Here is a 57,431-nt window from a genome sequence, read left to right on the forward strand (position 1 = left end):
TGTCCGTCCTGTCGGCCGGGGCTGCTGGCCGGCGTGTATGAGATGGGGTGAGGGCCGGCCGTCCTGGAGTGCGGTGAGGGCGTCGAGGAGGTCGGTGCGGTCGTGGGCGATCACGGCGGCACGGTGCTCGAACGTGGTACGCGTGGTCGCCAGAGCATGAGCGATGTCGCGGGCATCCACCTCCGGGTGATCGGTGGCGAACGCGTGCAGCTGCGCGGCCTGGTCTGCCAGTGCGCCCGCCGACTTGCCCGAGAGCAGCCACACACACGGCCCCTCGAAAGAGGCCGCCTCCGAAGCCCCAGCGCCAGCCCTAGCAGACGTCGACGTCCCCGCAGGCCCTTCGCTCAGTACCACATGGACGTTGGTCCCGCCCATGCCGAACGAGCTGACACCCGCGATCAGCGGGCTGTCCTCGTCGGGCCACGGCGTGAGTTCCCGCTGTACCCGCAAGTTGAGCTGATCGAGGGGGATCTCCCGGTTCGGCGTCGAGAAGTTGAGGCTCGCGGGGAGTGCCCGGTGCCTGATGCTCAGGGCCGTCTTGAGGAGGCCGACGATGCCCGCGGCGCCTTCGAGGTGGCCGACATTGGTCTTCGCCGAGCCGACCAGGAGAGGGGAGCCCTCCGGCTTCCCGGTGCCCAGGACAGCGCCGAGTGCCGCCGCTTCGATGGGGTCGCCGACCCGGGTGCCCGTGCCGTGCAGCTCGACGTACTGGACCTCCGACGGACGCACCCCGGCCCGCTGGTACGCCAGGCGCAGCGCCTCCTCCTGAGCCTCCTGGGCGGGGACGGTCAGGCCGCTCGTCGTTCCGTCGTTGCCCAGGGAACTGCCGCGGATCACGCAGTGGACGGTGTCGCCGTCGGCGAGTGCGTCCGGCAGCCGCTTGAGGACGACGAGGCCGCCGCCCTCGCCACGGACATAGCCGTTGGCCCGCGCGTCGAAGGTGTAGCAGCGGCCGTCGGGGGACAGGGCGCCGAAGCGGGACGCGCCGACGGTGCTGTCGGGAGCCATGATCAGGTTGACGCCGCCGGCGAGGGCGAGCGTCGCCTCGCCCGCGTGGAGGCTGGCGCAGGCCAGGTGCACGGCGGCCAGAGCGGACGACTGGGCCGAGTCCACGGTCAGGCTCGGCCCGCGCAGGCCCAGCGTGTAGGAGACGCGGTTGGCGATGATGCCCCGGCTCAGGCCGGTCATGGTGTGCGAGGTGATGCCGTCGACGCCGTTGCCGCGGGCCAGCGCCGAGTAGTCGTCGTTCATGGCGCCGACGAAGACTCCGGCGCGGGTCCCGTCCAGGTCCCCGGGGACGATGCGGGCGTCCTCCAGCGCTTCCCAGCTCAGCTCCAGGACGAGCCGCTGCTGGGGGTCCATGGCGACGGCCTCGCGGGGCGAGATCGCGAAGAACCGGGAATCGAAGCCGTCGATATGGTCGAGGAATCCGCCGCGGCGAGGAATTCCGGCGGGTCCGAGAGGACTCTCGGCGGATTCCTCAGGGGATTCCTCAGGTGTGCCCCAGCGGTCGACGGGTATATCGGTGATGGCGTCCCGGCCATCCTTGAGAAGGCTCCAGAAAGCCGAGGGAGTCGTGGCCATGGGAAGGCGGCAGGACATTCCGATGACCGCCACGTCATGATCGTTGTGTTCTGCTGAAGAAATAGCAGTCTGACTCGTCATGACGATTACCGCCCCCATCGTTTAAACCCCGCTGAGTGCTTTTGGCCCTATTGGCCCCTAAAAGGGGCAGGAGCCAATCAGTACTACGTAAACACGGGGTGCTAACGACGGTCTTGATCCACGCTAACGGGCAGGTGTGTGGCGGGCGCGATGGGGGTCGAACCAGGTGATCCCCGACATCCGGGGCGACGTGCGCGCTTCGGATGCTCCGTACAGCTGATGCGAGCTCAAGAAGTGTGTTAGGAGCCTGCGGCATGCTGGCCGCCGAGTGGACCTGCGGCTCCGTGGAGGGCGGTCCGGGGCCGCCGGTCACCGACTGGGCCCACGCTCCTCCGTTGCTCGGCCGGGCTTGATTCCTCGTGCTCGGCATCCGGTCCGTTCGTCCAGATCGCTCGACCGAGATGCGGAGCAAGGCCTTGAGTCAGTTGACCGATGAGAGAGCGCGCGACGGCGGCGGTACGGAGGGGGAGCGGCCGGGCCGGCGACGCTGGCTGGCCGTGGCCGTCCTGTGCGTGTGTGTGCTGGTCCCGTTCATGGACCTGATCGTGGTGAGCGTGTCGCTGACGGCCTTGCAGCGGAATCTGCACGCGTCGAGCGGTCAGTTGCAGTGGATCGTCGCGGTTTACGGCATCACCTCCGCCTCGTTCATGCTGGTGGTGCCGGCGGTGGGCAGCCGGTGGGGCTACCGGCGCACCCTGCTGTGGGGGCTGGTCCTGTTCGGGGTGGCCTCCGCGGCCACGGCCTTCGCGCCCACCGCGGGGACGCTCATCGCGATGCGCGTCGTCATGGCGATCGGCGCCTCGGTGGTGCTGCCGCTGAGCACGGCGTTCATTACCATCCTGTTCCGCGAGAGCGAGCGGGTGAAGGCCATCGGCATCTGGGCGGCGGGTGTCGCGCTGGCGACCCCGCTCGGAGCCGTGGTGGGCGGCGGGCTGGTCGAGTACTTCTGGTGGGGCTGGATCTTCCTGATCAACGTCCTCACGGTGGCCCTCGTGCTGCCGCTCATCTTCTGGGTGCTGCCCCCGGCCCGCGAGGTGCCCCGATCCGGCATCAACGTGGGGAGCGTCGTGCTGCTGGCCGCGGGTGGGCTGCTGCTGGTGTACGGCGCGATCGACGCGGAGAACGGCTGGGGCGCCGCGGCGGTCTGGATGGCGGCGGGCGTCGTGGTCCTCGTCGGGTTCCTGGTCCGTGAGCGGCGCTCGGCCGCGCCGCTCATCGGGCTGGCCCCGTTCCGCAGCCCGCGGTACCTGTGGGCGCAGGCGACCATCGTGGTGGGCGCCTTCTCCCTGACGGCCGCTCTGTTCGTCGTCCCGATGTACCTCCAGACGGTCCTCGGGCTGTCCTCCCTGGCCGTCGGGCTGCACCTGATCCCCTTCGCCCTGCTGGTCGTGGTGGGCTCGCTCGCCGCCAATCGGCTGAGCAAGAAGTTCGGCGCCCGCTGGGTCGTGGTCGGCGGGTCGCTGGTCTTCGGGGCAGGTCTGATGCTGCTCACCCGGGCGACGGTGGACAGCGGGGACGCCCTGGTGACCTTCGCGTTCGGGCTGGCGGGCCTCGGCGGCGGCGTGGCTCAGGCCCCGGCGGTCTCGGCGGCGCTCGGCGCGCTGCCGCCTGCGGTGGCGGCCAATGGCGGTGCCTTCATCAACGCGCTGCGCAACCTGGGCGGCGCGCTCGGTGTCGGCCTGATCGGGACGCTCATCACCCGGGACTACGTGCGGGAGCTGTCCGACTCCACCGCCGGGCTGTCCGCGGCGCGGGCGGACGAGGTGCACGCGTCGGTCGCCAACGTCGCTGATGTGAGCGACGCGGTGGGCGGGCCCGCCGGACAGTCCCTGCAAGACCATGCCTCCCGTGCCTTCGTGCACGGCCTGATCCCCGGGATGGAGATAGCCGCCGTCGTCGTGCTCGTCGTCGCGCTGCTGATGTGCGTGCCGCTGCGGGCGCTGCGTGACAGGCCCACGGGCGACGGTGCACACGGCGCGCCGGAGACCGAGGCGGCGGGCACGCACGCCGGCTGACGCCGGCCGTCGCACCGCCGCCCCGGGGATCACTCGTCGATACCGGCGGTGGCCAGGGCCGTGAGGTCGACCTTCTCGCCCCGGGCCTCGTTGCGGAAGAAGGCGATCGCCGCGATGCCGGCGATCGCCATCAGCACGGCGCTGATCCGGAAGGCGAGCTGGAACCCGTCGGTCAGCGCGGTGTTCGGGCTCTCGCCGGTGCCCAGGAGGTCGCTGGTCTTCGAGGCGGCGACGGTGGAGATGATCGCCAGGCCGAGCGAACCGCCGATGGTGCGGGTCACGTTCACCATGCCGGAGGCGACACCCGTCAGCGCCGACTCGACGCCGTGCACGGCGGCGACCGTGATCGGGATGGAGGCCAGCGCCAGGCCCAGGCTGAGGAAGAGCGACGGGATGATGAAGTTGGCCATGACGCCCTTGTCGGTCGAGATCCCGGAGTACAGGAACAGACCCGCGCTGGCGATGGCGCAGCCGATGACGGTCACCCAGCGCACGCCGAGCTTCGGCAGGAGCGGCGGGACGATGGCGGCGAACACGACGAGCGAGATCGTGCAGGGCAGGTAGAGCACGCCGGTCTTGATCGCCGAGTAGTGCAGGACCTGCTGCATGAACAGGGTGGCCACGTAGAACATGACGAAGAGGCCGGAGGTGGCCAGTGCCTGCACCACGTTGGCGCCGGTCACCGTGCGGTTCTTGAACAGCACGAACGGGACCAGCGGTTCCTTGCTGAAGACGTTCTCGTGGACCACGAAGTAGCCGAGCAGCACGACCGCCGCGATCAGCAGGCCGATGGTGCGGCCGGAGGACCAGGAGTGGGTGCTCGTCTGCACCACGGCGTAGGTGAACACGCTCAGGCCGCAGGTGGAGGTGATCGCGCCGATGACGTCGAAGCGCCGCCGGCGCTGGGTGGGCCTGTCCGGGGACAGGTAGCGCAGCGCTCCGAGGATCATGAGCACGCCGATCGGGATGTTCACGTAGAAGACCCAGCTCCAGCCGGGGCCGGCGACGAACAGGCCGCCGATGATGAGGCCGAGCGAACCGCTCACGGCGGCGACGGCGCCCCAGATGGCCACGGCCTTGTTGCGGGCCGGCCCCTGCGGGAAGATCTGCGTCAGCATCGCGAGCGTCATCGGCGCGATGAAGCCCGCGGCCAGACCCTGGAGGGCGCGGGTGCCCACCAGCATCCCGGCGTTCTGCGACAGGCCGCAGGCGAGTGACGCGACGGTGAACAGGGAGAGCCCGCCGATCATGACCCGCCGGCGGCCGAGCAGGTCGCCCGAGCGGCCGCCCAGCAGCAGGAACCCGCCGAACAGCACGGTGTAGGCGTTGACGACCCACTGGAGATCGGCCTCGGAGAAGTGGAGGCTCGTCTTGATGGTCGGGAGAGCCACATTGACCACGGTGACGTCGATGGCTTCCAGCATCTGCGCGGCACAGAGCACGAGCAACGCCATGACGTGCCGGTTCGTCCAGACGAACTCGCTGTCCTGACCGGGTGGCGACTCCGGCCCCAGATCGGGGCTGAGTGGGGTCTTGCTCACCATGGTGGGCTCTCCATTCATTGAACACGCGTTGATTCAACGACCATAGAACGAAATCGTGAGCTCGGTCAACGGCTGTAAAATCAAGGCATGGCGAACGATCCCGCACGAGTGACACGTGCTCAGAAGCGCTGGCAGACCGAGTCGCGCATCCTGGCCGCGGCTCGGGAGGGCTTCGCGCGCTCCGGCTACGAACGCACCACCATCAGGGCCGTCGCGGAGTCCGCGCGGGTGGACCCCGGCCTGGTCATGCACTACTTCAACTCGAAGGAAGAGCTCTTCCTGAAGGCCACCGCCGTCTCCGGCGACGAGACGGTGAGCGGCACGTCGGCCGACGTCGCCGAGGCCCTGCTCGCCTCGCTCGCCGACCGGCTGGTGACCGAGCCGACGGCCTCGCTGGCCCTGCTGCGCTCGATGCTCACCCACGAGCAGGCCAAGGAGGGGGTGCGCCGGGTGACGGCCGGGCAACTGGAGCAGATCAGCCGGTCCATCGACAGCGACGACGCGGAGCTGCGCGGAAGCCTGCTCAGCGCCACCATCCTCGGGATCATCCTGGGCCGGCACCTGCTGGAGCTGGACGGGCTCAAGGACGCCCCGCCGCACCAGATCATCGAACTGCTGCAGCCCGTCGTCCGCGGACTGGCCGCCGCCGAGAGGAATCCCGAGAACCCTCAGGACTCCGCAGGCCCCGGGGCCACCGGGAACTCCGGGGCCACCGAGAACCCCGCGAGCTGAGGACACCTCGCCCGGTCCGTCCCGTCCGAGGCGGTGGTAAGGCGCGCCCTAGGACGGTGCAAGGGCGGCTGGGTAGCGTTCACATCGCCCTGGTCATGGGGTTCCGGTGCTGCCTCGGTAGCGGGTGCCGTCGGCGGCCGGGGCGTGGCCGGCACGGCGTGGACGCCGGACGGCCGTACCTCTGGAACCAACCTGATCCCCAGGGCGCGCTCTCTCGGCACGTGACAGGGCGCGGCGTCGTCGCCTCCGGCGGCCGGAGCGTCCCGGACGCTCCGAAGGAGTCTGTATGCCCATCACCGTCGCCGTCGTGGGGACCGGTCCGGTCGGCCTGATGCTCGCCGGCGAGCTGAGGCTGGCCGGCGTGGAGAGTGTGGTGCTCGACCGGCTTGAGGAGCCGAGCGGGCAGTCGCGCGCCCTGGGGTTCAACGCGCGCACCGCCGAACTCCTGCACCAGCGCGGCCTGCTGGAGCGCTTCCTGGAGGAGGGCAGGCCAGTGCCCGTCAGCCACTTCGCCGGGCTGCCGATGGACCTGACGAAGCTGGACAGCCGGCACAAGTACACGCTGTCCATCCCGCAGTTCAAGGTGGAGCGGCTGCTGGAGGAGCATGCGGTCGAGTCGGGCATCGAGATCCGGCGCGGACACGAGGTCGTCGGCCTCCGGCAGGACGACGAGGGCGTCGTCGTGAGCGTCGTCGCCGGCGGCGAGAGCTACGAGCTGCAGTGCGCCTACCTGGTGGGTTGCGACGGCGGCGGCAGCACGGTGCGCGGGCTGGCCGGGATCGGCTTCCCCGGCACCGGGCCCCGGGTGCACGGCATCCTGGGCGACGTGGAGTCGATCGAGACGACCGTGGAGTACCGGACGCCGCTGAGCTACCCCGGCGGCATCTTCGGCGTGGCCCCGATCGAGCCCTCGGGCTTCCGGGTGACGACCGTCGAGTACGACGTGCAGCCCCCGGACCGGGACACCCCGACCCTGGACGAGCTGCGTGAGTCCATCCGCCGGGTCACGGGGGAGGAGGTCGAGCTGGGCCAGGCGCGCTGGCTGTCGCGGTTCAGCGACTCGGCCAGGCTCGCGGAGCGCTACCGGGCGGGCCGGGTCCTGCTCGCCGGCGACGCGGCGCACATCCACTACCCGCAGAGCGGCCAGGGGATGAGCCTGGGCATCGCGGACGCGGCGAACCTCGGCTGGAAGCTCGCGGCGGTCGTCAACGGCCGGGCACCCGACAGCCTCCTGGACACCTACCACACCGAGCGGCACCCGGCCGGCCGCTCGGTCCTGACCAACACCGAGGCCCAGAAGGCCATGACGTTCCCGGCGGAGTGGGTGCGCGACCTGCGCTCCCTCTTCCAGGAGCTGATGGCCTACGACGACGTGCACCGCCACATCATGGAAGAGGTCACCGGCGTGGGCGTGCGGTACGCCATGCCGGGCGGGGAGCTCGCGGGCACGGGCGCCCGGACGTCGCTGCCGGGGCGCCGGATGCCCGACCTCGACCTCGTCACCGTGGACGGGGAGCCGGTAACGGTCGCCGAACTGCTGCGCGGCGGGCGGGGTCTGCTGCTGACCCTGTCAGACGGCGTGATGCTGCCCGCCGCTGCCCAGGGGTGGGCGGACCGCGTCGACCTCGTCACCGCGAAGCCGGTCGAGCCGGCGCCCGCGGCGGCCGTGCTGATCCGCCCCGACGGCCATGTGGCGTGGGCCGGTGACGGAGCGGACGCCGAGCGGCTGCTGGAGTCGCTGGCCACCTGGTTCGGAGCCGCCCGCGCGTAGCGCGACCCGGGCCTGAACACGGAACGGGCACCCTGCGGACCGAAGTTCGCTGGGTGCCCGTCCGCCGTTGTTCAGCGGACCTGGTGCCTGAGCGGCGGCTGCTGACCGAGCGGCGGCCGGTGCCTCAGCCCCGGATCGTCGGCCGAGGCCCGAGGCGCGGGACTCAGCCGCAGAGAATGAAGCCCAGCTTGAACAGCGTGGGGTTGGTGACGTCGTTGAAGAACTCGAAGCCACGCTTGCCCTTGTAACGGCCGCTTGTGCCGACCGCGGGAACGAGCTGCCACTTGTGCTCGAGCGTCGAGGTCAGGTCGTAGTTGCCCTCGGCGTGGATCGAGCCGTCGTTGAGCTTGAAGTGCTCGACACCGTGGACCAGGAAGTGCCCGTTGGGCGCCTGGGCGTACACGTCGGTGGTGCCGTCGCGCTGCTCGCCGATGACTTCGCTGTCAGCGTTGTAGACGCGCATCGAGTAGACGCCGTGCTGCCCGATCTGCGGCTTCGTCGGGTCGGGACCGGCACCGGTCACGGTGCCCTTGATGAACTGCTCGGTCAGGCCGGTCATGACCACACAGCCGTGCTTCGAGCCGCGCACGGACTTGATGAGGGAGTTCAGGGACGGCGCGTGGGACGTGCCGGCCGACGCCTTCGAAGCGGTGGACTGGGCGGACGCCGAGTTGTCGGCCGAGGCCACGCCGACGGTGAGGGTGCTCGCGAGGAGCGAGACCGCCGCTATAGTGAGGATGCGCGGCTTTTTTGCCCTGAGGCGCATATTCGGCCCTTCTTTCCCATAGTTCTGATGCTTTCACGCCCATACTCGCGACCCCCTCTAAACGGCTACTAATCTGCGTCTGGTTTTTGGCTTGGTTCGCTGTTTCGATCCGAGAGAAGGCCGTCCACCAGGCACTCTGCCGCGGCTGGGGCGGCGAATGGAGGCGCCCGCAAGGCGCGATGCGTCGGATTTTTAGGATGCGCTCCGAGTATGGGAGCATGCCATCCTCTGAGATCCGCATCCTTTCGGTGGGAACCGCACTCCCGGGCGATCCTGTCGACACCGCGATGCTCGCGAAGGCGTTCCGAATGGATGCGCTGTGGCAGCAATGGGTCGACACGTTCATCGAGACGCGGACCCGCCACCTGGCCACTGACCTCGACACCGGCGAGCAGTACTGCACGCTCGCCGACCTGGCGACGTCCGCCGCCGAACGGGCGCTGGCCGCCTCCGGTACCGCCGTGGAGGACGTCGACCTGGTCGTCATGGGCACCGCCATGCCGGACATGCTGATGCCGGCCACCGTCAACGTCGTGGCCGACCGGCTCGGTGTGAACAACATACCGACGTACCAGCTCCAGTCCGGGTGCTCGGGCGCCATCCAGGCCCTCGAACTCGCCCACGACCTCCTGAGCACCGGCCGCTACCGCACCGCGCTGGTCATCGGGGGCGAAGTCACCGCCAAGCACTTCGACCTCAAGCGGGACCTGCGGGCGCTGCCACCCGGCCAGTTGGTCAACCTGGTCCTCTTCGGCGACGGCGCGGGGGCCGCCGTGCTGAGCCGCGACGCGGACTCCGGGTCCGCGGCGATCCGGCGGGTGTTCACCCGGCTCACCGGACTGAACCGGGAGTCGGGCCAGTCGCTGGAGTGGTACGGCGCCGCGGACCGCGGCGGCGAGCGCAACCCGGCGAGCGAGAACTACAAGATGATCGAGGACTCCGTCCCCGGCATGGCCGTCGAGATCCTGGAGGAACTCCTCGACGACCTCGGCTGGAAGCGGGCCGACATCGACTACCTGCTGCCGCCACAGCTCTCCGGCCGCATGACGCCGCGCATCGTGGAGCGCCTGGCGGTGCCGGGGGCGGAGGAGGTCTCCGTCGTCGACGTGACGGGCAACACCGGCAACTCGCTGCCCTTCCTCCAACTGGAGAAGGCGTTCGCCGACATGGCGCCGGGGGAGCGTGGCCTGTGCGTGGCGGTCGAGTCCAGTAAGTGGATCAAGGCCGGCCTCGTCTTCGAGCGGATCTGACACCAGCGTTTCTTTGCCTTCCCGATACGCCGGATGGTTATTGTTGTCGGGTGACAAATAGTTCCGGAGAGGCTACGGCGACATGGCGTTGTCGGTTTCTAGTGGGTCTGTTTAGTTACCGGTGAAATTAAAGATCGGCGGTTCCACCGAGGCTCCTCTTGGCTTCCTGTTCGTAACTGACGCCTAAGCGGGTCAAAAGACGCACTGGAGAAGATTATGCGTTACGAAATTTTGGGATCTTTTTGCGTCGTCGTCGACGAGGAGCGTGCGCTGCTCGAGTCGCGCAAGCTGGAGATCCTGCTCGCCGTGCTGCTGATCCGTGCTGACCACGTGGTCAACTACCGTTCCCTGATGACGGAGTTGTGGGACGTGGAGCCGCCGACGCGGGCTGCCGCCGGCATCCACGTCAACATTTCCCGACTCCGTAAGTTCCTCAAGCAGCGCAAGTGGGCCGGCGGGCAGATCATCACCAGGTCCCCCGGGTACATGCTGCAACTGGGGGCCGACGAGGTGGACGCCCGCAACTTCGACAAGATGGTCAACTCCGGACGGGAGCAGCTGCACCGACAGGAATATGCCGAGGCCTCGTCGGTACTGAGATCCGCCCTCGGTCTGTGGCACGGTTCCTCACCCTTCGGCGGGCTGCAGGGCGGCCCCATTCTGGCCGGTTATTCCCGGCGGATGGAAGAGTCCCGGCTCGAATGCCTGGAGATGATAGTCGAGGCGGAACTCGCGCTCGGCCGGCACCGTGAACTCGTCAGCGAGCTGTACGCGCTGAGCACCGAGCACCCGCTCCAGGAGACGTTCTACCGGCAGCTGATGCTGGCGCTCTACCGGTCGCACCGGCAGGCCGACGCCCTCGCCACCTTCCACAGCGCCCGCCAGGTGATCAACGCCCACCTCGGCCTTGAGCCCTGCCAGGCCCTGCGCGACCTCCACCACGCCATCCTCATGGAGGACCGGCGCCTCGATCCGCTGTCCGACCCGGCCGGACTGGCCGCGGCCACCCGATGACCTCGGCGCTCACCGCCCCGACCCGCAGGACACCGCTGGTCGGCCGATGCTCCCGACCCCGAAGGATGTCATGAACAACGTCGAGGAACTCAAGCAGTTCGCGGTGTCGCACGCCCGCGCCCAGCGCGTCCCCGAGGAGCGCACCGGCGCGGTACTGACCCGCATCACGCACGACGGGGAAGGCCCCGGGTCCTGGACCGCCGAATGGTCGGCCGCCGCGGCGGAGTCCGAACGCCAGGGCAGACTCCAGGAGGCATGCAGCCTCTACTACATAGCGCGGTTCCCGTTCGTCGACGGGCCGGGCCGGGCAGCCGCGCTGACCCGCAGCCAGGAGGCCTTCGCGCAGTGGGTCCGTGAGTCCGGCGCCGCCCTGCAACCCCTGGACCTCGAACTCCCCGAGGGCCGCGTCCAGTGCTACACCAACGGCCTGCCGATCCACGGCAACCGACCCTGCGTGATCCTCATGGGCGGGATCGTCAGCACCAAGGAGCAGTACGCGCCGATCCTGCTGAGGCTGGCGAAGCTGGGCCTGAGCGGTATCGCCACCGAGATGCCCGGCACCGGCTCCAACACCGTGCCCTACGGCCCCGACAGCTGGCGGATGCTGAGCGGCATCATCGACGCCGTCGAGGACCGGCTGGGCGGGTCCCGCGTCTATGCCATGGCTCTCAGCTTCAGCGGCCACATGGCCCTGCGCTGCGCCCTCGAAGACCCCCGGATCAGCGGCGTCGTCACCATGAGCACCCCCGTCAGCTGCTTCTACTCCGACCCCGACTGGCAGCGCGCCCTGCCCGCCGTCACCGTCGACACCCTCGCGCACATGGCAGGCACCCCCTCCGGCAAGGTCGGCCACCACATGCGTGACTGGGGCCTGACCGAGCATCAGCTCCAGGCCCTCGAAGCCCCCGTCGCCTACGTGTCGAGCCGCCGCGACGAGATCATCCCCGTCGCCGACACCGACCTGCTGCGCCAGAACGTCCGCCGGCTCACCGTGCTCGACATCGACGACGTGCACGCCGCGCCGGCCTTCCTCGACATGTCCGGCCCCTGGCTCACCCTCTCCCTGCTGCGCATGCACGGCGGCAGCCTGCCCCAGCGGGCGGCTCTGCGCTCCGTCATCTCCCTGGCCGGGCTCCGGCACCGGCTGGCCGGCCACGGAGACGTGAGCGTCCACCGGAACACCGGGAACTGAGCGTTCACCACTCATCTCGTACGTGAGGACCATGACCGATGGCCGACGAACAAGAACTGACCGACGCCCTTCGGTGGATGGCGGCCGACCTGCATCGGTCTCGCCGGCAGCTCGCCGAGGCCGAGTCGAAGGCACACGAGCCGATCGCCATCGTGGGAATGGCGTGCCGCTACCCGGGCGGCGTACGCAGCCCCGAGGACCTCTGGGAACTCGTCGCCACCGGGCGGGACGGCACGGGAGACTTCCCGGTCAACCGTGAGTGGGACATCGACCGGCTCTACGACCCCGACCCCGACGCGAGCGGCACCTGCACCACCCGCCGCGGCGGATTCCTCCACGACGCCGACCAGTTCGACGCCGCGGCCTTCGGCCTGAGCCCCCGGGAGGCAACGGCCATGGACCCGCAGCAGCGGCTGCTCCTGGAGGCCGCGTGGGAGGCGTGCGAGCGGGCCCGCATCGACCCCGCCGCCCTCCGCGGCAGCGACACCGGCGTCTTCGCCGGCGTCCTCTACAACGACTACGCCACCCGGCTGCGGCAGATCCCGCCGGAGTACGAGGGGTTCGTCGCCAACGGCAGCACCGGCAGCGTCGCGTCCGGCCGGATCGCCTACACCCTGGGCCTGGAGGGCCCCGCCGTGTCCGTCGACACCGCCTGCTCCGCATCCCTGGTCGCCATTCACCTGGCCTGCCGGGCGCTGCGCAGCGGCGAGGTCTCCCTCGCCCTGTCCGGCGGGGTCACCGTGATGTCGACCCCGCGCATGTTCATCGAGTTCAGCCGCCAGCGCGGCCTGTCCCCCGACGGCCGCTGCAAGTCCTACGCAGCCTCGGCCGACGGCACCGGCTTCGGCGAGGGAGTCGGGCTGCTGGTCCTGGAACGCCTCTCCGACGCCGTCCGCAACGGCCGCCGGGTCCTGGCCGTCCTCCGCGGCTCCGCCACCAATCAGGACGGCGCGAGCAACGGACTGACCGCGCCCAGCGGACCGGCCCAGCAGCGCGTCATCAAGCGCGCGCTCGCCGACGCCCGGCTCGAACCCGGCGACGTCGACGCGGTGGAGGGCCACGGCACCGGAACCCTGCTCGGTGACCCCATCGAGGCCCAGGCCCTGCTGGCCACCTACGGCCGCCGGCGCCAGGGCGCCCCGCTCTACCTCGGCTCCGTCAAGTCGAACATCGGGCACACCCAGGGTGCCGCGGGCGTGGCCGGCATCATCAAGATGGTCATGGCGATGCGGCACCGCACCCTGCCCCCCACCCTCTTCGCCGAGAAGCCCACCGCACAGGTCGACTGGACCGCGGGTGCCGTCTCCCTGCTCACCGAGGCGATGCCCTGGCCGGGCACCGGACGGCCGATGCGCGCCGGCGTCTCCGCCTTCGGCCTCAGCGGCACCAACGCCCACGTCATCCTCGAAGAGGCCCCGACCGAGCCGACGCCCGTGGCCGGCGGTGACGGCGAGCCCGCCGCCCACTCCCCGGTCCTGCCGTTCGTCGTCTCGGCCCGCGACGGCGAGACGCTGCGGGCCCGCGCCGTCCACCTCCGCGACCTGGTGCGCGCCCGGACCTCCCTCGACCTGGAGTCCCTCGCCCGCTCGCTGACCACGACGCGCTCGCTGCTCGACGAGCGCGCCGCCGTGATCGCCGCGGACCGCGACGAACTGCTGCGGGGACTCGACGCCCTCGGCCGCGACGAGCCGGCGGCCGGTCTGCTCACGGTGTCCGGCCGCTCCGGCAAGTCGGCAGCCGCCGGCCTGACCGCCTTCATGTTCACCGGGCAGGGCAGCCAGCGGCTCGCCATGGGCGCGCGGCTGTACCGGTACTTCCCGGTGTTCGCCCGGCACTTCGACGCCGCGTGTGCGCTCCTCGACGCCCGCCTCGACCGCCCGCTGCGCGACGTGGTCTTCGCCGAGCCCGGCAACGCCGCCACCGCGGAACTCGACCGTACCCTCTACACACAGCCGGCCCTGTTCGCCTTCGAGACCGCGCTGTTCCGGCTCTACGAGAGCTGGGGCATGGTCCCCGACTACCTGATCGGCCACTCGATAGGCGAGCTGGCCGCCGTGCACGCCGCGGGGGTGCTCGGCCTGGAGGACGCCTGCGCCCTGGTCGCGGCGCGCGCCCGCGCCATGCAGGACATGCCGGCCGGCGGCGCGATGGTCTCGGTGCGCGCCCCCGAGCCGGAGGTCCTGGAGTTCCTGGCCGGGCACGGGGAACGGGTGGGCGTCGCGGCCGTCAACGGACCCGCGTCCGTGGTGGTCTCCGGAGACCGGGAGGCCGTCCTCGACATCAGACGGCACCTGCGCGAGGCCGGCCACAAGACCAAGCAACTGCGGGTGAGCCACGCCTTCCACTCGCCGCACATGGACGGCGCGCTCACCGCCATCACCGAACTGGCCGCCACCCTCACCCACCGGCCGCCGGCGATCCCGGTGATCTCCAACCTGACCGGCGAGGTGGCCTCCTTCGAGGAACTGCGCGCGCCGCGCTACTGGGCCGACCACGTGCGCCGGGCCGTCCGCTTCGACGATGGCATCCGCCACCTGGACGGCCTGGGCGTCACCTCCTACGTGGAGGTCGGGCCCGCGCCGGTGCTCGCCTCGCTCGTCCCCGACTGCCTGGCCGACCGGCGCTCGGGCGCGCAGGCCACGGTGATCCCGTCACTGCGCGAGGGCCGGCCGGAGGAACGGGCGGTGATCGACACGCTCACCCTCGCCCACCTCAAGGGCCTGGCCGCCGATGTCTCCCGGCTGGTGCCCGACGCGGCCCTGATCGACCTGCCGACCTACCCCTTCCAGCGGCGGCGCTACTGGCTCGACGCCGGCGACGCCGCGGGCACGGCCGGCGGCACCGGTGCGGCCGACGGCGAGCACGACTTCTGGTCCGTGGTGAACGGGCAGGACGCCGGCCGGCTGGCCGCGGTGCTCGGCGTCGGGGAAGCGGAGCACGAAGCGCTCGCCGCGGTGCTCCCGGCGCTGTCGGCGTGGCACCGGCAGGGCTCCTGGCGCTACCGGATCGGCTGGGAGCCGCTGCCCGACCGGGTCGCCCCGCTGCGGGGCCGGTGGCTCGTGGCGGCGGCGGACGGCGCCCGCGAGGACGCCGCCGTGGCCGCCGCGCTCACCGACTCCGGCGCCCGGGTGGCACGGGTGCCGCTGGACGCCGTGCGCGACGGCCACGACGAGGCGATGAGCCGTCTGCGCACCGTGCTCGACGCGGAGCCCGCCGTGGACGGCGTGCTCGTGCTGCTCACCGCACCGCATGGCCCGCACGAGACGCCCCGCGACCTCACGGCGTTCCTGTCCGTGCTCGCGGAGGCGGAGATCCGGGCCCCGCTGTGGGTGGCCGCCGACGGAGCACGCCTCGGCCACACGGACGCCCACACCCTGGGCGCCGGCCACGCCGGACCGGGCGGCATCGGCGTCATCGAACTGCCGCGGACCACGGACCACCGCACCTGGAAGACGGTCGCGACGGTCCTCGCGGCCCAGCCGGCCAGGGAGCGCGTCCGCGTCCGCGAGGCCACCGCGTCCGTTCGCCGCTTGGCCCGCGCCCCGCTGGGCCAGGGCCCGCGCACCGGCGGGTGGCAGCCGGCCGGCTCCGTGCTCGTCGTCGGCGGCACCGAGGGCCTGGGCGCGCACGCGGCCCGCTGGGTGGCCCGGGGCGGCGCGTCCCACCTGGTGCTCACCGGCGCCCGGCCGGGCGACCCCGCGAGCGCCGCCCTGGAGGCCGAACTCGTCGCGCTGGGCGCGCGGGTCACCCTGCTGGAGGGCGGCCTGTCCGCACCCGGCGCCGCCGCGCGGATCGAGGCCGCCGTACCCGACGGAGTGGCCCTCACCGCCGTCGTCCACGCCACTGCCGACCCCGCCCCCGCGGACCTGGAGAGCGCGGAGGCGTTCGCCCGCGCGCGCGACCTCGACGCGTTCGTGCTCTTCACTCCGTTCGCCGACGTCTTCACCGGCGCGGCCCGCACCGCGGCCGTCGCCGACCTGGTCGCCCGGCGCCGCGCAGCGGGGGAGGCCGTGCTCGCCGTGGCATGGGGGCCATGGGACGAAGGGGACGCGGGCGACGCGGCCGTCGCGGCGGGCCTCGGCCTGCGCCCGGTCGCGCCCGGCCTCGCGGTCTCCGTGCTGAGCGATGCGGTGACGACCCAGGAACCGTTCCTGGTGGTCGCCGACGTCGAGTGGGAGCGCTTCGCCAAGGCCACCGCGGACCGGGCCGACCCCCTGTTCTCCCGCCTGCCCGAAGTCGTGGCGGCGCTGGCGGACACGGCGGACGGGCCCGGCTTCTCCACGGATGTCCTGCACCGGCTCGCGGAGACCGACGGCGCCGAGACCGAGGCCCTCCTCGTCGACCTGCTGTGCCGGCACGCCGGCGCCGTACTGGGCCACACGGCCGAGGACACCGTCGACCCGGACACCAGCCTCCTGGACCTCGGGTTCTCCTCGCTCACCCTGCTCGAACTCACCAACCGGCTGCGCGAGGCGACCGGCATCGGGATATCCGCCACGGTCGTCCTCGACCATCCGACGCCCAACGGGCTCGCCCGCCACCTCGCGGACGAACTGGCCCGCGCGGGCGCACCCGAGGCGGCCGGGGCCCGGCCGTAGACAGCGATGAGGGAGGCCGGCTCCGCCACTCGAATGGCGGAGCCGGCCTCCCTCGTGTGTGCGTCGGGCCGACTGCGGTGCACTACTCGTGCACGGAGATGGCGCCGGCCGGGCAGAGGTAGGCCGCGTCGGCGGCGGCCTCCCGCTCCTCTTCCGGGACATCGGGCCGCACCAGGACGACCAGGCCCTCGTCGTCCTGGTCGAAGACCAGCGGTGAACGCAGCACACACTGCCCGGCTCCCTGACACAGGTCCCGGTCGACGGTGACGTTGAAGGACACGCCGCTCTCCCGCCCCTACCAGGCGACGGGGAGCGAGGTGAGCGTCTGCACGCCTCCGGCGGCGGACATCTCCAGCTCCTCGGCCGGCACGGCCAGACGCAGTCCGGGCAGCCGCTCGAAGAGCGTCCGCAGGGACACCTCGAGCACCAGCCGCGACATGTTCTGCCCGATGCAGTTGTGGACGCCGTGCCCGAACGCCAGGTGGTTGCGGACGGACCGGCCGACATCGAGGACGTCGGGGTCCTCGAACGCCGCCGCGTCCCGGTTGACCAGGCTGTTCGGGATGATGATGCCCTCGCCGGCACGGATGGCCAGGCCGTCGATCTCGATGTCCTCCGCGGCGACGCGCCGGGTGCCCAGGTCGGCGACCGACGTGAAGCGCAGCAGTTCCTCCAGCGCGCCGGTCCACAGCTCCCGGTCGGTTTGGAGCCGGGCCAGCTGGTCCGGGTTCTCCAGCAGGGTGAGGACGGTGCTGGACAGCGTCGAGGAGGTCGTCTCCTGGGCGGCGACCAGCAGCACGAGGGCCATGGAGACCAGCTCGCCGTGCTCCAGCGTGCCGCCCGCGACGCGCTCGGACGCCAGCAGGCCCAGCAGCCCGGGGCCGGGCTCGCGCTCCTGCTCCGTGACGAGCTTGTCGAGGTAGCCGTAGATCTGCCCGATGGACTGCTTGAACTCGTCCGCGCTCAGGGTGCCGCGGTCCTGGGTGATGCGCTGGGTCAGGGCCTGGAAGAACTCGTGGTCGTCGTAGGGGACGTCGAGCAACCGGCAGATGACCATCGAGGGGACGTGCACGGCGAACCGGCTGACCAGATCCGCCGGCGCGCCCTGCTCGATCATCGCGCCGAGGCGGCTGTCTACCGTCTCCTGCACCTGCGGGCGCAACTCCTGGATGCGCCGCACGGTGAAGGCCGGGATGAGCATCCGGCGGTGCACGTCGTGGTCGGGGCCGTCCATCTCGGTGAGGCTGCGGAACGGCCGAGCCGCCCGCTCGGCGGGGCTGATCGCGGGGAACCCCGGGCGGGTCCGCTCCGAGGAGAGCCGCGGGTCGCTCAGCAGCCGGCGGGCCAGGGAGTGCTGCGTCACCACCCATGCCTCGCCCCCGTCGAACAGGGCCACACGCTGGAGGGGCAGCCCCTCGGCACGCATCCGCGCGTAGCCGTCCGGGAGCTGGTGCGGGCACTTGCGGGGGATCGGGAAGGAGGGAATCGCGGGGGATTCGGCCCCGGCGATCGTCGTGCTGTCCGTCATCTGTCGTTCTCTCCCAGCTGATGGGCCGTTGCGGTGGCGTCGCGTCCGGGGGCCCGCCGCCGGAGCGTGGTGAAGGTGGAGAGGCGTTCCCGCAACGCCGCGACGACGTCGTCCGCCTTGCCGTTCAGGAAGAAGTGGTCGCCGCCGAAGACGAGCAGCTCGAAGCCGCCGGCGGGGGCGTGCTCCTGCCACGCCGCCGCCTCCTCCAGGGACGTCCTGGGGTCCGCGTCGCCGGTGAGCGCGGTCACCGGGCAGCGGACGGCCGCGCCAGGACCGTGCCGGTAGGTCTCGGCGGCCCGGTAGTCGCTCCGCAGCGCGGGCAGGACGAGACTCCGCGTCTCCGGATCGGCGAGGACCTGCGGGTTCGTGCCGCCCAGCGCCATCACCTCGGCGATCAGCGCGTCGTCGCTCAGGCGATGGACGGACTCGGCCCGGTGGCACGTGGGCGAGCGGCGGCCGGACACGAACAGGTGCACCGGACCGTCCCCGCCGGCGGCTGCGAAGTGCCGTGCGACCTCGTACGCCACCATGGCGCCCAGGCTGTGCCCGAAGAGGGCGAACGGCCGGTCGTCCCAGTCCCGCAGAGCCAGCGCGCCGAGCCTGGCGAGTTCCTGGACGCTGTCCACACACGGTTCGCGGTAACGGTCCTGGCGCCCCGGATACTGGGCCGCCAGCACCTCCACCTTCGGTGCGAGCGCCTGCGCCACCGGGTGGAAGTAGCCGGCCGAGCCGCCGGCGTGTGGAAAGCACACGAGACGCACGGTGGCATCCTCCGACGGGGCGTACCGTCGGAACCAGAGCTGCCCCGGTGAGGACATGTCGTTCATGGTCGCCGAAGAACCCTTCACAGTCGTTGCGGGAACAGCTCCCCTACGTTTCCGGCGATCACTGTAGGGATGGTCCCTTTCAGGGAGCTTGAGGCCGTAGGCCGTGGCGGGCGACGCCCTCGGTGAAGGTGACGTCCTTGGTCCAGTGGAGAGTGTTCTCGATGCGACTCGAGAGAGTCGCGGGCCGAGCAGGCGCCCGGCGGCTACTCGCTGTCGGCGGGACGCGGGGCAAGGCTGGTCGACCACTTCTCCTCGATGTGGCCGTACCGCCAGACGAGCAGGGCGATGAGCCAGGAGGCGAAGAAGAGGCCGACGATGCCGTAGCCGGCGTAGTCGAGGTTGATGTCCGCGATCGCGGCGAGCGGTCCCGAGGTGATGTTCGCCTGGTCGGTGAGCACGCCGATCAGCTCGATGGTGCCGATGATCAGGGCCACCGCCACCGAGATGGTGGTGATGGTGATGTTGTAGAACACCTTGCGCACCGGCTTGGCGAACGCCCAGCCGTAGGCGGCGTTCATGAAGACGCCGTCGATGGTGTCCATCAGGCACATGCCCGCGGCGAACAGGATCGGCAGGACGAGGATCGAGTAGAACGGCAGGCTGAAGGCGGCCGCTCCGCCGGCCAGGACGAGGAGGCCCACCTCGGTGGCGGTGTCGAAGCCCAGGCCGAACAGGACGCCCACGGGGTAGATGTGCCACGCCTTGCGCACGGACTTGGTGAGGCCGCCGAGGAAGCGGTTCATCAGACCGCGCTTGTTCAGCTGGTCCTCCAGCTCCTGCTCGTCGAAGTGGCCCTGCCGCATCCTGCGGAAGATCTTGATGATGCCGACGAGGACGGCGAGGTTGAGGATGCCGAGGATCCAGAGGAACACGCCGGAGACCGAGGCGCCGATGATGCCCGTCGCGGAGTGCAGGCCCGAGTTGTCGTTCTCGACCTGCCCGACGAGCGCCTTCACGCCGACGGAGAGCAGGAACGAGAGCGCGAAGACGATCGTGGAGTGACCGAGGGAGAACCAGAAGCCGACCGACAGCGGCCTGCGCTCCAGCGCCTGTCCGCGCGCCTCGCGCTCGGCGTTGTCGCTCATGAGCTTGCGTGTCGTGTTGTCGACGGCGGCGATGTGGTCGGCGTCGAAGGCATGGCGCAGGCCGAACGTGTAGGCGAGGATGCCCACGCCGATGTTGAAGACCGGGTGATCGCCGCCCAGGTGGTAGTGCTTCGGCACGACCAGGCCGAACAGCACCCCGAACCCCGCGAGGTGCAGCAGGACGATGAATCCCACCATACCGACGAGGGACCGCCGGTCGTACGGCGTCAGTGAGCGCCGGAACGCCCCCAGGCGTTCACCCAGTGATGGCGGTGCTGCTATGTCGGCACTCACGGAGTCTCTCCCGAGGTAGGTGTACCAGCGCAAACAGCGTGACGTTAATCCTCCGGGCGACCTTGTCGCAAGTCAGTTGCAACAAGAAGCTGTCCCTGTGAACCGCTATTCGCAGTTGCTGCTAGCATGCAGTTGCATAGAATGTGCAGTAAGGACGACGGAGGGCTCGCTCAGCCATGGCCATCTACACGCTTCCGGAACTTCCGTACGACTACACGGCGCTCGAGCCGGTCATCGACCCGCAGATCGTGGAGCTGCACCACGACAAGCACCACGCCGCCTACGTCAAGGGTGCCAACGACACCCTGGAGCAGCTCGAAGAGGCGCGGGACAAGGGCTCGTGGGGATCGATCAACGGCCTGGAGAAGAACCTCGCGTTCCATCTCTCCGGCCACATCCTGCACTCGATCTACTGGCACAACATGACCGGCGACGGTGGCGGCGAGCCTCTCGCGGCGGACGGCGTGGGCGAGCTCGGCGACGCGATCGCGGAGTCCTTCGGCTCGTTCGCCGGGTTCAGGGCGCAGTTGACGAAGGCGGCGGCGACCACGCAGGGCTCGGGCTGGGGCGTCCTGGCCTACGAGCCCGTCAGCGGCCGTCTGATCGTGGAGCAGATCTACGACCACCAGGGCAACGTCGGGCAGGGCTCCGTGCCGATCCTGGTCTTCGATGCCTGGGAGCACGCCTTCTACCTGCAGTACAAGAACCAGAAGGTCGACTTCATCGAGGCGATGTGGAACGTCGTCAACTGGCAGGACGTGGCCAAGCGCTACACGGCTGCCAAGGAGCGCGTCGGCACGCTGCTTCTCGCCCCCTGACCAGGGCTGTTGTTCGCTCTTCTGCCCGCGGGGGCGCGCGCTCGGGCCGTTACCCGGCCGCGGCGTCGCGCGCCCGCTGGTAGTGGCGGCGCGCCTTCATGCGGTTGCCGCAGACGGCCATCGAGCACCAGCGTGCCTTGTTCGGCTTGCTGCGGTCGATGAGGAACAGCCGGCACTCCGGGTTGGCGCACGGCCGCAGCCGGCCGGGCATGGACTGCCGCAGCGTGTTCCACGCCAGCACGGCCTCCACCGCCAGCCGGTCCCCGGAGGGGACGTCGAGTTCCCAGGACAGGCCCTCGCCGGTGACGGCCGGGCGCGCGGCCACGCCCTCCAGGAGCGGGGCCAGCGCGGTGGCGGGCCGGCTGCCGCGCACCACTTGCTGGAGGGCGTCCCGCGCACGCACCAGGCAGCGGCGCTCCTCGGCGCTCCCGCTGCCGCCGTGCGCCCGCTGCCAGGACCTGGCCTCCCCGGGATTCGCCAGCGAGTCCGCGACCACGCCGCCCGACACGGGCGTGCTGTTGAGGAGGTCGAGCAGGAGATCCTGCTGTCCCCGATCGGCCACCACCGCGCTCCTAACCGTAAGCATCTGCTTGACAGGTTACATGAACATGCCCCCCGCAGGTGGCGACCTCCAGCCACCGCGTCACACCAGCGGCTCGCCGCCGTCGACGGCCAGTGAGACGCCGGTCAGGAAGGTACTGGTCATGGCGAAGAGGACGGCCTCGGCGACATCCTGCGCCGTGCCGATGCGACGGGCCGGGTTGCGCGCCGAGCGGTCGGCGAACAGCGCCGCCTTCTTCTCCTCACCCAGGGCGTCGTACGCACCCGTGTCGATGGTGCCGGGGGAGACGGCGTTCACCCGGACCGGCGCCAGTTCGACGGCGAGGGCCTTCGCCACCACGTCGGCAGCGCCGTTGGTGGCCGCCACCGCCAGCATTCCCGGCGTCGGCCTGGTCGCCGACGAGCCGGAGAAGAGGGTGAACGAGCCGCCCGCCCTGAAGCGGTCCTTGAAGTGCTTTGCGAGGAGGATCGGGCCGATCACCTTCGTGTCGAAGGAAATGCGTACGGTCTCCTGGTCGAGCGCGTCCACCGTGCCCCTCGCCCGCGCGGACGCCGTCGAGACGATGTGGTCGATCTCGCCGAGACGGCCGGCCAGTTCGGCGATCGACCGTTCGTCGGTGAGGTCGACGGTCTCCGCCCTGACGCCGGTGCCGGTGTAGGCGCTCGCGAGGCTGTCCCGGTCGCGCCCGGCGACGACGAGCCGGGCGCCGGCGTCGCGGGCCGCCAGTGTGGCGGCCCGGGCGATTCCGCTCCCGCGGCCGATGACCAGTACCGTCTTGCCTTCGAGCCTCGCCGTTACGGTGTTCTCGCTCATCGCCCGGCTCCGATCTCGTGCACTGCTTCCACGATCACGTCACTCACCAGCTTCGCCGCGGTGACGAGCGGCGCGTGGTCCGTGTCCCCGGACCGCACGGCAGCATGCATACGGCCTGCCATGAACCGCTGAGCGGCCGGCGCGATCATGCGATCGCGTTCCGCCAGGACGTACCACGCCGGCCTCGTCCGCCAGGCCGGCGCTCCCACCGCGGTGGTGATGCTGCCGATCGCGATCGGCCGCTGCACGGCCGCCAGAACAGCGAGCTCCTCCGGCGGCGCGTCCTGCGCGAACGCGTTGCCGAAGGCCGCGTCCGGCAACCACACCAGGCCGTCGGCGTCGGGCTTGAGGTCGGGCGCCTGGGGGTGCGGCGGCTCGCGATAGAAGACGTCCGCCACCGTCTCGCCCTCGTCCGGGGCCAGGGCCGCCACGTGGACGAGTCCGCTGACCTTCTCCGGTGCGACGGAGCCGATGACCGCCCCGGCGTAGGCGTGCCCGACGAGCAGGGCCGGTGCCCCGACGCGTTCCAGCGTCCTGTCCAGGGCTGTCACGTCGTCGGCGAGTGAGGTCAGAGGGAGAGGCGCCGCGGTGGCCTTGACCCCTCGCTCGCGGAGCGAGCGGATGACCCGGCTCCAGCTCGACCCGTCCGCCCATGCGCCGTGTGCCAGCACTACCGGAACCGTGCGGGCTGTCTCGTTGATGCTCATGTCGTCTTCCCCGTTCTTGTCATCATCGGGCGAGCCTGCGGTCCAGGAACCCGGTGATGAGGCCGGCCGCTTCGTCGAGCGCGCTCTCCAGGAGGAAGTGGCCGCCTTCCAGCAGGTGGATCTCCGCATCGGGCAGGTCGCGGCCGAACGCCTCGGCGCCCGCCGGGCCGAAGATGGCGTCGCCCTTGCCCCAGACCGCCAGCAGCGGCGGCTGCGTCTCGCGGAAGTACGCGTGCAGCGCCGGGTACTGCGGGGAGTTGGTCGCGTAGTCGCGGAACAGCTTGAGCTGGATCTCGTCGTTCCCGGGCCTGGAGATCAGCTGGAAGTCGTGGTGCCAGGTGTCCGGGCTCACCAGGGTCTCGTCCGGAACGCCGGTGAGGTACTGCCACTTGGTGGCGTCGAGGCTGAGCGCCGTGCGGATGGCCCCCTCGGTCTCGGGGGTCTGCTCGCGCTGGTAGTCCCAGACCGTCTTCCAGAAGGATTCGACGAAGCCGTCGTCGTAGCCGTTGCCGCTCTGGGTGACGATAGCGGTGATCGAGCCGGGTTCCGCCACGGCCAGGCGCCAGCCGATCGGCGCGCCGTAGTCCTGCACGTAGAGGGCGTAGCGGTCGACGCCGAGCTGCCGGAGCAGTCCCTTCGTCAGGTCGCTCAGCGCGTCGAAGGTGTAGTCGAACTCCGTGGCCGCCGGGGCGTCGGAGAACCCGAAGCCGAGGTGGTCGGGTGCGATGACGTGGTAGCGCTGCGCGAGTACGGGGATCAGGTTGCGGAACATGAACGAGCTGGTCGGGAAGCCGTGCAGGAGCACGATGGCCGGGGCGCCGGCGTCTCCGGCCTCGCGGTAGAAGATCCGCTGGCCCCGCACGGTCGCGTACCGGTGGTGTACGGCAGTCATGGCTAACCCCTTTGAGTTCGTTTACTGGTTACAGCTAACCACCACGGAGCCAACCTTTCAACCCGGCCAGAGGGGTTAGTTGTTCGTGGGTGTGTTCGGGTACCACGAGGCCCGGGCCGGAAACCGGCGCGAGCCACGTACGGGTGGCCGGCGGGTCAGCCCGCGATCTCGTCAGGCGCCGAGGCGTCCGCGCCCCAGCTCGCCAGCAGGCGGAGAGCGTCGGCCGACTTCGAGCCCGGTTCCGCGTGGAAGAGCAGCATGGTCTGCTCGGAGTCGTCGGGCAGTGTCACCGTCTCGTACGACAGCTCCAGCCGGCCGACCAGTGGATGGTTCAGCATCTTCGTGCCGTACCCCTTGTCGCGGACCTCATGGGCCGCCCAGAGCCTGCGAAACGCCTCGCTCTTCACCGACAACTCGCCCACCAGAGCGGAGAGTTCCGGGTCGCCCGCGCAGTAGCCCGCGTACACGCGCAACGCGCTCGCCGTCTCCGCCGCCTTCGCCTCCCAGTCCGCGAAGAGAATGCGCATCGCCGGATCGAGGAAGATGAGGCGCGCGTAGTTGCGGTGCTTCTCCGGGACCGCGCCGAAGTCGTGGAACACCGCGGCGGCCAGCCTGTTCCAGGCGAGGATGTCCGTCCGGCGGCCGACGATGTAGGCCGGGACGAGCTCCATCGACTCGAGCAGGGCGCGCATGGCCGGACGCACTGACTGCGTTCGCGCCTGGTGCTTCTTGCCGCCGTGCCGCTTGGGCTTGGCCAGGTGGAGCAGGTGCTGGTACTCGGCGTCGCTGAGGTGCAGGGCCCGGGCTATCGCGTCCAGCACGTCGGCCGACACGTTGTGCGCGTTGCCCTGTTCCAGGCGCGTGTAGTACGCGACGGACACCCCGGCCAGCTGGGCCAGCTCCTCCCTGCGCAGCCCGGGCACCCTGCGGTGCCTGCCGAGGTCGGGCAGTCCCACGTCGAGGGGTTTCAGCCGGGCGCGCCTGGTGTGCAGGAACTCGCTCAGCTCGGCCTTCGGGTCGAGGGGCCGGCGTTCGTGCTGGTCGTCCATGGCTTCCAGTATGGGCCGGACGCGCCGGCTGGACGTACGTATGACTGGCACGAGACCTGGCGCGGCGGCACGTGAGGAACCGCACGTCGTGGGCGGCCCGTGCCGACTCACAGCGGGAATACGCGGGATCGCGCGGGGCCCTGACCGCCGTATTCCCGGGGCGCAACACTCAGCCTGCGCCTGCTGGTGGTACGCACAGTGGACGTACGAAAACGGGTGGTCTGGGCGTACGCGGGCGGATCCGGCAGGGTGGAATGCGGTCTTCCGCAACCGTGGACGGCCATTGCGAACCCGATCATCTGGAGAATCCCAGGCATGACCAGCCTCTCGGCAGTCCCCGCCTACGCGGCCCCCGCGCCCAAGGCGCCGCTGGAGCGCACCACCATCGAGCGCCGCCCGGTGGGCGAGCACGACATCCTCATCGACATCAAGTTCTCTGGCATCTGCCACTCGGACATCCACCAGGCCCGCGAGGGCTGGGGCGACGCGATCTTCCCGATGGTCCCGGGCCACGAGATAGCCGGCGTCGTCGCCGAGGTCGGGGACGGCGTCACCCGCTACGCCGTCGGCGACCGGGTCGGCGTCGGCTGCTTCGTGGACTCCTGCCGCCACTGCGAGTACTGCGAGCAGGGGCTCGAGCAGTACTGCGTCGAGGGCACGGTGGCCACGTACAACGGGCGCGACAAGAACGGCGACCCCACCTACGGCGGTTACTCCACGCACCTCGTCGTGGACGAGGGCTACGCGGTCCGCATCCCGGACGGCCTCGCCCTCGACGTGGCCGCGCCGCTGCTGTGCGCGGGCATCACGACGTACTCGCCGCTGCGGCACTGGAACGCGGGACCGGGCAAGCGCGTCGCCGTGGTCGGCCTCGGCGGTCTCGGCCACATGGCCGTCAAGCTCGCCCACGCGATGGGCGCCGAGGTCACCGTCCTCAGCCAGTCGCTGCGCAAGAAGGACGACGGGCTGCGGCTCGGCGCCGACCGGTACTACGCGACCGCCGACGAGTCGACGTTCACCGAGCTTCGCGGGCAGTTCGACCTCATCGTGTCGACCGTCTCCGCGCCGCTGCCGATCGACGCCTATCTGCGCCTGCTGAAGGTGGACGGCGCCTTCGTCAACGTCGGTGCCCCGGAAGAGCCGAACTCCGTCAACATGTTCTCGCTCATCCAGGGCCGCAAGACTCTCGCGGGCTCCGCCATCGGCGGCATCCCCGAGACCCAGGAGATGCTGGACTTCTGCGCCGAGCACGGCATCGGCGCGGAGATCGAGCTGATCCGTGCCGACGAGATCAACGACGCGTACGAGCGCGTCGTCGGCAGCGATGTCCGCTACCGCTTTGTGATCGACGCCGCGACCATCTGAGCACGCCGGAGGTCACCGGCCGTACGACTTCTCGCGCGGCCGGTGGCCTTCCGCCCCCTCGGACAGGGCGGGCAGGCCGCGCCCCTCGATGTCCACCGCCGGCAGGATCCGGGCCAGCCACTTCGGCAGCCACCACGCCGCACGTCCCACGAGGCTGAGCACCGCCGGCACGAGCGTCATCCGCACCACGAACGCGTCGACGAGGACGCCGAACGCCAGGGCGAACGCGATCGGCTTGACGATGGCGTCGTCCAGCGTCACGAACCCCGCGAAGACGGCGATCATGATCAGCGCCGCCGCCGTGACCACACGGAACGCGCCCGGCGCGCCGCGCCTGATCGCCTCTCTCGGGTCGCGGCCGTGCGCGTACTCCTCGTGGATGCCGGCGACGACGAACACCTCGTAGTCCATGGCGAGGCCGAACAGCACCGCCATGAGGATCACCGGCAGGAAGCTGACCACAGGGCCCGTCCTCGTCACCCCGATCAGGTCGGAGAGCCAGCCCCACTGGAAGACGGCGACCACAGCGCCGAACGACGCCGCCACGGACAGCAGGAAACCGACGGTCGCCTTGACCGGCACGACGATCGAGCGGAACACGATCAGCAGGATGATCAGGCAGAGGCCGACGACGACGGCGGCGAACGGCACGAGGGACGCGCTGAGCTTGCTGGACACGTCCACGTTGACGGCGGTGGTGCCGGTCACCGCGAGCGAGACCCCCGAGCGGGCACGTACGCCGTCCGCATAGGCGCGCACCCGGTGCACCAGGTCCTCGGTGCCCTTGGCGTCCGGCGCCGTGGTGGGCACGAGTTGCAGCACCGAGTCCGTCTTCGACGAGGTCGGCTGCGGCGGGGTGACCGCGGCGACGCCCGGCAGCTTGCCCAGGTCGGAGGCCGCCTTGGAGAGCTCGGTCCCGGCGCCCTTGCGGCCGCCCTCGGCGTGCGAGGTGTCGGCGAGGATCAGCAGCGGCCCGTTGAAGCCGGGCCCGAACGCCCGCGACACCGCGTCGTACGCCTCGCGCTGCGTGGAGCCCTGCGGCGCGGAGCCGTTGTCCGGCAGCGCGAGCTGCAGCTCGCGCGCCGGGATCGCCACGACGACGAGCGCCGCGACGCCCGCGAGCACCGTCAGCAGCGGCCTGCGGGTGGTGGCCCTGATCCACCGCGCCCCCATCGCGGGCCGCGGGCTGCGCTCCCGGCGGGCGGCGCGCGAATCCGGCTTCGGTGTCAGGCGCCTGCCGGCGAAGCCGAGCAGCGCGGGCAGCAGCGTCGTGGCCGCGAGGACCGCCACGACGACGGTCAAGGCGCCGCTCAGGCCCATGACAGTGAGGAACGGGATGCCGACCACGCTGAGACCGGCGAGCGCCACGACCACCGTGAGCCCGGCGAAGGCGACGGCGCTGCCCGCCGTGCCGAGTGCGCGCGCCGCGGACTCCTCGACGTCCATCCCGCGCGCCAGCTGCGTACGGTGCCGGGACAGGATGAACAGCGTGTAGTCGATACCGACGGCGAGCCCCAGCATCACGGCGAGGGTGATGGCCGTGGACGAGATCGTGAAGACGTGGGCGAGGAGCATCAGCCCCGACAGCGACACGGCGAGCCCGCCGATGGCCGTGAGCAGCGGCATGCCGGCCGCGAGCAGCGACCCGAACGTGATCACCAGTACGACGAGTGCCACCACGACGCCGATCACCTCGGTCGCGCCGATCTGCACGCCGTGGCTGCCGAAGACGGCGCCCCCGGCGTGCACGGTGAGCCCGGCGTCCTCGGCGGGCCGTGTCGACGCCTTCAGGGCATCCACGCTGCTCGGCCGCACATCGGGCCCCGCGGCCGCGTACTGGACCTGGGCGAGTGCTGTACGGCCATCCGGTGTGACGGTCCCGGCCTGCTTCGGCGAGATCACCGCCCCCACCTGCGGCGCGTGTGCGGCTTCGCGCAGCGTTTTCTGGATGGCGGCCGCGTAGGGCCGCTCCGTCACCTTGTGCCCGGGCGGCGCCGTGAAGACGATCTGCCCGCTCACTCCGCCCGCAGCGGGCTCGACCGCCCGCAGCCGGTCGAGTGCCTGCTGGGACTGCGAGCCGGGGATCGAGAACTGGTCGTCCAGCGAGCTGCCCGCCAGCGAGAAGCCCGCGACCACCGCGGCGAGCGCGGCCAGCCACAGCGAGAGCACGAGGCGTCGGCGGCGGAACGAAAAGCGTCCGAGACGGTAGAGAAGACTCGCCATGCTGGCTCTCCGGGTGTGCGCGGGCGGGGGCGACGCGGCATGTCATGCCTGACATCCGTCCTCACGCTAGCACTCGTGTCAGGTCTGACATCCAGGGGGCATGTCAGACCTGACATGCCCCCTGGGGCGTCCGTGATCGGCATGGGAGACTGTGCTCGTGACGGATGCGGGACGGCCCGGTGGCCGCGAGACGACGCGAGCCAGGATCCTCGCCACGGCCCTGCGCCTGTTCGGCGAGGCCGGTTTCGAGGCGACGACCATGCGCCAGATCGCGGACGCCTGCCGGGTCACCGAGCGCACCGTCTACCGGTACTTCCCCTTCAAGGACGACCTCGTACTCGCGGAGGTCCGCGGGCTGATCCCGCTGCTGCGCGACCTGACGGCGGGGCGCCCGGCGGCCGAGAGTCCCTTCACCGCGGTGTGGCGCGCGCTGCGCACGCTGAAGGACGAGCACCCGCACGTCATGGGGCTGCTCGTGCGGGACATGGGGGAGCGGCTGCTCGACAAGTCGAGTCCCGGCATGCAGCGCATGGTCGAGGAGTTCTGCGACGGCGTCGCGCAGGGGCTCGCGGGCCGGCTCGACGGCCGCATGACGCCGACCGTGCGCGTGCTCGGGGAGCCCGGAGCGACCGTGTCCCGCCCGGATCCCGCCTTCCGCGCTCGGGTACTGGCCTCCACCGCGGTCTCGCCGATGCTCGCCGCGCTCAAGGCGTGCGTCGAACTGCCCGTGGAGCAGCGGACGGAGCAGCGGGTGAACGCGCTGCTCGACGAGGCGTACACGGCCCTGGCGGACGGCTGACGTGAACGACTGATGCCGGTGGACTACGCGTCCCCGCCGCGCCTCAGCCCCACCAGCATCCGGTCGAGCACCGCACCGGCCTCGTCGCGGGCCCGCTCCTGGTCCTGCGACCTGGCGATGTAGAGGCTCGCCTCCGAGATCAGGGCGCTCAGCATGCGCGTCAGCGGCCGTACGGGAAGCGGGTCGATCCTGCCCTCTGCGGCCGCCTGCGACAGCACCTCTTCGAGCAGTACATAACCGTGCTGCTCGACCAGCGCGTCCCACGCGCTGTGGCCGAGCACGGCCGGCCCCTCGATGAGCACGATCCGCTGGAAGTCGGGGTCCGCGCAGGCGTCGAGGAAGGACTGGAACCCGGTGCGCAGCAGGCTCCAGGTGTCCTCCTGGTGCTCGGCGGCCGCCCGGCGGGTCTCCTGCTCGATCAGCCGCTCGGCCATCTCCTTCGCGCAACTCTCCATGACCGCCGCGAACAGGTCCGCCTTGTCGCGGAAGTGGTGGTAGAGCGCGCCGCGCGTCACCCGGGCGGCGGAGACGATGTCCTCCGTCCCCGTCGCCGCGTACCCGCGGCTCGCGAAGAGGGTGCGCGCGGCGTCGAGCAGGGCCCCGCGCGTGTCGGCGACGTGGTCGGCCCGGCGGCTCGACACGGACTTCGGCTGAGCTGGCATGGCTTCATTCTGTCCCATACAGTCTGTATGTTGTAGGCATCGTGTATGCGGGGGATCAGTAAATACGGGTACACACACGGGACGCGTCCGCGACGGGGCACCAGGGCTCCGTGGGAACGGAGAAGCAAGCCATGGCACTACCGCTCAACCTGACCGTCAAAATGGGCAGCCACCTCGTCAAGCAGAAGATGAAGCGGCGGGAGAAGTACCCCCTCATCGTCGAGATCGAGCCGCTGTTCGCCTGCAACCTCGCGTGCAACGGCTGCGGCAAGATCCAGCACCCCGCGGGCGTGCTCAAGCAGCGCATGCCCGTCGCCCAGGCCATCGGGGCGGTCGAGGAGTGCGGCGCGCCCATGGTTTCGCTGGCCGGCGGCGAGCCGCTGATGCACCCGCAGATCGACAAGATGACCGAGGAGCTGCTCAAGCGGGGCAAGTTCGTGGTGCTGTGCACCAACGCCGTGCTGCTGCCCAAGCACCTGCACAAGTTCACCCCCCACCGCAACTTCGCGTGGATGGTCCACATCGACGGCATGCGGGAGCGCCACGACGAGTCGGTGAGCAAGGAAGGCGTCTTCGACCAGGCCGTGGAGGCGATCAGGCAGGCCAAGGCGGCCGGCTTCGCCGTCTACACGAACTCGACGTTCTTCAACACCGACACCCCCGAGACCATCATCGAGGTGCTCGACTACCTCAATGACGAGCTGAAGGTCGACCGCCTGGAGATCTCACCGGCCTACGCCTACGAGAAGGCGCCCGACCAGGACCACTTCCTCGGTGTCGAGCAGACGCGCGAGGTGTTCCGCAAGGCGTTCGCGGACGGCAGGCGCAAGAGGTGGCGCCTCAACCACTCGGAGCTGTTCCTCGACTTCCTGGAGGGCAAGGCCGACTTCGAGTGCACGCCGTGGGGCGTCCCCTCGTACTCGCTGTTCGGCTGGCAGAAGCCCTGCTACCTGATGAGCGACGGCTACGCCAAGACGTACCAGGAGCTCTTGGACGAGACCGACTGGGACAAGTACGGCCGGGGCAAGGACCCGCGCTGCGACAACTGCATGGCCCACTGCGGGTACGAGCCGACCGCCGTGCTCGCCACGATGGGTTCGCTCAAGCAGTCGCTGCGGGCGGTCACGGGCTGACGCCCCCGCCACCGGGCGCTGCGGATGCGGGATCGCGCGGCGGCGTGGATGGTGGTGGGTAGTACGTCCCGAGTGAGGAGCCAGCCATGTCGATGCTCGACAAACTCAAGGGCATGATGAAGGGGCACGAGGACACTGCCAGCAAGGGAGTGGACAAGGCGGGGGACGCCGTCGACAAGAAGACCGGCAACAAGTACGAGAGCCAGGTCGACTCCGCACAGAAGAAGATGGACGAGCAGCTCGGCGGTCAGGCTCAGCCGGGGGACGACAACCCGCCCCGCGACTGAGCGGGCCTTCAGCAGACGCAGGTGTGCGCCGCACGATCGTGCGGCGCACACCTGCGTTCATGTCCTCGCCGGCCGGTTCGTACGAACAGCCGGCCGGTTCGTTCACGCGTCCGTCAGTCGCGGGTGGCGGTCGAGCGCGACCCGTACCAGGGCCGCCGCGAACCGCGCAGGGTCGTCGCCCGCGAGACCGGCGAGCTTCTTCGTGTCCTTCGGCAGCCCCACCTTGCCGGCGCCCTGCCGCGCCTTCTCGTCCAGGTAGGGCGCGGCCTCCGGCCACACGTCCTGCACCTCGCGCAGGAAGATGTCGGCGCCGACGGGGCCGATCCCCGGCACCTGCCGCAGCAGGCGGTGCAGCTCCCCGCGGTCGCCCGAGGCCTCGTCCCGCAGCCGCCGCAGATCACCGTGGTAGCGCTCCAGCAGCAGCTCCGCGCCGTCGCCGAGCTGGGTGGCGGTCCGCTCGTCGTAGCGCCGATAGCCGCCCTCGCCGAGCGCGTCCACGCGCTGCTGCCAGGTCGCGTCCGCCATCGCGCGCGGGCTGCGCAGCCCGGCGTCCGCGAGAGCCCGGGCCGTCGACACGGCGATGCCGCTGCTGATCCGCGCGCTCAGCAGCAGCGACAGCACCAGCAGCCGGTAGAGCGGCTGCGGTGTGTCGCGCAACGTGATGCCCGCCTCGTCGCTGTACGTCCTGCCGTACGCGTCGAGCAGCTTGCCGACCTTGCCCTTCGCGTTCGTCTTCCCCGCCACGGTGCGCCTCCCTCAGTTGCGTCCGCCGGCGTCTCCCGGCCATGCCCCGGTCGCGCGTTCGACCGCCTTGGCGCCCGAACGGTCCACCGCGCTGCGGACAGCGGCGAGGATCGCGCCCTGGACGGCCGCTGCGATCACGATCTCGATCCAGCCGCGGTCGCGGTCCAGGGCGTCGGGGGCGTCGTCCTCGTGACGCACCGCCTTCCACGACGCCCTGAACGCCTTCCCCGCCACCATTCCGCCGAGCCAGCCCATGAGGAGCCCCATGGGTTTGTACGCCAGCGGCAGTTTGGCCTTTTTCTTCTTCGCCTTCTTGGTCCTGGTCACACCGCACGGGTGCCCCGCGGTGCCCAGGGCACACAGCGGCACGGGGGAGTGGCACAGCCGGATCCCGCGGCACGGGAAGCCGCACACCGGGTACACGTACGGAGCAACTCCGCTGCCGCCGTGGGCCCCGAGCGCCGAGAGTGGGAGGGGAGCGATCCGACCTCCCTCACCCGACATCCTGGAGCCACCTGATGAAGCGCCCGACCCACCGCGACCACAGGGACCTCGGCCTGCTCGCCCTGCGGCTCGGCACCGGAGCCGTGCTCGCCGCCCACGGCACGCAGAAGCTGTTCGGCTGGTTCGGCGGTGGAGGGCTCGACGTCACCGCGAAGGCCATGGACGCGATGGGCTTCCGGCCCGGACAGCGCAGCGCGCTCGCGGCCGGGTGCGGCGAGGCAGGCGGCGGCGCCCTGATCGCGCTCGGGCTCGCGTCCCCCGCGGCGGGCGCCGTGGCGGCGGGCGCCATGGCGGGCGCGGCTGCCGTGCATGCGCCGAACGGGTTCTTCTCCACGTCGGGCGGGTTCGAACACCCCGGCTTCCTCGGCTGGTCCGCCGCCTGCCTCGGCCTGACGGGCGCGGGCCGCTACTCGCTCGACCATGTGACGCAGCACCGGCTCGACCGCACGTGGATGGTGCCGGTGGCCTTCGCCGCGAGCGGTGTCGTCACCGCGTGCGTGATCCGCAAGCGCACCCGGAGCCTCGCCCGGGCCACCGAGGCGGCGCAGGCGGAGGGCGCGGACGGCCCGGACGGCGACGGCGCCACGGACGGGCCGGAACGGGCCTGACGGCGCGGGACCCCGCGACGCGCCCGATACGACGAGCCCGATCGGACGTGGCCGATCGGACGTGGCCGATCGGGCCGGATCCTGCGTGGGCGCCGCCGCGCTGGGCACGCGCTCCGGTAGACAGTGGAGAAGACGTCCCCGCTGGGGCCGTCCCGTGTTTGGAGGTCCGACATGACCAGTCCGCACCCCGACCCGGTGCCTCCCACCCCCACGCCGACGCCCGGCCCGCCCGGACCGGACCCCGGCCCCGCACCTGGCCCGGCGCCCGGGCCCACGCCCGTACCGCCGTCGCCCGTTCCCTCGCCCGACCCGGTACCCAAGCCGCCGGGGCCCGATCCCGTGCCCGAGCCGGAACCGGCGCCGGGACCGCTGCACTGAGGCGCGCCGCCGCCCCCGGCGGGCCGGGGACGGCGGCGACTTCCTCAGCAGATGCGCGGCGGCAGTTCGCCCATCGGCAGGTCGGTCAGCTCTCGACCTCGGTCCTGTCGCCGCCCCAGAGGGTGTGGAAGGTGCCGTCGCGGTCGACGCGCCGATAGGTGTGTGCGCCGAAGAAGTCCCGCTGCCCCTGGACGAGCGCCGCGGGCAGACGCTCCGCGGCGAGCGAGTCGTAGTAGCTGAGCGCGGAGCTGAACCCCGGTACGGGCACGCCCGACAGGGCGGCGGTGGCGACCACACGTCGCCAGGCGGCCTCCCCGTCGGCGACGGCCCTCGCGAAGTACGGCGCTTCGAGCAGCGTGGTGATGCCCGGGTTCTCCGTGTACGCCTCGGTGATGCGGTCGAGGAACCGCGCCCTGATGATGCAGCCGCCGCGCCAGATCTTGGCGATCTGGTCCTTGTGGACGTCCCAGTCGTACTTCCGCGCCCCCGCGGTGATCGCGTCGAACCCCTGCGCGTAAGCGATGATCTTCGAGGCGTAGAGCGCCGCCGCCACGTCGTCCACGAAGGTGGCGGCGGGTTTCTGCACCTCCGGCCTGGATGCGACCAGCCGGCGCACCGCGGCGCGCTGCTCGGCCTTGCCGGAGACGGCGCGCGCGAACACCGCTTCCGCGATCCCTCCCACCGGCACGCCCAGGTCGAGTGCGTTCTGGACGGTCCACACGCCGGTGCCCTTCGAACCGGCTTGGTCCAGGACGACGTCGACGAAAGGCTGCCCCGTGGCCGGGTCGACGTGCCGCAGGATGTCAGCGGTGATCTCCACGAGGTAGGACTCCAGGGGACCCTCGTTCCATTCGGCGAAGACATCGGCCACAGACTCAGGCCGCATGTTCCCGACCGTCCGCAGCAGATCGTAGGCCTCCCCGATCAACTGCATGTCGGCGTACTCGATGCCGTTGTGGATCATCTTCACGAAGTGCCCGGCGCCGTTGGTGCCCACATGCGTGACGCAGGGCTCACCCGACGCGACCGCCGCGATCGAGGCGAGGATGGGGCCGAGGGTGCGGTAGGACTCCTCCGAGCCGCCCGGCATGATCGACGGGCCCCTGAGGGCCCCCTCCTCGCCGCCGGAGATCCCCACACCGACGAAGTGGATGCCCGTGGGGGCGATCCTCTTCTCCCGGGCGATGGTGTCCTGGAAGTTGGCGTTGCCGCCGTCGACGATGATGTCGCCCGGCTCGAACCGCTCGGCGAGCTGGTCGATCACGGCGTCCGTGCCCGCCCCCGCCTGCACCATGATGATGGCCGTACGGGGCCTGGCCAGTGACGCCGCGAAATCGTCGATCGACTCGGCGGCGATGAAGCCCGCCTCCGGGTGCTCGCGGAGCAGGTTCTCGGTGCGGGCGTAGGTGCGGTTGTGAACGGCGACCCGGTTGCCCTCGCGCGAGGCGAGGTTGCGCGCCAGATTGGACCCCATCACGGCCAGTCCCACGACGCCGATGTTGGCGGCTGCGCTGGTCATCATCCGGACCTCTTTCGATCGGTTGTCGCTCGCTCGGGGAATCCGACACTAGACGAGTGCGGCGTCTTCGGCCCGCTCCTCGGGTCGTCCACCGGGCACGGAGCGGGCGGCCCGATACGGGTAACGGGCGCCATCACCGTGCCAAGCGGGCGCCCGAACGGTCATGACCAGTGGAAAGCACCGGGGGGAAACGGGCAGGAACGGGCATGCCCGCAGCGGCGAAGGAGCTGGTGAAAGCCCGGGGGTTGCTTGTACAAACTACGCATGAGCCCGAACGGGTGCGGGACCCGAGCGGGCACAGGGCCGAGTGCGAACAAGCAGGGAAGTGTGTGGTGGACGCCGACGAACGCCGACGAACCATCCTCGACGTCGCCCGCAGGGACGGCGCGGTGGACGTCACCGAGCTCGCCGCCGAGCTCGTGGTCGCGAAGGAGACCGTACGGCGCGATCTGCGCGCGCTGGAGGAGCACGGCCTCGTCCGCAGAACGCACGGCGGCGCGTACCCGGTGGAGAGCGCCGGGTTCGAGACGACGCTCGCGGTGCGCACCACCCGGCTCGTACCGCAGAAGTCCAGGATCGCCAAGGCGGCCGCCGACCTGCTCGGCGACGCGGAGACCGTCTTCGTGGACGAGGGCTACACACCGAAACTCGTGGCCGAGGCGCTGCCCAGGGACCGCCAGCTGACGGTGGTGACCGCCTCGCTCGGCGTGGCGACCGCACTCGCCGACGCGGAGAAGATCGCCGTCCTGCTCCTCGGCGGCCGGGTGCGCGGCTCCACCATGGCGACCGTCGACCACTGGACCACGCGCATGCTCTCCGAGTTCGTGATCGACCTGGCCTACGTCGGAGCCAACGGCATCTCGCGCGAATACGGCCTGACCACACCCGACCCCGCCGTCAGCGAGGTCAAGGCCCAGGCGATGCGCAGCGCGAGGCGGCGCGTCCTCGCCAGCGTCCACACCAAGTTCGGGGCGGTGAGCTTCTGCCGCTTCGCCGAGGTGCGCGACTTTGAAACGATCGTCACCGACGCGGGCCTGTCATCGGCCGAGGCCCACCGCTACACCCTGCTCGGGCCACAGGTGCTGCGCGTCTGACCCCGCATTCTCCCGCCCCGCGCGGCCGGCCGCCGCGCCGCTCCCGCCCGGGCACCGGCCGCGCGTCCCGCCGTAGGCGCGGCCACCCAGCCGGGCACCCGCGGGCACCCCCGCAACCACGGCGCGGCACCCATGCCGCGCATACCGCCCCTTCCATTCCCCAACCCATCCACCGGACGACGACGATCGGGAGAATCCCATGCCTCTCAAGCAGCGACGACAGGGAACGTATGTGCGACTGGGGGCGAGTGTGGCGGCTGCCACGCTGCTCGCCGGCTGTGCGGGGGCCGGCGGTGGCGGCAGCTCCTCGGGCGGCGGCGGTGGCGGCAAGGCGCTCAACGTGCTGATGGTCAACAACCCCCAGATGACCGAGTTGCAGAAGCTCACCGCCGACAACTTCACCAAGAAGACCGGCATAAAGGTGCACTTCACGGTCCTGCCGGAGAACGACGCCCGCGACAAGTTCACCCAGGACTTCTCCAACCAGGCCGGCCAGTACGACATCGCCACCATCAGCAACTTCGAGGTGCCCTTCTACGCGAAGAACGGCTGGCTGGCCCCGCTCGACAGTTACGTCAAGAAGGACAAGGCGTTCGACCAGGCCGACATCCTCAAGCCCATGCAGGAGTCGCTGACCGGCGACGACGGCAAGCTCTACGCGGAGCCCTTCTACGGCGAGTCGTCGTTCCTGATGTACCGCAAGGACCTGTTCGCCAAGAAGCACCTGACGATGCCCGCACACCCGACGTGGCAGCAGGTGGCCGACCTGGCAGCCAAGGTCGACGGCGCCACTCCCGGCGTCAAGGGCATCTGCCTGCGCGGCCTGCCGGGCTGGGGCGAGATGATCGCGCCGCTGACCACCGTGGTGAACACCATGGGCGGTACCTGGTACGACAAGGACTGGAACGCGCAACTCACCGCCCCCGCCTTCGAGAAGGCCACGAAGTTCTACGTCGACCTGGTGCGCAAGCACGGTGAGGCCGGCGCCGCGCAGTCCGGCTATGCCGAGTGCCTGAACGACATGACGCAGGGCAAGACCGCGATGTGGTACGACTCCACGGCCGGCGCGGGCTCGCTCGAGGCGTCCAACTCGCCCGTGAAGGGCAAGATCGGCTACGTCCCGGCGCCCGTCGACAAGACCAAGACGTCCGGCTGGCTCTACACCTGGGCCTGGGGCGTGCAGAAGGCCTCCAAGAACCAGGACGCCGCCTGGAAGTTCATCTCCTGGGCGTCGAGCAAGGGCTACGAGGACCTCGTCGGCAAGAAGATCGGCTGGTCCAACGTGCCCGCGGGCAAGCGCGCGTCCACGTACTCCAACCCGGACTACCTGAAGGAAGCGTCCGCCTTCGCCGACATCACGAAGAAGTCCATCGCCGGCGTCGACCCGAAGAACCCGGGCGTCCAGCAGCGGCCCACGCCCGGCATCCAGTTCGTCGACTTCCCCGGCTTCACCGACCTCGGGACGAAGGTCTCCCAGGAGATCAGCTCGGCCATCGCGGGCAAGCAGTCGGTCGAGGACGCGCTGAAGAAGTCCCAGGCCCTCGCCGAGAAGGCCGGCAAGGAGCAGAAGTGAGCGCCCCCGTCACCACGCGGTCGCTGCCCCCGGCCGACGCGTCGCGCACCGCGCGGCGCGGCGGCCGGGCCCCCGGCGGCAGGGCGCGCGCCTGGGCCACCCGCGCGCCGCTCATGCCCGCCCTGCTCTTCCTCATCGCCGTCACCCAGCTGCCCTTCGTGGCCACGCTGGTGATCTCGCTGTTCGACTGGAACTCGCTGGCGCCCGGCGAGCGCCACTTCCACGGCCTGTCGAACTACGCCACCGTCTTCACCGATTCGGACATGCGCGACTCGGTGTTCACCACGATCCTGCTGACCGTGACCGTGGTGGTCGCGAGCGTCGTCATCGGGCTGCTGCTCGCGCTGCTGCTCGACCGGAAGTTCTTCGGACGCGGGATCGTGCGCACCCTGCTGATCACGCCGTTCCTGCTGGTCCCGGTCTCCGCGGCGCTGCTGTGGAAGCACGTGCTCTACAACCCCGAGTACGGCCTGCTCAACGGGGCCTGGTCGTGGGTGGCCGGCCTGTTCGGCGACCACACGCCCGCGCAGCCGGACTGGATCTCCGACATGCCGCTGACCGCGGTGGAGATCGCGCTGGTGTGGCAGTGGACGCCGTTCATGATGCTCATCCTGCTCGCCGGGCTGCAGAGCCGCCCGGCGGAGACGATGGAGGCGGCGCGCCTCGACGGCGCGGGCCCCTGGCAGATGTTCCGCTTCCTGACCCTGCCGCACCTGCGCCGCTACCTCGAACTGGGCATCCTGCTCGGCTCGATCAACGTCGTGCAGAACTTCGACGCCGTCTTCACCATCACGGCCGGCGGCCTCGGCACGGCGAACCTCCCCTACACCATCTACGAGACGTTCTACCAGGCCCACGAGTACGGCCTCGCGTCGGCGGCGGGCGTCGTGGTGGTGATCGGCACGATCATCATCGCGACCTTCGCGCTGCGGGTCGTCTCGTCCCTGTTCACGGAGGAGGCGGGCCGCGCATGACCACCCTGACCACCGCGGGGGCCGCGGCGCCCGCCCGCTCCACCCGCGTGCGCCACGCCCCGCACACCCGCAAGGCGCGGCGCAAGGCCGCCTGGATCGGGCTGCTCGCCTGGGTCGTCGGCATCGTCTTCTGCGTCCCCGCGCTGTGGATGCTGCTGACGTCCTTCCACTCGGAGCCGGACGCGGCCACCAACCCGCCCTCGATCGCCGCGCCGCTGACACTCTCCGGCTACAAGGTGTTCTTCGGCGCGGGCGGCGGAGCCAGTCCCTGGCCGCCGCTGATCAACTCCGCGCTGTCGTCGGTGCTGTCGACCGCGCTGGTACTGGCGCTCTCCCTGCCCGCCGCCTACGCGCTGTCCATCAAGCGCGTCAGGAAGTGGACGGACGTGATGTTCTTCTTCCTGTCCACGAAGATGCTGCCCGTCGTCGCCGGACTGCTGCCCGTGTACCTCTTCGCGAAGAACACCGGCCTGCTCGACAACGTGTGGCTGCTCGTCATCCTCTACACGTCGATGAACCTGCCGATCGCGGTGTGGATGATGCAGTCCTTCCTCGCCGACGTGCCCGTCTCCATCATCGAGGCCGCCCAGGTCGACGGGGCACGGCTGCCCACGGTGCTGCTGCGCGTCGTCGCCCCCGTGGCCGCGCCCGGCATCGCCGCCACCTCTCTGATCTGCTTCATCTTCAGCTGGAACGAGCTGTTGTTCGCACGGGTGCTCACCGGCGTGCGCGCCGAGACCGCGCCCGTGTTCCTGACCGGATTCGTCACCAGCCAGGGCCTGTTCCTCGCCCAGCTGTGCGCCGCGTCCGTCGTCGTGTCCCTGCCGGTGCTCGCCGCCGGCTTCGCCGCCCAGGACAAGCTCGTCCAGGGCCTTTCGCTTGGAGCAGTCAAATGAGGGCAGCGATCATCGAGGCGCCCGGCAAGGTGTCCGTCGAGACGGTCCCCGACCCCACCCCGGGACCCCGCGACGTCATCGTGAAGGTCGCGGCCTGCGGTCTGTGCGGCACCGACCTGCACATCCTGCAGGGTGAGTTCGCGCCGACCCTGCCGATCGTGCCCGGCCACGAGTTCGCCGGAGAGATCGCCGCGCTCGGCTCCGAGGTCACGGAGGTCGCCGTGGGCGACCGGGTGGCCGTCGACCCCTCGCTGCACTGCCACGAGTGCCACTACTGCCGCATCGGCAGGGGCAACCTGTGCGAGCGGTGGAACGCCATCGGCGTCAGCAAGCCGGGCGGCGCCGCCGAGTACGCCGTCGCGCCGGTCGCCAACTGCGTCAAGCTGCCCGGCCATGTGGATGTGCACGACGCGGCGCTCATCGAGCCGTTGTCCTGCGCGGTACGCGGGTACGACGTGCTGAGCTCCACCCTCGGCGCCGAGGTCCTCATCTACGGCTCTGGCACCATGGGCCTCATGATGCTGGAACTCGCCAAGCGGACGGGCGCCGCCTCGGTGGACATGCTCGACATCAACGCGGACCGGCTGGCGACCGCCGTGAAACTGGGCTGCAGCCGCTCGGCCGCGAACGCCGACGAGTTGGACACCGCGCGCGGCTGGGACGTCGTCGTGGACGCCACCGGCAACGCGGGCGCCATCCAGGACGGGCTCGGCCGCGTCGCCAAGGGGGGCACGTTCCTCCAGTTCGGCGTCGCCGACTATGCGACGACCGCCGTCATCGAGCCGTACAAGATCTACAACCAGGAAATCACCATCACCGGCTCCATGGCCGTCCTGCACAGCTACGAACGGGCCGCGGCGCTCTTCGCGGCAGGCGTCCTCGACCCGGCCGTCTTCATCAGCGATCGGATGCCGCTGGAGGAGTACCCGGCTGCCCTCGACCGCTTCAAGGCGGGCCAGGGCCGCAAGATCGTGGTCCAGCCGTGACCACCGTGCCGCCGCCCGGCGCCGTCCTCGTGCTCGGTGAGGCGCTGATCGACCTCGTACCGGCCGAGGGGGGCCCGGGGACGGCACGGCGGTACGCCGCGGAGCCGGGCGGCGCCCCCGTCAACGTGGCCGTCGGACTCGCCAGGCTCGGCACCCCGAGCTTCTTCGCGGGCGCGCTCGGCGGCGACGCCTTCGCCGGCGACCTGGAGCACGTCCTCACCGGCGCCGGCGTCGACACGAGCCTCACAGGACGCTCGCCGCTGCCCACGACGCTCGCGGTCACCGACCCGCGGCCCGACACCACCGGCTACCACTTCCACCTCGCCGCCACGGCGACGTTCGAGATCCCCGAGCACGCGGAGGCGGCAGGCCGGTTCAGCGCCGTGTACGCGGGCGGCCTGGCCGCCGTCGTCGCGCCCGCGGCCGACACGGTCGCCACCACCGCGCGAGCGGCGGCGCGCTCGTCCGTCCTGATGGTCGACCCCAACGTACGCGTCGACCGGTCGATCGCTCCGCAGGACGGCGCACGCAGGCTGCGCGACCTCTGCGCGCTCGCACACGTCGTCAAGGTCAGCGACGAGGACCTGGCCGCGCTGTGGCCCGGCGAGAGCGCGGAGGACGCCTGTGCGCGCCTCGCCGCCGGCGGCCGCCTCGTCCTGCTCACACGCGGCGCGCACGGCTCCACGGCCTTCACGGCGGACGGCGAGCGCGTCGCGGTGCCCGCCACACCCGTCACGGTCGTCAACACCATCGGCGCGGGCGACGCCTTCGCCGCCGCCGTACTGCACCGGCTGGCCGCGCTCGCGCCGCCGCCCGGCGGCCCCGTCCGCCTGGCCCGCGAACAGGCCGCGGACATCCTGGCGTTCGCCGGGCGGGCCGCGGCCGCGGTGGTGTCGGGGCCCGGCACCGCGCTCACCGGGCCGCTGCCGGAAGCGCCGGCGGTCGCGCGCGGCTGATCCGCACGCGAGACGGGGCCGCCGCCCTCCCCGCTGGAGAGGGCGGCGGCCCCGTGCAACCGGCGCATGCGGTCAGGCGGCCCGCTCGCCCCGCCCGCGCGCCGCGCGGATGATGTCCGCGTAGCGGTACCCGCTGCCCTTGACCGTGCGCACCTGCGTGGCGTAGTCGACGTGCACCAGGCCGAACCGCTTGTCGTAGCCGTACGCCCACTCGAAGTTGTCGAGCAGCGACCAGGCGAAGTACCCGGCGACCGGCGCGCCCTTGGCGGCCGCCCGCGCGACCGCGGCGAGGTGGTCCTCCAGGTAGCGGGCGCGCTCGGGGTCGTCGACGGTGCCGTCGGGACGCACCACGTCCTGGTAGGCAGAGCCGTTCTCGGTGACGTACACGCTCCGCGCGCCGTACTCGTCGGTGAGCCGCAGCAGCAGCTCCTCCAGGCCGTCCGCGTACACCTCCCAGCCCATGTACGTGTGGGGCCGCTCCGCGACCGGCGCGTCCACCATCTCGGCGAACGGCGCGGGGCCGCGCGGATCGTCCCGCACGAACTGGCGGAAGTAGTAGTTGAGACCCAGCCAGTCGAGCGGCGCGGCGATCGTCTCCAGGTCGCCCTCGCGCACCGGCAGGTCGACGCCGTAGACCTCCACCATGTCCTGCGGATAGCCGCGACCGTGGATCGGGTCGAGCCACCAGCGGTTGGTGTGGCCGTCCGCGCGCACGGCGGCGGCACGGTCCGCGTCGCTGTCCGACGCGGGCAGGATCGGGCTCAGGTTGTTCACGATGCCGACCCGGGCGTCGGGCGAGGCGGCCCGTATCGCCTGCACCGCGAGCCCGTGTCCCAGGTGCAGGTGGTACGAGGTGCGCACGGCGGCCGTCAGGTCGCGCACGCCCGGCGCCATGGCGCCCTCCAGGTGGCCGATCCACGAGGAGCACAGCGGCTCGTTGAGGGTCGCCCAGTCCTTGACGCGGTCGCCGAGGCGCTCCACCACGACCGACGCGTACCGCGCGAAGTGCTCGGCGGTCTCCCGCACCGGCCAGCCGCCCCGGTCCTGCGACGCCTGCGGCAGGTCCCAGTGGTAGAGCGTCGCGAAGGGGGTGATGCCCGCTTCGAGCAGCCCGTCCACCAGCCGGTCGTAGAAGTCGAGGCCCGCCTCGTTCACCCGGCCGTTGCCGTCGGGCACGATCCGGGGCCAGGCCAGCGAGAAGCGGTAGGCGTCCACGCCGAGCCGGCTCATCAGGCCGATGTCCTCGGGGACCCGGTGGTAGTGGTCGCAGGCAACGTCGCCGTTGTCGCCGTTCGCGACCTTGCCCGGTGTGTGCGAGAACGTGTCCCAGATCGAGGGGGAGCGGCCGTCCTCGGCCACGGCCCCCTCGACCTGGTACGACGCGGTCGCCACGCCCCAGGTGAAGTCCGGCGGAAGGGCGTCGAGGTCGTTCACGAACTGCCTTTCGGAATCTGTCACTTGACGGCGCCCGCGGTGAGGCCCGTGACGAGGTAGCGCTGGAGCAGGAGGAAGCCGACCACCACGGGCACGCTGACGACAAGCGAGGCGGCCATGATCTGGTTCCAGTACACGTTGTTCTCGGTCGAGTAGTTCTGCAGGCCGATGGCGAGCGTCTTGGTGTTGTCGTTGGTCATGACGGACGCGAACAGCACCTCTCCCCACGCGGTCATGAACGCGTAGACCGCGACCGCCACGATGCCGGGCACGGCGGCGGGCACGACCACGCGGAACAGCGCGCCGAACGGGCCGCAGCCGTCGACCATCGCCGCCTCGTCCAGGTCGCGCGGCACCGAGTCGAAGTAGCCGATGAGCATCCAGATGGCGAACGGCAGCGAGAACGTCAGGTACGTGATGATCAGGCCGCCGCGCGAGCCGTACAGGTCAATGCCCGTGCTCTTGCCGATGTTGACGAAGATCAGGTACAGCGGCAGCAGGAAGAGGATGCCGGGGAACATCTGCGTCGACAGCACCGTCACCGTGAAGACCCGCTTGCCGCGGAAACGGTAGCGGCTCACACCGTAGGCCGCGAACACCGCGATGACCACGGAGCAGGCGGTCGCGGCCACCGAGACGATCGCGGAGTTCAGGAAGAACTTCGCGAGCGGCACGGTCGACCAGATGTCGATGTAGGGGCGGATGGTGAGGTGCGACGGGATCCAGGTGAACTTCGACTGCACGTCCTCCAGCGGCTTCAGCGAGCTGGAGATCATCACGTAGACGGGCAGCAGGGTGAACAGGACCAGGATCGTCAGCACGACGCGCCGGGTCCACAGGAACGACCGCGGGGGAGCGAGTGCGGACCTCGTGTCAGCCATCGGACGCCTTCCTTCCGCGCGAGGTGAGCGCCAGGTAGACGCCTGTGACGACGAGCAGGAACAGCAACAGCAGGACCGACATGGCGGAGCCGGAGCCGAAGTTCCACGACGAGAACGACGACTGGTAGATGTGGAACGAGATGAGGTCCGCGCTGCCCGGCGCGTTGCCGTTCTTGCCGAACAGCACGAACGGCGTGTTGAAGTCGTTGAACGTCCACAGGAACAGCACCAGCACCAGCACCTGGTTGACCGAGCGCAGCGACGGCATGGTGATCTTGCGGATCTGCTGCCACATGCCCGCGCCGTCGATCGCCGCGGCCTCGTACAGGTCGGACGGGATGTTCTGCAGGCCGGCCATCACGATCAGGAAGGCGAACGGCCAGCCCTTCCAGAGCGACACGACGAGCAGGGTGACGAAGCTGTTGTTGCCGATGAGCCAGAACGACGCGTGGTCGGTCAGGTGCAGCTGGTCGTGGATCAGGTGGTTCACCATGCCGTTGTCACGCTGGAACATGAAAGCCCAGGTGATGACGGCCGCGTACACCGGCAGCGCGTAGGGGATCAGGAAGATGGTGCGCAGTGTGCCACGGCCGCGGAACTTGTCCTGGAGCATGATCGCGGCAGTGGTTCCGAACAGCCAGCACAGGCCGACCGAGGCGACGGTGAAGACGACGGTGATCCAGAACGAGTGGAGCAGCGACTTGCCCACCGCGCTGTTGAAGTCGACGGCCACCTGGTAGTTCTTCAGCCCCGACCAGGGCGCGGCGCCCCAGTTGTGGATGAAGAACAGGGTGAGCTGCCGGAAGCTGATCACGACCCCGACGATCATGGGGATGACGTGCACGAGCAGCTCGAAGAGGATGGCGGGCAGGAGCAGGACGTACGGGATCGCCGAGCGGCGCAGCCGGCCGGGGATGCGCGGCCTCCTGCGCGCACCCCCGGGTCCCGACGTGCCCTCGCCGCCCGCGTCACGCGCACTGGGAGAAGTCACGGTGGCGGTCATCGGGCGGGCCTCACTGGGTCATCTGCTGCTGGGCCTTGGACAGTGCGCTCTTGACCGTGGCCTTGGTGACGGTCTTGCCGGCGGCCACGTCGGCCCAGAGGTTCTTCAGCGCGGTGCCGACCTGCGTCTCGTACTGGGACTCCGAGGGCACCTGGGGCAGCGGCGTGGCGCTCGTCTGGAGCGTGTTGGCCATGACCTTGATGTCGGTCTGCTGGAAGGCGGCGTTGCCGTCGGCGGACTTGATCGGCGGGACCGAGCCGTACGCCTTGTTGAGGATGACCTGCTCGGCGTCGCTGGTCATGAACTTCACGAACTTCTTCGCGCCGTCCACGTTCTTGGTGTTGTTGAAGATCGCCATGTTGATGCCGGCGACCATCGAGTTGACCTGCTTGCCCTGGCCCGGCGAGCCGGACTGCACGGGCATCGGCACCGCGCCCCAGTCGCTGGGGGACATGTGCTGGGACTTGAAGTTGCTGGCGGCGGCCTGCCACATGACCATCGCCGTCTTGTTCTTCGCGAAGTCCTGCAGGGACTGGTTCTGGGCGTACTCCGCGTTGCCCGGGTTGATGATCTTGTCCTTCTGCATCATGTCGACGTACTGCATGACCGCGTCGACCGCGCCGGGGGAGGTGAAGGTCGGCTTCCCGGACTTGTCGAAGAAGTCAGCGCCGTGCTGCTTGGCGAGGACATAGGAGATGTGGATGTTCTCCTGCAGGTTGCTGCCTTCGAGGCCGAGCCCCCACTTGCCCGACGTGCCGTTCTTGGAGATCTTCTTGCCGTCGTTGATCACGTCCGCCCAGGTGGTGGGGGGAGCGGTGATCCCGGCCTCGTGGAACATCTTCTTGTTGTAGTAGAGCGCGTACGCGAGCGAGTACAGCGGGACTGCCGCCGGGTCCTTGCCCGGTGCGCCCGCCGCGGCGACCGCGGAGGCGTTGAACCGGTCCTTGCCGCCGATCGCGTCGAAGTTCTTCGTGCTCCAGGGCAGCAGCGCGCCCGTGGCCTGCAGTGACGCGGACCAGGTGTTGCCTATGTTGAGCACGTCCGGGCCTTGGCCCGATGTGGTGGCCGCGAGGATCCTGTTGAGCAGGTCGGACCACGGGATGACTTCCAGCTTGACCTTGATGCCGGTCTTCTTCTGGAACTTGGCCAGCTCCGGGCCCAGGGTCTTCTTGTCGTAGGCGATGTTGGGGCCCTGGTTCGACGCCCAGTACGTCAGCGTCTTCGGCTGGTCGTTGCTGCCGCCCCCGTCGGAGGACGTCCCGCCGCCGCACGCGGCGAGCAGGGTGCCCATGACGGTGGCAAGGGTGACGGCAGCTGCGGCTCTGGTCTTGCGCATGTGAGGTGGCCCCTTTCCGGGGGTGGCTGCGTTCGAGAGTCGAACGGCCTCCATGACTTAATTTATGCCGTGATTTAAGAGGTGAGAGAAGGTCGCGTCAAGGCCTGGGACCGGGGTATGTTGCGTCACGGGAGGGAGCGCCATGGCTGAGCACGGCAGACGGACGGTGCGTGACCTGCGGCGGGGCAACCGCGCACGGGTTGTGCAACGGTTGTATTTCGACGGTCCGTTGAGCCGCCAGGAGCTCGGCGCGAGCACCGGACTGAGTTCAGGTTCCATCAGCAACGTCGTCGCCGAATTGGCCGCTGAGGGCGTGCTGGAGGAGGCCGGAGTCGTCGATTCCGACGGCGGCAGGCCGCGCACACTGCTGCGCGTCGCTCCCGCGGGCGGGGTGCTCATCGGGATCGACATCGGCGAGACGCGCGTCAGGATCGAGCTGTTCGACCTGTCCCTGACGGAGCTGGCCCGCACCGACCGCCTGCTCGCCCAGCACGGCTACGACGTCGAGCGGATCGTCTCGCACGTGAGCGGCGGTGTGGCCGAGGTGCTCGACACCGCGGGCATCGACCCCGCACTCCTGCTCGGCATCGGCATCGGCACCCCCGGCGTCATCGAGCGCGGCGGCCCCGGCGGCGCGGTGGTCCACGGGCCCACCATCGGATGGCACGCGGTCCCCTTCGAGAGGCTGCTGCGCGAGGCCGTCGACGTGCCGGCCGCCGCGCCGCTGTTCATCGACAACGGCGCCAAGACGCTCGGGCAGGCCGAGATGTGGTTCGGCGGCGGCAGGGGCGCCGGTTCCGCCGCCATAGCGCTGGTCGGCTCCGGAGTCGGTGCCAGCGTCATCAACGGCGCGGCGCTCGTCGAGGAGAGCCGGCGCAGGACCGCCTTCGAGTGGGGGCACACCACCGTGCGTATGAGCGGCCGCAGGTGCCGGTGCGGCTCCGTCGGCTGCCTGGAGGCATACGCGGGTGCCGAGGCGATGCGGGAGAGGTGGCACGAGGCCGGCGGGCCACTGCCCGCCGGCGCCGACGACGAGAGCGCACTCGCCGCGCTCCTCGCCGCGGCCTTCCCCGACGAGGGCGGTGCCGCGCCCGACCCGGTGGCCGTCTCGCTCCTCGACGAGACGGCCGAGTGCCTCGGCGCCGCGCTCGCCGACGTGATCAACATCTTCCTGCCCGACCGGGTGCTGCTCGGAGGCTGGGCCGGCCTGCTGATCGGGCCGCACCTGCTGCCCGCGATCCGGCGGCACGCCGAGCGTTACGCACTCGGGCACGCGATCGCCCGCACCAGCATCGACATGGGCGAACTGGGCCCCGACGCCGTCACCGTGGGGGCCGCCACACTGCCCCTCGCCGCTTTCCTCGCCCGGGGCGGCACCAGGCTGCGGGCCCCGTTCGCCGCGGACGACTCCGGCGCGGAGCCGGCTGTCCCCGCGGCGCGCGGGCGGCGTGCTCCCGCCGCGACCGCGGAAACGACGCGCTGACGTCTTCGGCGCTCGAGCACCGTACGTCACAATCCCGGGCCAACTGCCCGTACGCTGGCGGGAAATGGACAGCGGTACGGCGGGCTCTTGTCACGGTGTGTACTGACGACGTAACTTGACGGATTGCGAGACATCCTGCCGCTCAAGGGGGAGTTGACCCATGGCCGTAACCGGGCGTCACCGCCGCTACCAGCCGAGCCGCATCAACCGGGCGTCGCTCACGGTCACCGCCGGCGGCGCCGGCATGGCACTCCCCCTCATCGGAGCCGGTGTGGCGCACGGTGCCTCGGTGGACGTGTGGAACAAGGTCGCGGCGTGCGAATCCACCGGCAACTGGGGGATCAACACGGGCAACGGATACTACGGCGGGCTCCAGTTCACCCGGTCCACGTGGGACGCCTACGGTGGCACGGCCTACGCGCCGCGCGCCGACCTCGCCACGCGCGATCAGCAGATCGCGGTGGCCGAGAAGGTGCTCAAGGGGCAGGGCCCCGGCGCCTGGCCGGTGTGCTCGGGCCGGGCCGGTCTCAGCAGGGGCGGCTCCGCGCCGGGCATCACCACCGCTGCCGCCACCGATGCCCGCACGGCACCGAAGAGCACCCCAAGCGCCCGCCGGGCGGCGGACACGCGAAAGACGGAGGCGCGCAGGGCGTCGCCCACCGACGTACCGACGCGGCGCGAGGGATACACGGTCGCGCCGGGCGACTCGCTGTCCCAGATCACCGTGGACGAGCGGCTCGCCGACAGCTGGCAGCGCGTCTACGAGGACAACAGGAAGGTGATCGGGGACGACCCCGACCTGATCTTCCCCGGTCAGCGCCTCGTGCTGCACGTCCCCGTCACCGGCGACCGGCACGAGGTGAAGCCCGCGCCGTCCGAACCGTCGCACACCACGAAACCCGCCCACACGGCGAAGCCGGCGCCCACGCACACCGCGAAGTCCACGCACACCGCGAAGCCGTCCCACACGGAGAAGAAGCCGCACACCGCGGCGAAACCCGCCGCGCGGGCACACCACTCAGGCGGTGTGACGGCGCCCGTCCACGCGGCGATCGGCACGCCCTACCACGCGTCCGGCTCGTCCTGGTCCAGCGGGTACCACACCGGGGTCGACTTCCTCGTCTCCACGGGCACCTCCGTTCACGCCATCGAGGCCGGCACCGTCGTCACGGCCGGCTGGGGCGGTGCCTACGGCTACCAGGTCGTCATCAGGCACGCCGACGGCAAGTACAGCCAGTACGGGCACCTGTCCGCGATCAGCGTCAAGGTGGGGCAGAAGGTGGGCGAGGGGCAGCGGATCGCCAGATCAGGAGCGACCGGCAACGTGACAGGGCCGCATCTCCACTTCGAGATGCGCACGGGGCCCGCCTACGGCAGCGACATCGACCCGCTCGCCTACCTCAGGTCGCACGGCGTCTCCGTCTGACCGCGCACGCCCGGCCGGCGCCGCCGGCGGCCCCAGGGTGATCAGGACGAGCCCCGCCACCGACACGAGGCCGAAGGCGAGCGCGGCGAAGGCGCCCGCCGCGCCGTACCTGAACCCCTCGCCGAAGACCGTGAGCCCCACGGCCGCCGCGACCACCGGGTTGACCACCGTCACCACGGCGAGCGGCACAGCGAGACCCGCGCCGCGGTACGAGGCCTGGGACAGCAGCAGCCCGGCCACAGCCAGCACCGCGACGGCCGCCAGGCTCGGCAGGCGCACGCCGAGGCCCGTGGCGGACCACCCGTCCGCCACCGCCTTCACGAACACCGAGGAGACACCGAACGCCACACCGCCGGCGGCCGCCAGCAGCACGCTGCGCGACGCCCGCCCACCCACCAGCGCCGACGCCACGCACAACACGCCGACGAGGCCGAAGGACACCAGCGCGAGCACCAGCCGCTGCGATCCGTCGAGCACCTGCGCGTCCGCGCCGCGCGTCAGCGCCAGCAGCCCGGCGAGCCCGGCAGTGGCGAGCACAGCGCCCCGCCAGGCCCCGCGCCCCGCGGCCCGGCCGCCGAACACCGCCGCCATCGGCAGCGCGAAGACGATGGTGAGGGCGCCGAGCGGCTGCACGAGGCTGAGGGGCCCGCAGGCGAGCGCCGCCACGTGCAGCAGCGCTCCCGAGCCGTTCAGCAGCACGGCCGCCCACCACAGGCCGCTGCGCAGCGGCACCCAGGAGTCCCCGTGCCCGCGCGATGCCACCCGCTCCTGGAGGAACGCGCCGGCCGCGTAGGCGACGGCGGACACCAGGGCGAGGAGTACGGCTGCGGAGAAGGCGCTCATGCTCCAACGATCCCTCCACGCGGCCCGCCGGGGCGTCGTCCTCAAGAGGTCAATCGCGTGTACTGCCGGAGTAGTACGCCCTCGCCAGGGGTCATCCCGCAGGCGGTTCGCGACGCGGAACCGGCGAGCGGACAGGGTCTTCCGCCCCGGGCGAATCCGGGTGACCATGACGGGGCAGACGGGGACTGTGTCCGGCTACGACGGAGGAGCCGCGTGAGAGTGGGCCTGCTGACGAGGGAGTACCCGCCCGACGTGTACGGCGGAGCCGGCGTCCACGTGGAGTTCCTCGCCCGCGAGCTGCGCGCCCTCACCGACCTCACCGTCCACTGCTGGGGGTCCGGCCACCGGGCACCGCAGGACGAGGAGGGCGTCGTACGCCACCTCGCCGACGCGCGGCTCGACGGCGCGGGCGACGCCCTGCGCGCGTTCTCCGTCGACCTGGCCATGGCCGCGGGCCTCGCCGGCCGCGACCTCGTGCACTCGCACACCTGGTACGCGGGACTCGCGGGCCACCTCGCCAAGCTGCAATACGGGGTGCCGCATGTGGTGACGGCCCACTCGCTGGAGCCGCTGCGCCCCTGGAAGGCCGAGCAACTGGGGGGCGGCTACGCCCTGTCGAGCTGGGCCGAGCGCACGGCCATCGAGGCCGCGGACGCGGTCGTGGCGGTGTCGCACGGCATGCGCGACGACATCCTCGCCTGCTACCCGGCTCTCGACCCCGGCCGCGTCCACGTGGTGCACAACGGCATCGACACGGCGCTGTACCGGCCGGATCCGGGGACAGCGGCCCTGCGCCGTGCCGGGGTCGACCCAGGCCGCCCCTACGTACTGTTCGTCGGCCGGATCACCCGCCAGAAGGGCGTGCCGCACCTGCTGCGGGCCGCCCGCGCGCTGGACCCGTCGGCGCAGCTGGTGCTGTGTGCCGGTGCGCCGGACACACCGGAGATCGACCGCGAGTTCCGGGAACTGGTGGCGCGGCTCGGCGCGGAACGGGACGGTGTCGTCTGGATCCCCGAGATGCTGCCGCGCCCCGAGGTCGTGCAACTCCTCACGCACGCCTCGGTGTTCGTCTGCCCATCGGTGTACGAGCCCCTCGGCATCGTCAACCTGGAGGCGATGGCCTGCGGCACGGCGGTGGTGGCGTCCGCGGTCGGCGGCATTCCCGAGGTCGTCGACGACGGCGTCACGGGGCTTCTCGTGCCCTATGACGAGGGCGACCCCGGCGCCTTCGAGTCGGCGCTGGCCGAGGCGCTGGCCCGCGTGCTCGGCGACCCAGCGGGGGCCGCTCGCCTCGGGGCGGCGGGACGCGAGCGCGCGGTACGGGAGTTCGGCTGGGACCGGGTGGCCCGCCGCACGGCCGGCATCTACGAGGAACTGCTGGGCGATGGTCAACGGTAACGGGCAACGGTAGAACGGGTATCGGCAATGGGCAGGGGTGGGCAGTCATGCGCGGTGGACCTTCGGTGCTCGGGATCGTGCTGGCAGGCGGTGAGGGCAAGCGGCTCATGCCGCTCACGGCCGACCGGGCCAAACCGGCGGTGACGTTCGGCGGCTCGTACCGGCTCGTCGACTTCGTCCTGTCCAGTCTCGTCAACGCGGACATCCTGCGGATCTGCGTGCTCACGCAGTACAAGTCCCACTCTCTCGACCGCCACGTCTCCACGACGTGGCGGATGTCGAGCCTGCTCGGCAACTACGTCACACCGGTGCCGGCACAGCAGCGGCTCGGCCCGCGCTGGTACCTCGGCAGCGCCGACGCGATCCTCCAGTCCCTCAACCTGGTGCACGACGAACGCCCGGACTACATAGCGGTGTTCGGGGCCGACCACGTCTACCGGATGGATCCGCGCCAGATGCTGGCGCAGCACGTGGACAACGGTGCGGGTGTCACGGTGGCCGGCATCCGGGTGCCGCGCGCGGAGGCCTCGTCGTTCGGTGTCATCGCGCCCGGGGCCGACGGCGTGCAGGTGGAGGGCTTCCTGGAGAAGCCGGCCGACCCGCCGGGGCTGCGCGACGACCCGGGCAGGGTGTTCGCCTCCATGGGCAACTACCTGTTCACCACGAAGGTGCTCGTCGACGCGTTGCACCGGGACGCGGAGGACCCGCGCTCCGTACACGACATGGGTGGTTCGATCCTGCCGATGCTGACCGAGCGCGGCATGGCGCAGGTGTACGACTTCCAGGACAACCACGTACCGGGGGAGACGCCGCGCGAGCACGGCTACTGGCGTGACGTGGGCACACTCGACTCGTACTACGACGCGCACATGGACCTGCTGTCCGACCAGCCCGCCTTCAACCTCGACAACCGCCGCTGGCCGCTGTACACGAGCGCGCACCAGCTGCCGCCCGCGCGCTTCGTCGCGGGCGGCATCGCGAACGAGTCGGTCGTCGGCCCCGGCTGCGTGATCCGCGGGCAGGTGACCCGCTCGGTGCTCTCGCCCGGTGTCGTGGTGGCGGAGGGTGCCGTCGTCCAGGGGTCGGTGCTGCACGACAACGTCAGGGTGGGCCGCGGCGCCGTCGTGCGTGGTGCGGTCCTGGACAAGAACGTGGACGTGCCGCCGGGTGCGGCCATCGGCGTGAACGCGGAGCGCGACGGCTCGCTTTACACCGTCTCCGCGAACGGGGTCATCGCCCTCGGCAAGGGACAGGTGGTGAGCTGACGGCACGGGCCGCGCGGCGTCCCGCCGGTTCGCGATGCGGGACGCCCGGCTCTTGACCGCGACGGGCGGGGGTGCGAAGAATGAGCGCGCCTTGACAACGTTGTCCACATCCCGTCAGGAGGCGCGTCCGCGTGCACCGTCCACAGGCCGAGCTGAGCCGTCGCCGCTTCACCCAACTGGCTGGTCTCGCCGCCGCCGTGGCCGCGGCACCGGCCTCCCTCGCGGCCGCGGGGCCCGCCTCCGCCGCCGAAACGGCGGCGGGCGCCCACGGCGCGGCCGCCCGCCCGGCCGCCCCCGACCGTGTCGCCGCCACGTACCACAAGGTCCTGCTCACCCACACCCGCTGGACGGAGACCCAGTGGGACGCGGCCAAGGGCCATTACACCAACACCGACTTCGGGTTCGCCGTCGTGCTCGGCCACGCCCTGCTGCTGACGCGCGCCGGATACGACGCGGACCTCGCCGGCATCGACGAGGACACGCTGCGCTCCCGGACCCTCGCGACGATCACCCACTTCGCCGCCTCCAACCGCCTCACCGGCGGGAGCGAATGGGGCAAGACGCTCTTCTTCGACACCACCTTCCAGCTGTACTTCGTGCTCGCCGCCCGGCTGCTGTGGGACCAGCTCGACGACGCGACGCGGCACAACGTCGACACCCTGGTGCGCGAGCAGGCCGCCTACACCACCTCGCTCGGCACCGGCGACGACCCGCTGTCGGGCTCCTGGACACCGCACGGACTCCAGGGCGGTTACGTCGGCGACACCAAGCTGGAGGAGATGGGCGTCTACGCCCAGTCCCTCGCCCCGGGCCTCGCCTGGGCATCCGACGACAGCCGGTACGCCGCCTGGAGCACCGCCTACGGGCGCTGGAGCAGGAACGAGACGGGGCTGCCCGCGGCCGACCTCGCCAACCCGGCCGTGGTGGACGGCGTCGCCGTCAGCGACAACACCGCGCACAACCTCTACGACACGTTCATCGTGGAGAACCACGGCTCCTTCGAGCCGCACTACCAGTGCGAGCTGTGGCGCACGTCGGGCCGCAACACCGTCCACTTCCTCACGGCGGGCAGGCCGCTGCCCGAGGTGCTCACCGCCCAGCCCAGCGGCGACGAGCTGTGGGAGAGCATCCTGCTGGTGATGAGCGACGCGGGCGAGCCGATCATGCCGATGATCAACGACCGCGAGCATCTGTACGGCCGGGACGTCATCCCGATCGCCTTCCTCGCCCAAGTGCTCGGCGACCGGGCCGCGGCCCGCGCCGAGACCGCCCTGTCCGAGCGGCTGACGGCCTACCAGGCATACCCGCCCGAGAACAGGGTCACCAAGTTCTCGGGCGAGCCGAAGTACGAGCCCGAGGCACGCGCCGAGATCGCCATCAGTTACCTGCTGCACGAGTGGCGGGCCCGGCAGGGCGCCGCGGTCCGTGCGCTGACCGAGCGGGAGATGTTCGCCAGGGCGAGCGGTGCCCGGGACTTCGGCGCCGGGCCGGGGCTCGTCGCCCACCAGTCGCCGAAGGCGTGGGCGGCCGCCGTCAGCAAGCCCGGTTTCGTGAAGTTCGCCTGGCAACCGGCGCACGACGACTGGCTGTTCACCGTCAGCAGCGGCACCCCGATGTTCCTGCCCGCGGCCTCGGCCCGGGTGACCGGCCGTTCGGTGACCACCCACACTGCCGTACGCGACGGCTTCGACGCCTCCGCCACTGTCCTCACCCTGGACACGGGCCGCGCCGCCTTCACCACCCTCCCGGGCGGCGAGGTCGTCTACGCGACCACCGGGACGGCGGCGGGCGAGGGCCACCTGGAGGTCTTCAACCTGACCATGCCGGGCATCGCCGGCCTCGACGGCGAGCGCACGTACACCACCGCCGAGGGCGCCACGACCATCAGGGCGGCGGACGCGGGCGGCGACGGGCAGCCGGTCACAGGACCGCGCACCGACACCGTCACCTTCGCCCCCGCGACCTACCGCCACGTGCGGATGCAGGGCATTACGGGCCACCCGAAGTACGGCTACTCGCTCTACGCCTTGGAGGTGCGTGACGGCGCTTCGGGTACGGATCTGGCACGCGGCGCCACGGCCACCGCCTCGTCCGCCGACACCGGGAAGGGCCCGTCGCTCGCCGTCGACGGCGACGCGGCGACCCGCTGGGCTGTCGCCGTGGCCGACCGGTCGCACGGCGACAGCTGGCTCGCCGTCGACCTCGGCCGGGCGCAGCGGTTCGACCGTGTCACCCTCGACTGGGAGACCGCCGCGGGACGCGCCTACCGCGTCCAGGGGTCGGCGGACGGGACCACATGGACCGACCTCGCCCGCTACCCGCACGCCGACGCCACGAGCAGCGGCGGCTGGGTCAGCGTCGACGGCCGTGCCGGCCTCGTCGTGCGCGGCGCGGCCAACCCGCTGTCCGTGTACGGCGACACGCTCGTGCTCTCCGACGGGCCCGCCGAGCCGCTCCTCGTGGAGGGCCTGCCCGGCGGCAGCCCGTCCGCCGTGCGGGCGGCGGCGCGGCGCCCCGCGCCGAGCGCGGCCGACCCCGCAGTGCGCGCCTCCACCGCGGGCGGCCACCTGTCGCTGTTCAACCTGTCGGACGCCGAGGTGTCCACCGCCGTGTCCGTGAAGCAGGACACCCGGGCCGTGACGCTCTACGCGGGGACGCAGACGGTGACCGCCACCGGAACCGAGTACGCCGGCCGGCTGGCCGCCGCGTCGGCCGCCGTCGCCTTCGCCCGCTGCGAGCTGCGCTCGGCCACCGGCGGACGCGTACCGGCCGGCGTGCGGGCGGAGGTCGTCGACGCGGCGACCGTCGAGCTCTCGGGCCCGGCGTGCCGGCTCACGCTCGCCGCCCCCGGCGGCCGCCCGGTGCGCGTCACACTGAGCCGCGGCCGCACCCGAAGGGTCACGCTGCACGGCGTGACACCGTATCCGCTCGCGGACGCGGCGCTCGGCCGGCCGACGTTCCCCACCTCGCCACTGCCGCACTCCATGTCCGACCCCGCGGCCGCCGTCGACGGCGACCCGGCCACCTCGTGGGACCCGGGCAGGGACGGCCGGATGGTGGTGGACCTGGGCGCCGCGGTGCCCGTCCGCGAGATCAGGGCGGCCTGGACGGGCGGACGGGTGCCCGCCGCCTCCGCCGAGTTCTCCACCGACGGGGTGACGTACACCACGGCGGGCCGGCTCAGGACCCGGGGCCGCGGCTCCTCGCTGCGCGCCGGAGAGACCGCGCGCTACGTCGCTCTCGCCGTCGGCGGGCGCCGATCGCGGGACGCCAGGCTGGTGTCGCTCGCCGTCCGCACGTCCTGAACCTGTTCCCGCCGCCGCCCCGCCGCCCTCGCGCCGCGGGGCGGCGGCGGGAACACGGACGGCTCCGTCCGCCTTGACCCTGAGGCAGGCGGCGCACACGGCACGCCGTACCCCGGCACCGAGGAGAGACATGAGCACGGCAGTCACCCATCCGCTCGACAACCCGGCGTGGTCCGCCCTCACCGGCCCGCACGCCCACCTCGCCGAGCGCCACGGGGAACTGCTGCGCTACCCGGTCGAGGTGTCGCCCTGGCTGGCCCTGCCCACCGACCGGCCTCGGTGGAGCTGGGACGAGGTGGCGGCGTTCGCCGGGCCCGGCGGGACCTTCTCGCTCGCCGGGTACGAGTACGACGAGGACCCGCCGTCCGGCTGGGAGGTCGTCTTCCGCGCGGACGGCGTCCAGATGGACGGCACCGGCGTGCGGGGCGAGGCCGGGCCCGAGGCCGTCACGCTCGGCGCCGCGGACGTGCCCGAGATGCTCGACCTCGTCGAGCGCACCAGGCCGGGCCCGTTCACGGCCCGCACCGTCGAACTCGGCACGTACCTCGGCATCCGGCGCGGCGGCACGCTCGTCGCCATGGCGGGGGAGCGCATGCACCCGCCGGGCTGGACGGAGATCAGCGCGGTCTGCACCGACCCCGGGCACCGGGGACAGGGGCTCGGGGGACTGCTGATCCGCGCGCTCGCCGCCGGCATCCGGGCGAGGGACGAGACACCGTTTCTGCACGCGGCCGCCGCCAACACGGGCGCCATCAGGCTCTACGAGTCCCTCGGCTTCCGGCTGCGGCGGAAGATCACCTTCCTCGGTGTGCGGGTCCCTGAGTGATCGCACCGGATTTTGTCCGGGCCGAGCGCCTCGGTATGCTCCTGACCTGCGGTGATGGGTGCAATGTCGGATAAACACCCCGCAAAGCGTATTCATCGGGCGGGGAACGTCCGACCAAGCGAACGAGGAACGGCAGCGACGATGACGGTGACACAGGACACCTCCGGGCACGGCGGCAGCACCGTGCCCGGGGCTCAGGCCGTCCCGGTGCAGTCCCGCACGGGCGACGTCGGCGGCCACGGCCCCGGCATCGACCCCGAGCGGCTCGCCGTCTGCCTCGACGTGCTCGCCGAGCTCGACACGCTGGAGGTCGACCACCCCGACGCGGTCGCCGTCCGCCGCGCCACCGCCGGCATCTACCGCACGGTCAAGCACCGCAGGCGCCAGGAGCGCAGGGCGGCCAAGACC

Annotated in this window: 47 protein-coding genes and 1 pseudogene (1 of these 48 running past the window's edge); 26 read left to right on the forward strand and 22 right to left on the reverse strand. The window is 71.2% G+C overall.

Annotated elements, in window-relative coordinates; translation table 11 throughout:
- A partial coding sequence (locus IH48_RS33370) for a type I polyketide synthase (protein ID WP_267885315.1) occupies positions 1–1,665 on the reverse strand: 1,665 nt, incomplete at its 3' end.
- A 425-nt stretch (positions 1,666–2,090) separates the two neighbouring features.
- On the opposite strand from IH48_RS33370, the gene IH48_RS0116245 reads away from it, so the two are divergent.
- Positions 2,091–3,680, forward strand: coding sequence for an MFS transporter (locus tag IH48_RS0116245; RefSeq protein ID WP_158710308.1), 1,590 nt, complete (start codon positions 2,091–2,093; stop codon positions 3,678–3,680).
- A 29-nt stretch (positions 3,681–3,709) separates the two neighbouring features.
- On the opposite strand, the gene IH48_RS0116250 is transcribed toward IH48_RS0116245, so the two are convergent.
- Entirely contained in the window at positions 3,710–5,224 is a 1,515-nt protein-coding gene (locus tag IH48_RS0116250; protein ID WP_051839909.1) for an MFS transporter, read from the reverse strand.
- Between the two features lie 87 nt (positions 5,225–5,311).
- On the opposite strand from IH48_RS0116250, the gene IH48_RS0116255 reads away from it, so the two are divergent.
- Complete coding sequence (locus IH48_RS0116255; RefSeq protein WP_078849780.1) at positions 5,312–5,956, forward strand: TetR/AcrR family transcriptional regulator; 645 nt, start codon at positions 5,312–5,314, stop codon at positions 5,954–5,956.
- A gap of 286 nt (positions 5,957–6,242) precedes the next feature.
- Positions 6,243–7,727, forward strand: coding sequence for an FAD-dependent monooxygenase (locus IH48_RS0116260; protein WP_030904229.1), 1,485 nt, complete (start codon positions 6,243–6,245; stop codon positions 7,725–7,727).
- Between the two features lie 163 nt (positions 7,728–7,890).
- Here IH48_RS0116260 and IH48_RS0116265 read toward each other — a convergent pair whose 3' ends face one another.
- A complete protein-coding gene (locus IH48_RS0116265) occupies positions 7,891–8,493 on the reverse strand; it encodes an allene oxide cyclase barrel-like domain-containing protein (protein WP_158710309.1) in 603 nt (200 codons plus the stop codon).
- A 218-nt stretch (positions 8,494–8,711) separates the two neighbouring features.
- Between IH48_RS0116265 and IH48_RS0116275 the strand changes: the two genes are divergently transcribed.
- The 4 genes and pseudogenes from IH48_RS0116275 to IH48_RS0116290 all read left to right on the forward strand — a co-directional run.
- A complete protein-coding gene (locus tag IH48_RS0116275; protein ID WP_030904235.1) occupies positions 8,712–9,743 on the forward strand; it encodes a 3-oxoacyl-ACP synthase III family protein in 1,032 nt (343 codons plus the stop codon).
- Between the two features lie 216 nt (positions 9,744–9,959).
- Complete coding sequence (locus IH48_RS0116280) at positions 9,960–10,757, forward strand: AfsR/SARP family transcriptional regulator (protein WP_030904237.1); 798 nt, start codon at positions 9,960–9,962, stop codon at positions 10,755–10,757.
- 70 nt (positions 10,758–10,827) lie between these two features.
- Complete coding sequence (locus tag IH48_RS0116285; protein WP_107059313.1) at positions 10,828–11,949, forward strand: alpha/beta fold hydrolase; 1,122 nt, start codon at positions 10,828–10,830, stop codon at positions 11,947–11,949.
- A gap of 77 nt (positions 11,950–12,026) precedes the next feature.
- Positions 12,027–16,547, forward strand: a pseudogene (locus IH48_RS0116290) (type I polyketide synthase); the annotation flags it as partial.
- An 82-nt stretch (positions 16,548–16,629) separates the two neighbouring features.
- Here the strand turns inward: IH48_RS0116290 and IH48_RS0116295 are convergent.
- The 4 genes from IH48_RS0116295 to IH48_RS0116310 all read right to left on the reverse strand — a co-directional run bounded on the left by IH48_RS0116295 (position 16,630) and on the right by IH48_RS0116310 (position 20,185).
- The gene (locus tag IH48_RS0116295) at positions 16,630–16,827 is read right to left on the reverse strand and encodes a ferredoxin (RefSeq protein WP_030904243.1); all 198 of its coding nucleotides are present in this window, start codon (positions 16,825–16,827) and stop codon (positions 16,630–16,632) included.
- A 15-nt stretch (positions 16,828–16,842) separates the two neighbouring features.
- The gene (locus tag IH48_RS0116300; protein WP_030904245.1) at positions 16,843–18,075 is read right to left on the reverse strand and encodes a cytochrome P450; all 1,233 of its coding nucleotides are present in this window, start codon (positions 18,073–18,075) and stop codon (positions 16,843–16,845) included.
- A complete protein-coding gene (locus tag IH48_RS0116305) occupies positions 18,072–18,827 on the reverse strand; it encodes a thioesterase II family protein (RefSeq protein WP_324604310.1) in 756 nt (251 codons plus the stop codon). Before IH48_RS0116305 ends, IH48_RS0116300 begins: the two co-directional genes overlap by 4 nt.
- A 278-nt stretch (positions 18,828–19,105) precedes the next feature.
- Complete coding sequence (locus IH48_RS0116310; protein WP_078849782.1) at positions 19,106–20,185, reverse strand: HoxN/HupN/NixA family nickel/cobalt transporter; 1,080 nt, start codon at positions 20,183–20,185, stop codon at positions 19,106–19,108.
- A 272-nt stretch (positions 20,186–20,457) separates the two neighbouring features.
- Between IH48_RS0116310 and IH48_RS0116315 the strand changes: the two genes are divergently transcribed.
- The gene (locus tag IH48_RS0116315) at positions 20,458–21,099 is read left to right on the forward strand and encodes a superoxide dismutase (RefSeq protein ID WP_030904252.1); all 642 of its coding nucleotides are present in this window, start codon (positions 20,458–20,460) and stop codon (positions 21,097–21,099) included.
- Positions 21,100–21,148: 49 nt separating this feature from the next.
- On the opposite strand, the gene IH48_RS0116320 is transcribed toward IH48_RS0116315, so the two are convergent.
- The 5 genes from IH48_RS0116320 to IH48_RS0116340 all read right to left on the reverse strand — a co-directional run bounded on the left by IH48_RS0116320 (position 21,149) and on the right by IH48_RS0116340 (position 25,122).
- Positions 21,149–21,685, reverse strand: coding sequence for a CGNR zinc finger domain-containing protein (locus IH48_RS0116320; RefSeq protein WP_051839914.1), 537 nt, complete (start codon positions 21,683–21,685; stop codon positions 21,149–21,151).
- Between the two features lie 57 nt (positions 21,686–21,742).
- Complete coding sequence (locus IH48_RS0116325) at positions 21,743–22,474, reverse strand: SDR family oxidoreductase (RefSeq protein WP_030904256.1); 732 nt, start codon at positions 22,472–22,474, stop codon at positions 21,743–21,745.
- Complete coding sequence (locus tag IH48_RS0116330) at positions 22,471–23,181, reverse strand: alpha/beta fold hydrolase (RefSeq protein ID WP_030904258.1); 711 nt, start codon at positions 23,179–23,181, stop codon at positions 22,471–22,473. Before IH48_RS0116330 ends, IH48_RS0116325 begins: the two co-directional genes overlap by 4 nt.
- 22 nt (positions 23,182–23,203) lie before the next feature.
- Positions 23,204–24,073: an alpha/beta fold hydrolase gene (locus IH48_RS0116335; protein WP_030904260.1), complete on the reverse strand. Its 870-nt coding sequence runs from the start codon at positions 24,071–24,073 to the stop codon at positions 23,204–23,206.
- A gap of 155 nt (positions 24,074–24,228) precedes the next feature.
- Positions 24,229–25,122: a helix-turn-helix domain-containing protein gene (locus IH48_RS0116340; RefSeq protein ID WP_037842258.1), complete on the reverse strand. Its 894-nt coding sequence runs from the start codon at positions 25,120–25,122 to the stop codon at positions 24,229–24,231.
- A gap of 315 nt (positions 25,123–25,437) precedes the next feature.
- On the opposite strand from IH48_RS0116340, the gene IH48_RS0116345 reads away from it, so the two are divergent.
- Positions 25,438–26,487: an NAD(P)-dependent alcohol dehydrogenase gene (locus tag IH48_RS0116345; protein WP_030904264.1), complete on the forward strand. Its 1,050-nt coding sequence runs from the start codon at positions 25,438–25,440 to the stop codon at positions 26,485–26,487.
- Positions 26,488–26,499: 12 nt separating this feature from the next.
- Here IH48_RS0116345 and IH48_RS0116350 read toward each other — a convergent pair whose 3' ends face one another.
- The gene (locus tag IH48_RS0116350) at positions 26,500–28,710 is read right to left on the reverse strand and encodes an MMPL family transporter (protein ID WP_030904266.1); all 2,211 of its coding nucleotides are present in this window, start codon (positions 28,708–28,710) and stop codon (positions 26,500–26,502) included.
- A gap of 157 nt (positions 28,711–28,867) precedes the next feature.
- Here IH48_RS0116350 and IH48_RS34410 point away from each other — a divergent pair, with 157 nt between their 5' ends.
- Complete coding sequence (locus IH48_RS34410; protein WP_158710310.1) at positions 28,868–29,509, forward strand: TetR/AcrR family transcriptional regulator; 642 nt, start codon at positions 28,868–28,870, stop codon at positions 29,507–29,509.
- A 23-nt stretch (positions 29,510–29,532) separates the two neighbouring features.
- Here IH48_RS34410 and IH48_RS0116360 read toward each other — a convergent pair whose 3' ends face one another.
- The gene (locus IH48_RS0116360) at positions 29,533–30,171 is read right to left on the reverse strand and encodes a TetR/AcrR family transcriptional regulator (protein ID WP_030904270.1); all 639 of its coding nucleotides are present in this window, start codon (positions 30,169–30,171) and stop codon (positions 29,533–29,535) included.
- Positions 30,172–30,302: 131 nt separating this feature from the next.
- On the opposite strand from IH48_RS0116360, the gene hpnH reads away from it, so the two are divergent.
- Both hpnH and IH48_RS0116370 read left to right on the forward strand, forming a co-directional pair.
- Entirely contained in the window at positions 30,303–31,304 is a 1,002-nt protein-coding gene (hpnH, locus tag IH48_RS0116365) for an adenosyl-hopene transferase HpnH (protein WP_030904272.1), read from the forward strand.
- Positions 31,305–31,390: 86 nt separating this feature from the next.
- Positions 31,391–31,591, forward strand: coding sequence for an antitoxin (locus IH48_RS0116370; protein WP_030904274.1), 201 nt, complete (start codon positions 31,391–31,393; stop codon positions 31,589–31,591).
- Between the two features lie 102 nt (positions 31,592–31,693).
- On the opposite strand, the gene IH48_RS0116375 is transcribed toward IH48_RS0116370, so the two are convergent.
- Complete coding sequence (locus tag IH48_RS0116375; RefSeq protein ID WP_030904277.1) at positions 31,694–32,335, reverse strand: endonuclease; 642 nt, start codon at positions 32,333–32,335, stop codon at positions 31,694–31,696.
- 12 nt (positions 32,336–32,347) lie between these two features.
- On the reverse strand, positions 32,348–32,602 hold the full coding sequence (locus tag IH48_RS0116380; RefSeq protein ID WP_051840000.1) for a DUF4235 domain-containing protein: 255 nt from the start codon (positions 32,600–32,602) through the stop codon (positions 32,348–32,350).
- Positions 32,603–32,853: 251 nt separating this feature from the next.
- Here IH48_RS0116380 and IH48_RS0116385 point away from each other — a divergent pair, with 251 nt between their 5' ends.
- Positions 32,854–33,447: a DoxX family protein gene (locus IH48_RS0116385; protein WP_030904281.1), complete on the forward strand. Its 594-nt coding sequence runs from the start codon at positions 32,854–32,856 to the stop codon at positions 33,445–33,447.
- A 463-nt stretch (positions 33,448–33,910) separates the two neighbouring features.
- On the opposite strand, the gene gndA is transcribed toward IH48_RS0116385, so the two are convergent.
- Positions 33,911–35,347, reverse strand: a complete 1,437-nt coding sequence (gndA, locus tag IH48_RS0116390) for an NADP-dependent phosphogluconate dehydrogenase (RefSeq protein ID WP_078849784.1) — start codon at positions 35,345–35,347, stop codon at positions 33,911–33,913.
- A gap of 329 nt (positions 35,348–35,676) precedes the next feature.
- Here gndA and IH48_RS0116395 point away from each other — a divergent pair, with 329 nt between their 5' ends.
- The 6 genes from IH48_RS0116395 to IH48_RS0116420 all read left to right on the forward strand — a co-directional run bounded on the left by IH48_RS0116395 (position 35,677) and on the right by IH48_RS0116420 (position 41,823).
- A complete protein-coding gene (locus IH48_RS0116395; RefSeq protein WP_030904285.1) occupies positions 35,677–36,438 on the forward strand; it encodes a DeoR/GlpR family DNA-binding transcription regulator in 762 nt (253 codons plus the stop codon).
- Positions 36,439–36,637: 199 nt separating this feature from the next.
- The gene (locus IH48_RS0116400; RefSeq protein ID WP_030904286.1) at positions 36,638–38,011 is read left to right on the forward strand and encodes an ABC transporter substrate-binding protein; all 1,374 of its coding nucleotides are present in this window, start codon (positions 36,638–36,640) and stop codon (positions 38,009–38,011) included.
- 23 nt (positions 38,012–38,034) lie between these two features.
- Positions 38,035–38,985, forward strand: coding sequence for a carbohydrate ABC transporter permease (locus tag IH48_RS0116405; protein ID WP_051840001.1), 951 nt, complete (start codon positions 38,035–38,037; stop codon positions 38,983–38,985).
- Complete coding sequence (locus IH48_RS0116410; RefSeq protein WP_030904290.1) at positions 38,982–39,881, forward strand: carbohydrate ABC transporter permease; 900 nt, start codon at positions 38,982–38,984, stop codon at positions 39,879–39,881. The genes IH48_RS0116405 and IH48_RS0116410 overlap by 4 nt, the downstream gene beginning before the upstream one ends.
- A complete protein-coding gene (locus IH48_RS0116415; protein WP_030904292.1) occupies positions 39,878–40,867 on the forward strand; it encodes a zinc-dependent alcohol dehydrogenase family protein in 990 nt (329 codons plus the stop codon). The genes IH48_RS0116410 and IH48_RS0116415 overlap by 4 nt, the downstream gene beginning before the upstream one ends.
- Entirely contained in the window at positions 40,864–41,823 is a 960-nt protein-coding gene (locus IH48_RS0116420; RefSeq protein ID WP_234434281.1) for a PfkB family carbohydrate kinase, read from the forward strand. The genes IH48_RS0116415 and IH48_RS0116420 overlap by 4 nt, the downstream gene beginning before the upstream one ends.
- Before the next feature lie 72 nt (positions 41,824–41,895).
- On the opposite strand, the gene IH48_RS0116425 is transcribed toward IH48_RS0116420, so the two are convergent.
- From IH48_RS0116425 to IH48_RS0116440, 4 genes are read right to left on the reverse strand one after another with little or no spacing between them, the layout of a single operon-like run.
- Positions 41,896–43,257, reverse strand: coding sequence for a GH1 family beta-glucosidase (locus IH48_RS0116425; protein ID WP_030904296.1), 1,362 nt, complete (start codon positions 43,255–43,257; stop codon positions 41,896–41,898).
- 20 nt (positions 43,258–43,277) lie between these two features.
- Positions 43,278–44,138 (reverse strand): carbohydrate ABC transporter permease, encoded by an 861-nt coding sequence (locus IH48_RS0116430; RefSeq protein ID WP_030904298.1) that lies wholly within the window; start codon positions 44,136–44,138, stop codon positions 43,278–43,280.
- On the reverse strand, positions 44,131–45,141 hold the full coding sequence (locus IH48_RS0116435; RefSeq protein WP_030904300.1) for a carbohydrate ABC transporter permease: 1,011 nt from the start codon (positions 45,139–45,141) through the stop codon (positions 44,131–44,133). The genes IH48_RS0116430 and IH48_RS0116435 overlap by 8 nt, the downstream gene beginning before the upstream one ends.
- 10 nt (positions 45,142–45,151) lie before the next feature.
- Positions 45,152–46,477: an ABC transporter substrate-binding protein gene (locus tag IH48_RS0116440; protein WP_030904302.1), complete on the reverse strand. Its 1,326-nt coding sequence runs from the start codon at positions 46,475–46,477 to the stop codon at positions 45,152–45,154.
- Positions 46,478–46,619: 142 nt separating this feature from the next.
- Between IH48_RS0116440 and IH48_RS0116445 the strand changes: the two genes are divergently transcribed.
- Both IH48_RS0116445 and IH48_RS0116450 read left to right on the forward strand, forming a co-directional pair.
- Positions 46,620–47,960, forward strand: coding sequence for an ROK family transcriptional regulator (locus tag IH48_RS0116445; protein ID WP_030904304.1), 1,341 nt, complete (start codon positions 46,620–46,622; stop codon positions 47,958–47,960).
- Positions 47,961–48,120: 160 nt separating this feature from the next.
- Positions 48,121–49,386 (forward strand): transglycosylase family protein, encoded by a 1,266-nt coding sequence (locus tag IH48_RS0116450; protein ID WP_030904306.1) that lies wholly within the window; start codon positions 48,121–48,123, stop codon positions 49,384–49,386.
- Here IH48_RS0116450 and IH48_RS36290 read toward each other — a convergent pair.
- Entirely contained in the window at positions 49,267–50,229 is a 963-nt protein-coding gene (locus IH48_RS36290; RefSeq protein WP_158710311.1) for a DMT family transporter, read from the reverse strand. The two genes, IH48_RS0116450 and IH48_RS36290, sit on opposite strands and share 120 nt — an antisense overlap.
- Before the next feature lie 213 nt (positions 50,230–50,442).
- On the opposite strand from IH48_RS36290, the gene glgA reads away from it, so the two are divergent.
- The 5 genes from glgA to IH48_RS0116480 form a co-directional block, all read left to right on the forward strand.
- Complete coding sequence (glgA, locus tag IH48_RS0116460) at positions 50,443–51,627, forward strand: glycogen synthase (protein ID WP_030904309.1); 1,185 nt, start codon at positions 50,443–50,445, stop codon at positions 51,625–51,627.
- 47 nt (positions 51,628–51,674) lie between these two features.
- A complete protein-coding gene (glgC, locus tag IH48_RS0116465; RefSeq protein WP_030904311.1) occupies positions 51,675–52,892 on the forward strand; it encodes a glucose-1-phosphate adenylyltransferase in 1,218 nt (405 codons plus the stop codon).
- A gap of 131 nt (positions 52,893–53,023) precedes the next feature.
- Positions 53,024–56,197 carry a discoidin domain-containing protein gene (locus IH48_RS0116470; RefSeq protein ID WP_030904313.1) on the forward strand — a complete coding sequence of 1,058 codons (3,174 nt, stop codon included), beginning with the start codon at positions 53,024–53,026 and terminating at the stop codon, positions 56,195–56,197.
- Between the two features lie 130 nt (positions 56,198–56,327).
- A complete protein-coding gene (locus IH48_RS0116475) occupies positions 56,328–57,023 on the forward strand; it encodes a GNAT family N-acetyltransferase (protein WP_030904315.1) in 696 nt (231 codons plus the stop codon).
- A 141-nt stretch (positions 57,024–57,164) separates the two neighbouring features.
- A protein-coding gene (locus IH48_RS0116480) for an SDR family NAD(P)-dependent oxidoreductase (protein WP_078849786.1) crosses the window boundary here: on the forward strand, positions 57,165–57,431 show its 5' end (the start). The gene runs 1,263 nt beyond the window's last position; the window shows 267 of its 1,530 coding nt (coding positions 1–267); its start codon is at positions 57,165–57,167; its stop codon lies off the right edge, out of view.

Source organism: Streptomyces sp. NRRL F-5126, from assembly GCF_000721265.1.
Taxonomy (GTDB): Bacteria; Actinomycetota; Actinomycetes; order Streptomycetales; family Streptomycetaceae; genus Streptomyces.

Excerpts from the sequence above, each read along its gene's own strand:
- IH48_RS0116250 (WP_051839909.1), bottom strand. The coding sequence starts at position 5,224 with ATGGTGAGCAAGACCCCACTCAGCCCCGATCTGGGGCCGGAGTCGCCA.
- IH48_RS0116255 (WP_078849780.1), top strand. The coding sequence starts at position 5,312 with ATGGCGAACGATCCCGCACGAGTGACACGTGCTCAGAAGCGCTGGCAG.
- IH48_RS0116260 (WP_030904229.1), top strand. The coding sequence starts at position 6,243 with ATGCCCATCACCGTCGCCGTCGTGGGGACCGGTCCGGTCGGCCTGATG.
- IH48_RS0116265 (WP_158710309.1), bottom strand. The coding sequence starts at position 8,493 with ATGCGCCTCAGGGCAAAAAAGCCGCGCATCCTCACTATAGCGGCGGTC.
- IH48_RS0116275 (WP_030904235.1), top strand. The coding sequence starts at position 8,712 with ATGCCATCCTCTGAGATCCGCATCCTTTCGGTGGGAACCGCACTCCCG.
- IH48_RS0116280 (WP_030904237.1), top strand. The coding sequence starts at position 9,960 with ATGCGTTACGAAATTTTGGGATCTTTTTGCGTCGTCGTCGACGAGGAG.
- IH48_RS0116285 (WP_107059313.1), top strand. The coding sequence starts at position 10,828 with ATGAACAACGTCGAGGAACTCAAGCAGTTCGCGGTGTCGCACGCCCGC.
- IH48_RS0116300 (WP_030904245.1), bottom strand. The coding sequence starts at position 18,075 with ATGACGGACAGCACGACGATCGCCGGGGCCGAATCCCCCGCGATTCCC.
- IH48_RS0116310 (WP_078849782.1), bottom strand. The coding sequence starts at position 20,185 with ATGGTGGGATTCATCGTCCTGCTGCACCTCGCGGGGTTCGGGGTGCTG.
- IH48_RS0116315 (WP_030904252.1), top strand. The coding sequence starts at position 20,458 with ATGGCCATCTACACGCTTCCGGAACTTCCGTACGACTACACGGCGCTC.
- IH48_RS0116320 (WP_051839914.1), bottom strand. The coding sequence starts at position 21,685 with ATGCTTACGGTTAGGAGCGCGGTGGTGGCCGATCGGGGACAGCAGGAT.
- IH48_RS0116325 (WP_030904256.1), bottom strand. The coding sequence starts at position 22,474 with ATGAGCGAGAACACCGTAACGGCGAGGCTCGAAGGCAAGACGGTACTG.
- IH48_RS0116330 (WP_030904258.1), bottom strand. The coding sequence starts at position 23,181 with ATGAGCATCAACGAGACAGCCCGCACGGTTCCGGTAGTGCTGGCACAC.
- IH48_RS0116335 (WP_030904260.1), bottom strand. The coding sequence starts at position 24,073 with ATGACTGCCGTACACCACCGGTACGCGACCGTGCGGGGCCAGCGGATC.
- IH48_RS0116340 (WP_037842258.1), bottom strand. The coding sequence starts at position 25,122 with ATGGACGACCAGCACGAACGCCGGCCCCTCGACCCGAAGGCCGAGCTG.
- IH48_RS0116345 (WP_030904264.1), top strand. The coding sequence starts at position 25,438 with ATGACCAGCCTCTCGGCAGTCCCCGCCTACGCGGCCCCCGCGCCCAAG.
- IH48_RS0116350 (WP_030904266.1), bottom strand. The coding sequence starts at position 28,710 with ATGGCGAGTCTTCTCTACCGTCTCGGACGCTTTTCGTTCCGCCGCCGA.
- IH48_RS0116360 (WP_030904270.1), bottom strand. The coding sequence starts at position 30,171 with ATGCCAGCTCAGCCGAAGTCCGTGTCGAGCCGCCGGGCCGACCACGTC.
- hpnH (WP_030904272.1), top strand. The coding sequence starts at position 30,303 with ATGGCACTACCGCTCAACCTGACCGTCAAAATGGGCAGCCACCTCGTC.
- IH48_RS0116370 (WP_030904274.1), top strand. The coding sequence starts at position 31,391 with ATGTCGATGCTCGACAAACTCAAGGGCATGATGAAGGGGCACGAGGAC.
- IH48_RS0116380 (WP_051840000.1), bottom strand. The coding sequence starts at position 32,602 with ATGGGGCTCCTCATGGGCTGGCTCGGCGGAATGGTGGCGGGGAAGGCG.
- IH48_RS0116385 (WP_030904281.1), top strand. The coding sequence starts at position 32,854 with ATGAAGCGCCCGACCCACCGCGACCACAGGGACCTCGGCCTGCTCGCC.
- gndA (WP_078849784.1), bottom strand. The coding sequence starts at position 35,347 with ATGATGACCAGCGCAGCCGCCAACATCGGCGTCGTGGGACTGGCCGTG.
- IH48_RS0116400 (WP_030904286.1), top strand. The coding sequence starts at position 36,638 with ATGCCTCTCAAGCAGCGACGACAGGGAACGTATGTGCGACTGGGGGCG.
- IH48_RS0116410 (WP_030904290.1), top strand. The coding sequence starts at position 38,982 with ATGACCACCCTGACCACCGCGGGGGCCGCGGCGCCCGCCCGCTCCACC.
- IH48_RS0116415 (WP_030904292.1), top strand. The coding sequence starts at position 39,878 with ATGAGGGCAGCGATCATCGAGGCGCCCGGCAAGGTGTCCGTCGAGACG.
- IH48_RS0116430 (WP_030904298.1), bottom strand. The coding sequence starts at position 44,138 with ATGGCTGACACGAGGTCCGCACTCGCTCCCCCGCGGTCGTTCCTGTGG.
- IH48_RS0116435 (WP_030904300.1), bottom strand. The coding sequence starts at position 45,141 with ATGACCGCCACCGTGACTTCTCCCAGTGCGCGTGACGCGGGCGGCGAG.
- IH48_RS0116440 (WP_030904302.1), bottom strand. The coding sequence starts at position 46,477 with ATGCGCAAGACCAGAGCCGCAGCTGCCGTCACCCTTGCCACCGTCATG.
- IH48_RS0116445 (WP_030904304.1), top strand. The coding sequence starts at position 46,620 with ATGGCTGAGCACGGCAGACGGACGGTGCGTGACCTGCGGCGGGGCAAC.
- IH48_RS0116450 (WP_030904306.1), top strand. The coding sequence starts at position 48,121 with ATGGCCGTAACCGGGCGTCACCGCCGCTACCAGCCGAGCCGCATCAAC.
- IH48_RS36290 (WP_158710311.1), bottom strand. The coding sequence starts at position 50,229 with ATGAGCGCCTTCTCCGCAGCCGTACTCCTCGCCCTGGTGTCCGCCGTC.
- glgC (WP_030904311.1), top strand. The coding sequence starts at position 51,675 with ATGCGCGGTGGACCTTCGGTGCTCGGGATCGTGCTGGCAGGCGGTGAG.
- IH48_RS0116475 (WP_030904315.1), top strand. The coding sequence starts at position 56,328 with ATGAGCACGGCAGTCACCCATCCGCTCGACAACCCGGCGTGGTCCGCC.